This is a genomic window from Cyclobacterium lianum (assembly GCF_900143075.1).
Taxonomy (GTDB): Bacteria; Bacteroidota; Bacteroidia; order Cytophagales; family Cyclobacteriaceae; genus Cyclobacterium; species Cyclobacterium lianum.
Genome location: NZ_FRCY01000008.1, coordinates 204495 through 249865 on the forward strand (window position 1 = coordinate 204495; position 45371 = coordinate 249865).

At 47.3% G+C, this 45371-nt stretch carries 26 protein-coding genes (1 of these 26 only partly in view); 22 read left to right on the forward strand and 4 right to left on the reverse strand.

Going from position 1 to position 45371, the window contains the following annotated elements; translation table 11 throughout:
• Positions 1 to 1775, reverse strand: the 5' portion of a protein-coding gene (locus BUB19_RS14520; protein WP_073095282.1) for a response regulator. 2323 nt of this gene lie to the left of the window's left edge; only the first 1775 of its 4098 coding nucleotides appear in the window; the start codon lies at positions 1773 to 1775; its stop codon lies off the left edge, out of view.
• Positions 1776 to 1997: 222 nt separating this feature from the next.
• Here BUB19_RS14520 and BUB19_RS14525 point away from each other — a divergent pair, with 222 nt between their 5' ends.
• The 14 genes from BUB19_RS14525 (at position 1998) to BUB19_RS14595 (ending at position 24897) form a co-directional block, all read left to right on the forward strand.
• A complete protein-coding gene (locus BUB19_RS14525; protein WP_073095283.1) occupies positions 1998 to 3179 on the forward strand; it encodes a glycosyltransferase family 2 protein in 1182 nt (393 codons plus the stop codon).
• A gap of 433 nt (positions 3180 to 3612) precedes the next feature.
• Complete coding sequence (locus BUB19_RS23805) at positions 3613 to 4392, forward strand: cupin domain-containing protein (protein ID WP_143156048.1); 780 nt, start codon at positions 3613 to 3615, stop codon at positions 4390 to 4392.
• Between the two features lie 120 nt (positions 4393 to 4512).
• Positions 4513 to 5103, forward strand: a complete 591-nt coding sequence (locus BUB19_RS14540; RefSeq protein WP_073095285.1) for an RNA polymerase sigma-70 factor — start codon at positions 4513 to 4515, stop codon at positions 5101 to 5103.
• A gap of 141 nt (positions 5104 to 5244) precedes the next feature.
• A complete protein-coding gene (locus BUB19_RS14545; RefSeq protein WP_073095286.1) occupies positions 5245 to 6222 on the forward strand; it encodes a FecR family protein in 978 nt (325 codons plus the stop codon).
• Between the two features lie 91 nt (positions 6223 to 6313).
• On the forward strand, positions 6314 to 9637 hold the full coding sequence (locus BUB19_RS14550; RefSeq protein WP_084097337.1) for a SusC/RagA family TonB-linked outer membrane protein: 3324 nt from the start codon (positions 6314 to 6316) through the stop codon (positions 9635 to 9637).
• Between the two features lie 13 nt (positions 9638 to 9650).
• Positions 9651 to 11330, forward strand: a complete 1680-nt coding sequence (locus BUB19_RS14555) for a RagB/SusD family nutrient uptake outer membrane protein (RefSeq protein WP_073095287.1) — start codon at positions 9651 to 9653, stop codon at positions 11328 to 11330.
• Between the two features lie 11 nt (positions 11331 to 11341).
• Positions 11342 to 13147: an FAD-dependent oxidoreductase gene (locus tag BUB19_RS14560; RefSeq protein ID WP_317041592.1), complete on the forward strand. Its 1806-nt coding sequence runs from the start codon at positions 11342 to 11344 to the stop codon at positions 13145 to 13147.
• Positions 13148 to 13184: 37 nt separating this feature from the next.
• Complete coding sequence (locus BUB19_RS14565) at positions 13185 to 14855, forward strand: FAD-dependent oxidoreductase (RefSeq protein WP_073095327.1); 1671 nt, start codon at positions 13185 to 13187, stop codon at positions 14853 to 14855.
• A gap of 41 nt (positions 14856 to 14896) precedes the next feature.
• Entirely contained in the window at positions 14897 to 16606 is a 1710-nt protein-coding gene (locus BUB19_RS14570) for an FAD-dependent oxidoreductase (RefSeq protein WP_073095288.1), read from the forward strand.
• Between the two features lie 169 nt (positions 16607 to 16775).
• On the forward strand, positions 16776 to 18173 hold the full coding sequence (locus BUB19_RS14575; RefSeq protein WP_073095289.1) for a Gfo/Idh/MocA family protein: 1398 nt from the start codon (positions 16776 to 16778) through the stop codon (positions 18171 to 18173).
• A 59-nt stretch (positions 18174 to 18232) separates the two neighbouring features.
• The gene (locus tag BUB19_RS14580) at positions 18233 to 19921 is read left to right on the forward strand and encodes an FAD-dependent oxidoreductase (RefSeq protein WP_073095290.1); all 1689 of its coding nucleotides are present in this window, start codon (positions 18233 to 18235) and stop codon (positions 19919 to 19921) included.
• A gap of 38 nt (positions 19922 to 19959) precedes the next feature.
• Positions 19960 to 21705 carry an arylsulfatase gene (locus tag BUB19_RS14585; RefSeq protein WP_073095291.1) on the forward strand — a complete coding sequence of 582 codons (1746 nt, stop codon included), beginning with the start codon at positions 19960 to 19962 and terminating at the stop codon, positions 21703 to 21705.
• A gap of 14 nt (positions 21706 to 21719) precedes the next feature.
• The gene (locus BUB19_RS14590; protein WP_073095328.1) at positions 21720 to 23732 is read left to right on the forward strand and encodes an FAD-dependent oxidoreductase; all 2013 of its coding nucleotides are present in this window, start codon (positions 21720 to 21722) and stop codon (positions 23730 to 23732) included.
• Positions 23733 to 23754: 22 nt separating this feature from the next.
• Positions 23755 to 24897, forward strand: a complete 1143-nt coding sequence (locus BUB19_RS14595) for a DUF885 domain-containing protein (protein ID WP_084097342.1) — start codon at positions 23755 to 23757, stop codon at positions 24895 to 24897.
• On the opposite strand, the gene BUB19_RS14600 is transcribed toward BUB19_RS14595, so the two are convergent.
• Both BUB19_RS14600 and BUB19_RS14605 read right to left on the reverse strand, forming a co-directional pair.
• Entirely contained in the window at positions 24894 to 26252 is a 1359-nt protein-coding gene (locus BUB19_RS14600) for a serine hydrolase domain-containing protein (protein ID WP_073095292.1), read from the reverse strand. The genes BUB19_RS14595 and BUB19_RS14600 overlap by 4 nt on opposite strands.
• Before the next feature lie 265 nt (positions 26253 to 26517).
• A complete protein-coding gene (locus BUB19_RS14605; protein ID WP_084097344.1) occupies positions 26518 to 27927 on the reverse strand; it encodes a sulfatase-like hydrolase/transferase in 1410 nt (469 codons plus the stop codon).
• A gap of 534 nt (positions 27928 to 28461) precedes the next feature.
• Here BUB19_RS14605 and BUB19_RS14610 point away from each other — a divergent pair.
• The 8 genes from BUB19_RS14610 to BUB19_RS14645 all read left to right on the forward strand — a co-directional run bounded on the left by BUB19_RS14610 (position 28462) and on the right by BUB19_RS14645 (position 43447).
• Complete coding sequence (locus BUB19_RS14610) at positions 28462 to 31848, forward strand: SusC/RagA family TonB-linked outer membrane protein (protein ID WP_073095293.1); 3387 nt, start codon at positions 28462 to 28464, stop codon at positions 31846 to 31848.
• 30 nt (positions 31849 to 31878) lie between these two features.
• Positions 31879 to 33459: a SusD/RagB family nutrient-binding outer membrane lipoprotein gene (locus BUB19_RS14615; RefSeq protein ID WP_073095294.1), complete on the forward strand. Its 1581-nt coding sequence runs from the start codon at positions 31879 to 31881 to the stop codon at positions 33457 to 33459.
• Between the two features lie 178 nt (positions 33460 to 33637).
• Complete coding sequence (locus BUB19_RS14620) at positions 33638 to 35197, forward strand: sulfatase family protein (RefSeq protein WP_073095295.1); 1560 nt, start codon at positions 33638 to 33640, stop codon at positions 35195 to 35197.
• 70 nt (positions 35198 to 35267) lie between these two features.
• The gene (locus BUB19_RS14625) at positions 35268 to 36611 is read left to right on the forward strand and encodes a nucleoside hydrolase-like domain-containing protein (protein WP_073095296.1); all 1344 of its coding nucleotides are present in this window, start codon (positions 35268 to 35270) and stop codon (positions 36609 to 36611) included.
• Positions 36608 to 38014 carry a hypothetical protein gene (locus BUB19_RS14630; protein WP_143156050.1) on the forward strand — a complete coding sequence of 469 codons (1407 nt, stop codon included), beginning with the start codon at positions 36608 to 36610 and terminating at the stop codon, positions 38012 to 38014. The genes BUB19_RS14625 and BUB19_RS14630 overlap by 4 nt, the downstream gene beginning before the upstream one ends.
• Before the next feature lie 30 nt (positions 38015 to 38044).
• The gene (locus BUB19_RS14635; RefSeq protein ID WP_245802858.1) at positions 38045 to 39967 is read left to right on the forward strand and encodes a sulfatase-like hydrolase/transferase; all 1923 of its coding nucleotides are present in this window, start codon (positions 38045 to 38047) and stop codon (positions 39965 to 39967) included.
• Positions 39968 to 40279: 312 nt separating this feature from the next.
• A complete protein-coding gene (locus BUB19_RS14640) occupies positions 40280 to 41377 on the forward strand; it encodes a PAS domain-containing sensor histidine kinase (protein ID WP_073095299.1) in 1098 nt (365 codons plus the stop codon).
• 465 nt (positions 41378 to 41842) lie between these two features.
• On the forward strand, positions 41843 to 43447 hold the full coding sequence (locus tag BUB19_RS14645; protein ID WP_073095300.1) for a sulfatase family protein: 1605 nt from the start codon (positions 41843 to 41845) through the stop codon (positions 43445 to 43447).
• A 331-nt stretch (positions 43448 to 43778) separates the two neighbouring features.
• Here the strand turns inward: BUB19_RS14645 and BUB19_RS14655 are convergent, their stop codons facing one another.
• Positions 43779 to 44705: a DUF5996 family protein gene (locus BUB19_RS14655; protein WP_073095302.1), complete on the reverse strand. Its 927-nt coding sequence runs from the start codon at positions 44703 to 44705 to the stop codon at positions 43779 to 43781.
• Positions 44706 to 45371 lie beyond the last annotated feature (666 nt).

Below are 45371 nucleotides of genomic sequence, written 5' to 3' on the forward strand. Positions count from 1 at the left end.
CTCCACTCAAACCTTTGTGAGGTGAGCACGGACCCGTCCTCTGCAAAACTGTTTTCCCAATAATAGACCCTGTCAACATCAGCCGCTTTTCCGATCAGTTCCAGGCTTTTCGATATCGCTTCATATAGATTCCGGTTGGACAACAACTCATCCGTAGCCCGGGAGATTGCCAGGAGCATCTGTTCTTTCTGAATAAGTTGGTTTTCCCGGCTTACCGTTTCATGGATATCCTGTATTGTACCAAAAAGGTAGATACATTTGCCTTCTTCTATATGGGCCTCGCCAATGGTTCTAACCCAAATTTCCTTGCCTTTTCCGGTAATAATTTTTAACTTCTCATCCCAGGCCTTTCCATAATCACGTGCAAGTGCAAAGAGCTCCTGCATCCGCTCCCGGTAAAAGCCCTCTTTATAATACATGAAAGCGTCCTCTAAATCTGGATCAAAATCGGGACCTACTTCGAAAATGGCTTTTGTGATGTCGGTCCAGCTTAGCGAATTTTTTTCCGTATCGAATTTCCAGCCACCGATTTTCGCCATTTTATGGGTTTGGCTGAGCAATTCCTTCGTATTCTGAATACTTCTTTCCAACCTTAACCTTTCGGTGATGTCTATAGAATTTCCGATAACGTAACAATTGCCCTGGTAATCTTTTTCAAGTGTATTGCTGTACAGCCAAACCTTTAGGCTGCCATTTGTTTGCCTGGTCGTCATCAGCCCCTGGGCTTTTCCGTCCTGACGCAGCTCTTTAAAATAGGTGTCAATTTCCGGATGATACCTGGTAGGAATGATATCCCATAATTTTTTGGACAGCAACTCTTCTACGGTATAGCCCAGCAGACGCGCTCCATAATTATTGAAACTCAAAAAATTGCCTTCCATGTCATGGGTAAGCATCAGGCCCTGACCGTTTTCAAAGAAGGAACGAAATTTTTCCTCACTTGAACGCAGTCTTTCCTCTTTTTCCTTTTCTTCACTGATATCCCTGCCAATAGCAAAGATCCATTTGTTTTTTACGTCACCCGTAGCTGTCCAGGAGAAGGTTTTATAGCCGTGTTTCTGGGTTTTCAGGCGGTGTCTGAAACTGGTGGTAGCGTCCCCCCGGACCAGTTTATCGATTTCCGCCATGGTGCCTTTTACGTCGTCGGGATGGATGTAATCTGAAACAGGCTTGTCCGACAACTCCTCCTCACCATACCCCAGCAGGGTCTTGAATGCTTTGTTCACTTTGATAAACTTACCGTCGAATCTGATCACGGTAATCAGGTCCTGAGATATTCCCAAAGCTTTGCTCAAGAGCCGGTCCTCAAAATTTTCCATCCGGGCCCTGATGTAGTCCTGTACTTGAAGCCTCAGCAAGTCCAGATTTTCTGCAAGGAACTTTGTGGATTCTGGTCGGGAAGACCGCAAGGCTATCAAAAATCCCAATGCACGATCTTCTTCATCTTTGATTGGCATTGCAGCCAGATAGGATGCCGGCGCAGATTGTTTTAAAAAATCACTCGCTGCAAATTTCTTGTCATCTTGTAGCTGCAGGGCTTCTCCAAAACCGCTGAGCCCATTCAAAAAGGGATATACCCCATCTTCGCGGGAAATATGTCGGTCTGTTTTATCTCCCGACTGCGCTTTGAGCCAGATTCCTTCCTGATCAATGAAGCCAATAAAAACCTGTTCACATCCGGTCAGCCTTTCCGCGAAAAGCAACATCCTATCGAAAAATCCGTTTTGATTACTTCTAAACTGATAGAAATCAGCTGATTGATATGATTTTTTCATGCTTTATAAAGAGTTAGCGCTATATTATTCTCAATAATAGCCCTTTTGATCTTTCTCCCGAATGAACAAAATTATTTGTTGATGGCAATCATTGAAATAGGAATCTATTTTTAAAAAGCCAAAATTCGGATAGCTATAAAATTTCCTTCTAATGCTCTTGTCTTTTGTGTACAAATTCGAAAATTTAATTTTAAATTCAAATTAGTAAACCTATTTAATCAGATGCTTGATTTAATTTTCTGGATGGCAATCGCCATTGTGTGTTACACTTTTTTGGGATATGGTATGGTGCTTTATGCATTGGTAAAACTAAAAAAATGGCTTTCCCCTGATGAAGCTGGCCAAAATCAGGACTTTTTCCCTCCTGTAAGTCTGGTAATTCCCTGTTTTAACGAGGCGGACATCATACCTGCCAAAGCAGAAAATTCCCTCTCGCTCGATTACCCGGCGGATAAGCTGGAAATTATTTTCATCACAGATGGATCTACCGACAACTTCAGGGAAGTGTTGGACGAATTTCCGCAGGTCAAATGTATGCACGATAACCGGAGGGGGGGGAAGACAGCAGCGGAAAATCGTGCAATGGCAGCCATAAAAACGCCGTTCGTGATCTTCACCGATGCCAATACCTTGCTCAATCCGGAAGCCATCGGAAACATGGTCAGGCATTTTAAATCGGAGAAGGTAGGCTGTGTATCGGGAGAAAAACGGGTCTTGATGGAAGCGTCTGAAGAGGCCAGCGCCGCCGGTGAGGGCATGTATTGGAAGTATGAGTCTTTTTTAAAACGCTTGGATTCCGAATTGCATTCAGCAGTGGGTGCAGCAGGAGAGCTGGTGGCCTTCAGGTCTTCGCTCTACGAGACATTGCCGGAAGATACCATTCTGGATGATTTCATGCAGTCAATGTTGATCGCCGCTAAAGGTTATAAAATTGTATACGAACCTCAGGCCTATGCCCTCGAAAGTGCCTCTGCCTCGATTAAGGATGAATTGAAGAGAAAGATCAGGATTAGTGCAGGAGGCTGGCAGTCCATGAAAAGACTTCTTTCAAAGATCAGGCCCTTCAATCAGGGGATGTTATTTTTCCAATATTTTTCTCACCGGGTGTTGAGGTGGACGATTACCCCTTTTTTATTGATTCTGATTTTTTTTCTGAATATTTCGCTCTGGTCAGCAGGCTTGCTGTACCAGTTGCTGATGGTGGCTCAGCTTCTGTTTTATTTTGCCGCGGCCCTGGGCTACCTGCTGGAAAACAAAAAGATAAAGGTCAAAATCCTGTTTGTGCCTTTTTATTTCTGTTTGATGAACTATGCCGTCATTGCGGGTCTGTTCAGGTTTTTACAGGGAAGTCAGAAAAGTACCTGGGAGAAAGCCAGGCGCAGGACCAGCCAGAGCCGGTCTTAGTTGCCTGGATCTGCTCAAAACCTGGCACAGTACAATTTGGTGCGTATTGTTTACTGATTAAAAGCCTGCCCGAATAGGTTTCTATGGTAGCTGGAAAGTTCCGTTTTCAGCGTTTGATTGTTTTTCCCGATAAACGCAGTTAGTAGTAACCTCAGTGCGATTGTTGGTAAAATAAAAGTCCTGGCAGGACGAAATGCCTGTAAACCGGGTACTATCCCGTGGAAATTGGGTAGCAATTTATCACTTTGGCGATATTGCCGCCGTTTCCAGCAACAATGCTGACAAAATCCGACTACTGACTTTCTTCTCTAAAACCTCTTCGACAAACCGTACTCAGGTAAACAATCCCCGCGGAGGACCTGAAAATTTTTTTAACAGGCAAATAGTCATAAATTAACCAATCGATTCAGTAAACTCTAAACCCAACGCTACAGTGAAAAGTGTATTGACCTGTCTCCTGATTTTGATAATGAAGTCTGCATTTGCTCAAAAATTACCCCATCCTTCTGCCGTATTTGAATGGAACATGTTGCCTGCCGCTACGCAGGGGGCATTGGAAGAGAGAAAATTGCTGGACTGGCCCACAGAGACACTGGAAAATTTTGCCGTAGACCATTATGCCCTGGATACTTCTGCCGACACCACACTGGAACCTGGTGCCGAGCGACTGATTTTAGTAACAGATGGCCGCCTGGCTTTGGATATCAATGGTCGGGATGGTAGTCTGGGAGCGAGGAGCGTGGGCCTGATTCCTGCGGGCATGTATGCACGGTTAACCGCATTAAACGAAAGGAAGGCGTCTTTCTTTGTCATCTCCTGGGAAACAGACAGAAAAGGACCGGATACCTCCCCATCAGCGCCAGAGCCCCTTTTGTTTGATTATACCGAAATGGAATTCAAGGAAAACGCACGTGGAGGGAGAAGGAGCATCATGCAGGCTGGTACAAGCAAACTAAATGAGTTGGAAATGCACATCACCACGCTTCGGGAAGGAGAAAAAAGTCATGATCCCCATGTACACGCCGATGAAGAAATCATTGTGGTCCTTCAGGGTGAGGTGGAAGAGTTGATCAACGGTACCGCCTATCGGCTGGGTCCCGGTTCTGTAATATACCTGGCTGCGTTTGACCCGCATGGCATACGCAATGCGGGAAGCGGTACCTGCGAATATTATGCTATCCGCTGGATTACGGATAAAACAGCCCGCCCATAGTGCGTCCGTTCGTAAGCAGGGACTTTTTTTTTATTTATCCCGGAAAAAGGTATATTTAGCAGCAAATGCCAGTACCTTCAATTCATCCAGACAGCCAAAACCAACCCAAATAGCCAGATCATGGGATTATTGGATAAACATTCGGACGAATCATTGCTCATTTGTCTAAGACAAGGCGATGTCAGGGCGTTTGATGAGCTGTACCACAGGTATGCGAGAAAACTCATGGCTTTTTCGCTGACATTTTTTACCGACGAATATCTGGCGGAAGAAGCCGTTCAGGAAATTTTTGTAAGAATTTGGGAGCGGAGAAAGAAGCTCGATGAGTCCAAATCATTTAAGAGTTACCTCTTTCAGGCCGTGAAATTCTACATGTACAATCATATCCGTGACAGGAAGAAGGAATGCTGTCTGGATACGGCGACAAGCCATCATACCCTGGTCAGTCAGGACACCGAAGCCAGGTTGGACTATGAAGAGCTGGAACAGCTGGCAATGGACATGATCGGGAAGCTGCCAAAGGTGCAGCAGGAAGTTTTTAAACTGAATAAAATGAAGGGCTTGAGCAGTGAGCAGATCGCCTTACAGATGAACCTCTCCAAACGTACCATTGAACATCACTTGTACCTGGCCTCCAAATCCCTGAAAAAGGGATTGCTGCACCACGCTTCTTTTTCCTGGGTCATTTTTACGGGCATATATTTTTACTGAGACAATATCCCCATTTTCTACGGAATTAAATTTTGATATTCTGATTTATCCCTAATCTTATATTTAATTTGATTATTTCTCGCTTTCCGTTAAGTAAATGTCCGGACTTGTGTTTTATACTGCCAAATCACAATAAACCCGGTGGAAAAGAAAGTACTCATCAAATTTTTAAATGGCACGGCCGATGCTGCGGAGCGTAGCAAGGTGATGCAATGGCTGGAAAAGGACGGATCCAGGGAAAAATTTGATCGTTTGCTTCTGGATCGCTGGAAAAATGTCGGGGAAGGTGAAGATGATGAGAGGGATTACGAGGCACTTTTAAACAAGATACACGCGCGCATCCTCCGCCCATCCAGATCAATTCGCCCAAATCCATGGGTCAGGTATCTCAGGGTAGCCGCCTCTGCTTTGTTACTGATGGCCAGCGCCTATTTTTTAAAACAGTCAGCAGAATACACCGAACCTGTTCCGGTTATCAGCGAAAGGATCATCGAGCGATCTACCAGCGATGGTGAAAAACTTCAACTCACCCTTCCGGACGACAGCAAGGTCACCTTAAATGCCAATTCTACCCTTTCCTTTTCTTCTCACTACGGCCTCAAAGAACGGGTGGTGCGGCTGTCCGGAGAAGCCTTTTTTGAGGTGGCCAAAGATCCGGAAAAACCATTCCGCGTAGAGACCGACGGTCATATGACCCGGGCTCTGGGTACCAAATTCAATACCTATGCCAGGTCAGGAAATTTTGCCGTAGCCCTTACAGAAGGGAAAGTGGCAGTGCAAGGAGCCCAAACCGCGATTGAACTGCAGCCTGGGGAATTGGCCCGGAGTAGCGGCAGCACCACCATCAGCGTGGGGCCATTCGATATGGATCAGGTGATCGGCTGGAAAGAAAACACCCTTGTTTTTGACAGAAAACCCCTGACAACTATTCTGGAGGACCTGGAAAGATGGTATGGAGTGGAAATGGCCGTCGACCCCGGCCTCAATGTCAATCGCCGGGTAATCGGTACTTTTCGCAACAAAAACCTGAACGATGTACTTACCGGTCTGGGATTTTCACTGGGCTTTGCATTCGATATAGACAACAATACAGTAACCATCTCAAAAAATCGCCTATGAAACAAAAAAACGCAGGACAAAACCTCCATCGCCAAATGAATTGCTTTGCCCTGCTGATCTTAAAGTGTAAAACTCAAAATCCTTTAAAATTATGAAAAGAAAACTACTGTACCTAATCAAGATGGTATCGAAAAATCTATTGTATGGTTTGGTGCTTCAATGTTTGTTCATGACTACATTGATGGCACATGAGATCAGTGCCCAAATCAAACCCATTGATGAGTCTTTTGTTCGCCTGAAGCAGGTAGAATGGAGGCTTGCGGAAATCTTCCGGGAAGTGGAAGAAAATACAGATTATCACTTCGTATTGCCGGAGGATATTCTGGACAACAGTACTGTGCTGGAACTAAAAAGCAAAAGGCAGTCGGTCAATGAATTGTTGCTGGATGTTGCCCTGGGGGCGAATCTGAAGTTCAAGCAGGTAGACAATTCCATTTACGTGGCGCAGGGAAATCAGGCTCCGGAATCAACCATAGAAATTTTAATCGATGAACGCCCCATCACAGGAAGGGTACTGGACGTAAACGGAGAGGGAATTCCGGGTGCCACCGTATTGGTAGAGGGCACCACCATCGGTACAGCTACAGATATAGACGGCAACTTTACCCTGGAGGTACCTGACGATGCCATTCTCGTGATTTCCTATATCGGCTACGAGTCGCAGCGCATAGAGCTGGGCAATCAGGATGAAATCACCGTCACCATGGAGGAAGACCTTTCTTCTTTGGACGAAGTGGTAGTAGTAGGATACGGTACCCAGAAAAAGGTAAACCTCACCGGTGCGGTAAGTACGGTCAGCTCCGAGGATATCGTCAATCAACCAGTAGGGCAAACCTCTATGGCATTACAGGGAATTGCCCCGGGAGTGACGATCACGCAGAGAAGTGGGCAGCCAGGTGCAGATGGTGGCGCCATCCGTATACGTGGTGTGGGTACCCTGGGAAATCCGAACCCACTGATCATGGTGGATGGGGTAGAAACCAACCTGAACAATGTAGACCCCAACGAAATTGAAAGCATTTCCATATTGAAAGACGCCTCCTCAGCGGCCATTTATGGTGCACGTGCTGCCAATGGCGTGGTGCTGATCACCACCAAGAGAGGTGTGGAAGGTGTACGGGTGAATTACAATATGTATGCCGGTTTTCAGGTCCCTACGCGCATGCCGGAAATTGTAGGAGCCCTGGATCACATGGAACTGGCCAACGAGGCCTTTACCAATGTGGGCAATGACCCGCAATACTCGGAAGAATTCCTTGCCGATTACCGGGCAGGCATGCCTTCCGATCAGTACCCAGATACGGACTGGCAGGCCCTGACGCTAAAAAATACGGCCTTTATGCAAAATCACAATGTAAGCATCAATGCCGGAAGTGAAAAAGCAAGGGTTTTTGGCTCTATCAGTTACCTGGATCAGGATGGTATCATCCCCAACACCGATTTTAACCGGTTTAACATCAGACTCAATTCCGATGTAAATGTTTCTGAAAAGCTTACCTTATCTACAGATATATTTTTGCGCAGGGCCTATCAGCGGGAACCTTCATCAGGCACAGGATATGTTTTTCACTGGATGCGCCGTATTCCTGCCAATGAAGTAGGTGTACTGTCCAATGGCAGATATGGCGAAGGCTGGAATGGAGACCACCCTCTTGCACGCGCCAAAGACGGCGGCCTGCGGACTGAGGAAAGTTTGGATGCCATTCTCAACTTCCGGTTGAATTATAACATCACCGATTGGTTGTCAGCAGAACTAATGTATGCTCCCAAATTCTGGAACCCGCATACCAAGAGCTTTTCCAATATCACCCAGACCTATGCGAGGGATGGAGTGACTCCTACTCACTTCGTACCTCAGCGAAATTCGTTGACCGAAAGGTATGATCGCGAATGGTACAACAATATCAGGGCGATTGTCACCATGGACAGGACCTTCAATGAAGTCCATACGCTGGGTATCACCGCCGGATACCAGCAGGAGGACCAGACCAACAAGTGGATTTCAGCTTACCGGGAGGTGTTTCCACTTCCCCAGTACCAGCAGATCAATGCCGGGAACCGGGCCAATGAGCAAACCGGAGGTGCGGCTTCTCACTGGGCCCTGCAATCGGTTTTTGGCCGGGTCACATACAACTACGATGAAAGATACCTGCTTGAAGGAAACGTACGTCGTGATGCTTCTTCCCGTTTTGCAGAAGGAAATCGGGTAGGGGTTTTTCCTTCCTTTTCTGCCGGGTGGCGAATCTCTGAGGAGGCTTTTATGCAAGGCAATTCCGGAGTTATCGATCAGTTGAAGTTGAGAGCCAGCTGGGGTCAATTGGGTAACCAAAATATAGGTTTGTATCCCTTTGCGGCATTTATGTCCCTGGGAGGTGGTGCGCAGGACTATGTATTTAATGGAGCGAATGCACCCGGAGCCGCTTTGAACAGCATGGCCAACTCTTCCATCCAATGGGAGCTGACCGAAACCACCGACATCGGTTTGGATTTTAACCTTTGGGGCAAACTGGATGTAGCGGCGGACTATTACATGAGAAGAACAAAAGACATTCTCCTTCCCCTGAATATTCCTCAAACTATCGGTTTGACAGAACCATATCAAAATGCAGGGGAGGTAATTAATAACGGTTATGAGCTGATGCTCAATTACCGCAATAAAGTCGGAGACCTGAATTACAGCGTGATGGTCAACTATTCTGATGTAAGGAATGAAGTTATCGACATGCGGGGAATTGAACAGACCGGCCTGACCGTAAACCGGGAAGGATATCCGATCGGATCCTTTTTCGGATACATCTCTGAAGGCCTGTTTCAGACACAGGAAGAGGTTGACAACCATGCCGAACAGTTTGGCGATATTGCACCCGGAGATATCAAATATCGTGATGTGGACGGAGATGGTATGATCAATGACCGGGACCTGGCCGTGATCGGTAGCCCGATTCCGCGCCATACCTTTGGTCTGCGGCTCAATGCAGATTATAAGGGCTTCGACTTCTCTCTGTTTTTGCAGGGAGTAGGCAAAGCCGATGGCTACCTGTTTGGACAAGGTATCATGCCTTTTTACCTGGGAGGCACCGTCCAGGAGCAGCACAAGGATCGCTGGACTCCGGACAATACCGATGCATCCTTTCCCAGGCTGGCCTGGAACCGAACCAATAATGAGCAAAATTCAAGTTTTTGGATGCGCAATGCCGCTTATCTGAGGGGTCAGAATGTACAGGTGGGGTATTCTCTTCCACAGGATGTTCTTGACCGGCTAAACATTCAGCGGGCACGCATTTACCTGAGCGGTAGAAACCTCTTTACCATCACGGATTTCTACGAAGGATACGATCCCGAGGCACCCGTGAGCAATGGGGGATGGTATCCGCAAATGACGACTTATACCATGGGCTTGAATGTTAACTTCTAAACAGCAGGAACCAATGAAAAATTTAATCAAATATATTGTACTTATTCCGGTTTTATTCTTCTCCGCTGCCTGCGAGGATGAATTTCTGGAAAGGATGCCGCTGGACTCTCCTTCGAGTGAGACATTTTTTGAAAACGAAACGGAATTGGAAATGGCCGTGACGGGGGTGTATAACAGACTTTGGTACTGGCCCGCAGGGATCGCCTGGTTTCTATCCTTTGATTTCGCCTCTGATGATGGCTGGGATAGAAACGGCAGTGCACTTCAGGCACTCGGCAGAGGGGAGCAAAATGCCGACAATGGATTTACAAACGGATTCTGGTCTCATTTCTACCGGGCCATCAACCGGACCAACTTCATTACTTCCCGGGGCAGTCACCTGAGGGATGAAATGGATCCGGCCAAATATGACCGGCTCGTAGGAGAAGCCAGATTTATCCGGGCTTATTTCTACGCCTACCTGGCTGAGCTGTATGGTGATGTGCCATTGGTCACCTCTACGCTTACCCTGGAGGAATCTCAGACACCCAGGGCTCCAAAAGCGGAAGTGATAGATTTTGTCATGTCCGAACTCAACGAGATCAAAGCATATCTCCCTATGGATGCTGGTGAAAAGGGGAGAATTACTCAGGGCACAGTACTGGCTTTAATGTCTCGCGTGGCCCTTTGGAACGAAAGATGGGAAGCCGCGGCGGCCGCTGCAAAAGAGCTTATGGATTCGGGTACATATTCCGTTGATCCGGATTATGAAGGCATGTTTACTTTCGAAGGTGACAATTCACCCGAAGTTATTACCAGGATCCAATACCTTAGGGGTGTACAAACCCATAATATGCCCCGAAATTTCTGGTCCAGGATGGCCCTCGGCCACTCCAACAAAAAGCCGCCACAGGATTTTGTAGATACCTATGACTGCATAGATGGATTGCCGATTGATGAATCGCCACTTTATGACCCTCAAAGTCCCTTTGAAAACCGTGACCCCAGATTGGATTACACTTTGGTAGTACCGGGTTCCCGATTGGTAAACTGGATCTATGAAACGCATAGCGACAGCACCATGACCTGGGAATTTCAGGGAGAAGACAGCGTACGGGTACCCAATATCGAAGCACAACATGCCTATGCCTCCTTCACCGGCTACCTGTACCGCAAGCACGTGGACGTGGCTAACTATCCTACAGACGTGGGCTCAACAGACCAGAATCTGACTATTTTCCGGCTTGGAGAAGTATTGCTGAACTACGCGGAAGCCAAGGTGGAACTGAACCAAATTGACGAAAGCGTATATGAGGCCATCAATTCCCTAAGGCAACGGGAGTCTGTACAAATGCCGCCTATAGCCGCAGGTAAGTCACAAGAGGAGATGAGAAATCTGGTTCGTAAAGAAAGGCGGCATGAGTTGGGTATTGAGGGATTCAGGTATTTTGATATCCGCCGATGGGGCATAGCCGAAGACCTGATTCCCGGTCCCTACCGGGGTAGGGTAAACCGATATGGTGAAGGTGGCTGGCTCAACGAGCCACCCATGATTGACCCCATTGGTACGCCCAGCTATGATCATATCAGCAATGCGGATGAAATGGTAGTGGTGGAAACCCGGGATTTCAATCCCAACAGGGATTACCTGTGGCCCATACCCCGAATTGAATTGGAAACCAATACAGCATTGACCCAGAATCCGGGTTATTGATACCGGAGCTGATGCTGAAAATTGATAATTTCAGGGATTCCTGCCCCAAACGGTTGGGGCAGGAATCCCTTCCCATATCCATTAATGCTGCCCCGGCAAAAGGGGCAAAGAAATGTCTTGCCTTTTTCCTTCAGGTCATCCTTTGCGCGATTCTTTGCATGGGCCCGTCTCCCAAGGTTTTTTCTCAGGTTACCGGGTATGACCTGGTGGTTTATGGCGGGACTTCCGCTGGGATCACCGCCGCCATACAGGCAGCCCGAATGGGTAAGCAAGTCGTGTTGATCGAATCCGGAAACAGGCTGGGAGGGCTTACCACTGGTGGTCTGGGACAAACGGATATTGGAAACAAGCAAGCGATTGGGGGAATAGCCAGGGAGTTTTATCAAAATATAAAGCTGTACTACGATCAGCCTGAAAACTGGATATGGCAGGAAAAGAAAAACTACAAAGGAGTGGCCTATTCCCGTTCTGAGGAGGGAGAAGAGACCATGTGGACCTTTGAGCCTTCTGCAGCTTTGCATGTTTTTGGGGAAATGATAAGGAAGGAAAACGGAATTGATATCGTATATGGCGAACGATTGGATAGAAAAATGGGTGTAAAGATGGATAACCAAATCATTACTTCCCTGACGATGGAAAGCGGAAAGCACTATCATGGAAAAGTATATATTGATGCCACTTACGAAGGGGACCTGATGGCTGCTGCTGGTGTAAGCTATACTACAGGCAGAGAAGCGAATAGCCAATATGGTGAAAGCCTCAATGGTGTACAGGCAAACGCCTATGGAGTTACCTTACGCGGAAAGCCAGCACGGAATGGCAGGAACCACAATTTTGTGGACGGTGTGGACCCCTACATTGTTCCGGGTAATCCGGATTCAGGATTGCTTCCCTATATTTCTTCGTCTGTCCCGGGAATAGATGGAAGCGGGGATGAGAAAATCCAGGCATATTGTTTTCGGATGACGCTTACGGATCATCCTAAAAACAGGATTCCTTTTGAAAAACCGGCTACATACCATGAGTCCAATTACGAATTGCTATTCAGAAACTACGAAGCAGCACACGATCTGGAAAAAATGTATGATTATGGGGTTCCATACCTTCCATGGGCCAATTCGGCCATGCCAAACCGGAAGACAGATACCAATAACAAACATGGCTTTTCGACCGATTTTATCGGGCAAAATTATACTTATCCTGAGGCCAGCTACGAGGAAAGAGAAAAAATCACGCAAGCACACAGGGAATACCAAAAGGGTCTGATGTGGACGCTGGCTTATCATCCCAGAATCCCTAAGTTAGTGCGTGATGAGGTGTCAAGATGGGGTACTTGCAAGGATGAGTATGGACGGGAAGATGGCTGGCCGGAACAGCTTTACATTAGAGAGGCCCGTAGGATGGTGAGTGATTACGTTATGACCCAACACCATTGTGAAGGGCTGGAAGTAGCTGAGGACCCTATCGCTCTGGGCGCCTATGGCATGGATTCCCATCACGTACAGCGGTATGTGGATGCCAATGGCTTTGTAAAAAATGAGGGAAATGTTGAAGGCAGGGTGCCTGGACCCTACCCCATAAGTTACCGGTCCATTGTTCCCAAAAAGACCGAGGCCGGGAATCTTCTGGTCCCCGTTTGCCTTAGTGCTACGCACATCGGGTTCGGGTCTATTCGCATGGAGCCGGTTTTCATGGTTCTGGGCCAGTCGGCAGGGATAGCAGCTTCCCTGGCCATAGATGCCAAAAGCAGTGTACAGGCTGTTCCTTATCAGCTTTTAAGAAATGAATTAATTACCTACAGGCAGAGACTTGAATGACTACTGCCAGGTAGCAAATTATATAACCCAAAAGAACATGCATTATTTGATTTTGACCATTTGTTTGCTGCTGGCCACGGGACCTGTCCGGGTTGGCATCGCGCAGAGCGAACAACCATACGACCTTGTCATCTACGGAGGTACTTCCGCAGGCGTTGCAGCAGCGATTCAGGCTTCCCGTTTGGGCAAATCTGTCGTCCTCATTGAACCTTCCAGCAGGCTGGGAGGGCTGACAACAGGCGGCCTGGGCCAGACAGATATAGGCAACAAGCAAGCCATTGGAGGAATAGCCAGGGAATTTTACCAAAACATCAGGTCGCATTATGAAGATCCTGAAAACTGGAAATGGCAATCCCGGGAGGAGTATCAGGACGGTGGCCAGACCCGTACTGCAGCAGGAGAAGATGCCATGTGGACCTTCGAGCCCTCTGCCGCTTTGGAAGTGTACCAGCAGATGATTGATGCAGAAAACATTGACATCGTTTATAATGAAAGGTTGGACCGCTCAGAAAGAGGTGTGAGCAAATCCGGGGGCAAAATCCAATCGATTGTCATGGAAAGCGGAAAAACCTTTCAGGGAAAAATGTTTATGGATGCGACCTATGAAGGGGATCTGATGGCCACTGCCGGTGTCAGTTATACGGTTGGCAGGGAAAGCAATGAGGAATATGGGGAAACCGTCAATGGTGTTCAGGCCAATCATTGGAGCATTACCCTGAAGGGAAAGCTTTCCAAAAATGCTGCCAACCATAATTTTGTGCCAGGGGTAGATCCATATGTAGAAGAAGGAAACCCTGAAAGTGGTTTGTTGCCCTACATTGTCGAAGGGGGGCCTGGAATAGACGGCAGGGGGGACAAGAAAGTGCAGGCCTATGGTTTTCGCATGTGTCTGACAGACCACCCGGAAAACAGGATACCTTTTGAAAAGCCGGAAGGCTATGAAGAGCGCAATTACGAATTGCTCTTTCGCAATTATGAAGCAGGTGAAACCAGGCTGCCCTGGATCAATTCTGCCATGCCTAACCGGAAGACGGATACCAACAATAACCACGGTTTCTCTACAGACTTTACCGGTCAGAATCACGATTACCCCGAAGCTTCTTACGAAGAACGGGAAAAGATCATCGAAGCCCACCGAGAATACCAAAAGGGACTGATGTGGAGCCTGGCCTACCATCCACGAATTCCGGAAAAAATTCGGAATGTGATTTCGCAATGGGGCACCTGTAAGGATGAGTTTGAACGGGAAGATGGCTGGCAAAATCAACTTTATATACGGGAAGCAAGGAGGATGGTAAGTGATTATGTGATGACCCAACACCATTGTGAAGGCCTTGAAGTCGCTGAGGATGCTGTGGGGCTGGCCGCATACGGGATGGACTCCCACAATATCCAAAGGTATGTAGACCACAATGGCTATGTTCAGAATGAAGGCAACGTGCAGGCGTCCGTGCAGGGCCCTTATCCGATCAGCTACAAATCCATCGTACCAAAAAAAGAAGAAGCTGGTAATTTGTTTGTTCCGGTTTGTCTGAGTGCCACCCACATTGGCTTTGGATCCATACGGATGGAGCCTGTTTTTATGGTTTTGGGCCAATCTGCGGCGATCGCAGCAGCCCTTTCCATTGATCAGGGTATCGCCGTCCAGGATCTGTCCTACGAACCATTAAAAGCAGCCTTATTGGACCAAAATCAACGTTTGGAGTAATATTAAACAGATAGTCTTGATACATTAACTCAATATACATCATGAAAAATTTATTGCTTGCATTATTTCTCTTTTTTTCATTCCTGGCCATTCACCCGGTCCAGGCGCAAAACCAGTCCTTTGATATCGTTATCTACGGGGGCACCTCGGCAGGGGTAGCCGCCGCCATTCAAAGCTCACGAATGGGAAAATCTGTGGTACTGATAGAACCATCGAGCCATGTCGGTGGGCTTACCACAGGAGGACTCGGAGCCACCGATATTGGGAACAAGCAGGCCATCGGTGGAATCTCACGGGAGTTTTACCAGGGCATCAAAAACTATTATGACAATCCCGACAACTGGAACTGGCAGGACCGGTCAGATTATTTTACCCGTCCGGATCAGGGGAGGTCCAAAGAGGGAGAAGACGCCATGTGGACCTTTGAACCCTCTGCTGCCAAAGCAGTGTACAAACAAATGATGGCTGCAGAAGACATTACACTGGTAACCGGACAGCGCCTGGACAGGAGTAGTGGGGTAGATACCCAGGGTAACCGCATTCGTGCCATCACCATGGAAAGTGGAGAAACCTACACGGGAAAAATGTTTATGGATGCCACCTATGAGGGAGACCTGATGGCAGCAGCCGGCATTAGTTATATGGTAGGGCGAGAAGCCAATAGCGAATTTGGAGAAACCCTAAACGGAGTACAGGCCAATTATTACAACCGAACCTTGAAAAATAACGTGTCCCGAAATGCCATCCACCATAACTTTATTCCTGGGGTAGATCCTTACGTGGAAAAGGGAAACCCCTCCAGTGGGCTGCTTCCATTTATCATTGAGGGAGGTCCTGGCATAGACGGGACCGCCGATGATAAGCTTCAGGCCTATTGTTACCGGATGACGCTGACGGATCATCCCGATAACCGGATACCTTTCGAAAAGCCCGAAAATTACAAGGAGCTCGAATATGAATTGTTGTTCAGAAATTATGAGGCCGCTACCGGCCCCCTGGAGGAAATGTACCACTATGGAGACCCCCTGGTTCCCTGGATCAATACTCCCATGCCCAACAGAAAGACTGATACCAATAACCAAAAGGGTTTCTCGACAGACTTTGTGGGCCAAAACCACAATTTTCCAGAAGCCAGCTATGAAGAGCGTGAGGCCATTGCACAGCGGCACCTGGAGTATCAGCAGGGACTGATGTGGACCCTGGCCTACCATCCGCGGATCCCGAAAAAAGTACGTGATGTGGTTTCCAAATGGGGTATGGCAAAGGATGAATTTGAAGCGCGTGGAGGCTGGACGCCCCAGCTTTACATCCGTGAAGCGCGGCGGATGCGGAGCGATTACGTCGTCACCCAGAGAGATTGCGAAGGACTGGAGCCTCCGGTTTCAGATGTAGTAGGCCTAGCAGCTTATGGAATGGATTCCCACATGGTGCAGCGCTACGTGGACCACAATGGCTACGTGCAAAATGAAGGCAACTTTGAAGCACATGTACCGGAACCTTACCCCATTCCTTATCGGGCCATTGTACCTAAAAAGGGGGAAAAAGAAAATTTACTCGTTCCTGTTTGCGTAAGTTCTACCCATGTGGCTTTCGGGTCAATAAGGATGGAACCGGTATTTATGGTGCTGGGCCAGTCTGCTGCTACCGCTGCTAGTTTGGCCATAGATCAGAATTCGGCGGTGCAGGATGTGCCTTATGAGGACTTGAAAGCAATTCTGGTAAAAGACAAGCAGATTCTGGATCACAAATGATCCATTAATCGATACTGGAAATCCGCTTTCTGGTTGGTACCTCGTTGAAAGGCAACCAACAAAAAATCCGGAGTAAATGGGAGATGACAGGTGTCTCCTTTCTTACCCAACTGAATTAAATGGTTATTTTGCGAGTTACCGGTAGGAATTAACGGAATACTTTAAATACATGAAAGAAAACTCAGGGAATACCAGACGATCCTTTATCAGGAAAATCGGCACTTCTGCCGCAGTAGCCACCGGCCTGCCTCTGGTTTCAAACGCCCGGAAATCCGGGGTTTTGTTGCTGGAAAAAAGGGATAAGCAAAAAATAGCGGCCAATGACCGTATCCGTATTGCGGTGATAGGGACGGGTGGAATGGGCATTGGAGATGTCAACACGGCACTTATGGTGGATGGTATCGAAGTAGTAGCTGCCTGCGATTTGTATGACGGTAGGCTTGTTCGTGCCCGTGAACTTTGGGGGAAGGAATTATTCACTACCAAAGATTACCGGGAAATCCTGGAAAGATCCGATGTGGACGCCGTAATCAATGCCACCACAGACCACTGGCACCAGAAAATATGTCTGGATGCCATGGAGAAGGGCAAACATGTCTACTGTGAAAAGCCTATGGTACAAAAATCTGAAGACGGGCATGCCATTATTGGCATGCAGCAAAAGACCGGTAGCGTATTTCAGGTAGGTAGTCAATATGTGAGCTCCATCATACATGCCAAGGCAAAGGAACTGATCCATGCAGGAGAAATCGGAGAAATCAATTTTGCTGAGGCTCAGATAGACCGGCATAGCGCAAGGGGAGCCTGGCAGTACACCGTTCCCCTGGACGCCTCACCGGAAACAGTTGATTGGGATACCTATCTGGGGCAGGCTCCCAACCGTCCCTGGGATCCCCTGCGTTTTTTCCGTTGGAGAAATTACCGCGATTATGGCACCGGGGTAGCCGGGGACCTTTACGTACACATGCTTTCCATGCTGCACTTTGTTACCGGCTCAAAGGGTCCAAACCGGGTAATGGCCACCGGTGGTCTTCGCTATTGGAAAGATGGCAGGGATGTGCCTGATTTGCACCTGGGATTATTTGATTACCCGGAGACACCTGAGCACCCGGCATTTAACCTGGCACTCAGAACCAACCTGGTCAGCGGTGGAGGCGATAATTTTCTATTTCGGATCGTCGGTTCGGAAGGAGATATTTCCATCGGATTTACCGGGCTTACCTTGCGCAAAACCCCCTTTCCCAAAGATCCGGGAATGTCACTTAACAGCTTTCCGGAAGCTATGCAGGAGGCCATAAAGGCAGATCATTATAAAAAATACCCGCCCAAAGCTTCACTGGTAGGACCATCTGAGTTTGAGTACAAGGTGCCATCCGACTACAAAGGAGACCGGTACGAGCATTTTGTCAACTTCTTTGATTCCATTCGATCCGGAAAAACAGTAGTAGAAGACGCGGTATTTGGACTGAGGGCATCAGGCCCGACAGAAGCCGGAAATATCAGCTATTTTGAGAAAAAAACTGTGGGATGGGATCCGGAAAGGATGAAATTGACAGATCAGGTTTAGTAGATACATAAAATGATGTTATTTCAATAATATAATTGCCACCAAATCCAATACCAAAGATGAAAATGACAGACAGATTAAAGATTTACGTGCTGCCTCTATTGTTGATGCTATGTTTTATGACATGCAGCCCCGCTGAGGAGCAGGAAGAAATTACGGATGTGGTCGTATACGGAGGTACCTCCGGTGCCGTAACGGCAGCGATTCAGGCAAAAAAAATGGGCAAAACCGTGATCATGGTGTCTCCCGATAAACACCTCGGAGGTCTTACTTCCGGAGGATTGGGCTGGACCGACACTGGCAAGAAGGAAGTCATCGGTGGTTTGTCCAGAGAGTTTTACCAACGCGTCTACAACAAATACCAGGAAGAAGATGCCTGGAAATGGGAGGATCGTGCCGATTTTGGTAACCAGGGCCAGGGAACTCCCGCCATTGACGGGGAATTTCGTACCATGTGGATTTTTGAACCCCATGTGGCTGAAGAGGTGTACGATGAGTGGGTAGAAGAGATGGAGATAGAAGTTCTGCGTGATGAATGGCTGGACAGAGAGAATGGGGTGACTGTGGAGGACGGAAAAATCACAGCTATCCGCACACTAAGCGGAAAGGAATTTAAAGGTAAAATGTTTATCGATGCCACCTATGAGGGGGATTTGATGGCGGCTGCAGGGGTAAGTTACCACGTAGGCCGGGAAGCCAACAGTGTATATGGTGAGGAATGGAATGGCGTGCAGACCGGGGTATACCACCACAAGCACCATTTCAAGGTTTTGGATCAGCCTATCGACCCCTATTGGGTCAAGGGAGATCCTTCTTCGGGACTTTTGCCAAGGATCAGCGCAGAAGATCCGGGAGTAAAAGGTGAAGGGGATAACAAAGTGCAGGCCTATTGCTTCAGGACCTGCATGTCCAATCATCCCGATAATCAGGTGCCCTTCCCCAGACCAGAAAATTACGATTCCACGCAATATGAACTACTGGTCAGGATTTTTGATGCCGGCTGGAGGGAATGGTTCGGTAAATTTGACATGATCCCTAACCGGAAAACAGATACCAATAACCATGGACCATTTAGTTCGGACAATATCGGGATGAACTACGACTATCCTGAGGCCAGCTATGAGCGACGAAGAGAAATTATCAAGGAACATGAAGATTATCAGAAGGGGTTGTTGTATTTCGTAGCGAATGATCCCAGGGTACCTAAAGAAACGCAGGAAGAGTTTCAGAAATGGGGCCTGGCCAAAGATGAGTTTACCGATAATGGCAACTGGCCCCATCAGATCTATGTGCGGGAGGCCCGCCGGATGATCGGAAAGTATGTGATGACGGAAAATGAATTGTTGCAAAAAAAGCCCACTCCGGAATCGGTGGGAATGGGTTCCTATACCATAGATTCCCATAACATTCAGCGGTATGTAGACGAAAACGGTCATGTACACAATGAGGGGGATATCGGGGTTCCCTTGCCACAGCCCTATGAAATTGCTTTTGGATCGCTGGTTCCCAAAAAGGAGGAGATCCAAAATCTTGTTGTTCCGGTAGCTGTTTCGGCCAGCCACATTGCATTTGGGTCAATCCGTATGGAACCAGTATTCATGATATTAGGCCAGTCAGCCGCTACGGCTGCTGTGATGTCCATGGAGCAGGGTATTCCTGTACAGGATCTCTCCTATGACGACTTGAAAGTGAAATTGCGGGAGGACGGCCAGGTACTTACATTAGATGACAGAATAGCATCTAAGTAGTACATATGATCCTCCTCCAAAGTCCATTTTTCATTATTATGCTGAGTTTCCTGTGCTTCACGGGCTGCAGACAGCCTGAGCAGCACAGGACCTCAGATCCTCCCAACGTCGTGATCTTTCTTGCTGATGATCAGGGTTGGGGAGATGTAAGCTATCATGGCAACACCAATCTGAATACTCCGAATATTGATCAGCTGGCACACAATGGATTGAGTTTTGAGCACTTTTATGTCTCGCCGGTTTGTTCTCCTACACGTGCAGAGTTACTAACCGGGAGGTACCACCTGAGGGGAGGAGTTAGGGGTACCTCGGCCGGAGAGGAGAGACTGGATTTGGATGAAGCCACCTTTGCGGAGCGGTTTCAGGAAGCAGGCTATGCCACAGCAGCTTTCGGCAAATGGCACAATGGCATGCAGCATCCCTACCATCCCAATTCAAGAGGATTTGATTATTTTTATGGGTTTTGTTCAGGACACTGGGGAGATTATTTCAGCCCTCCCCTGGAGGAAAATGGAAGGTTGATACAGGGTGATGGTTATATGGTGGATGACTTTACCAATAAGGCCATCAAATTTATTGAAGACAATAGCAAATCCCCCTTTCTGGTTTACCTGCCCTACAATACGCCTCATTCTCCCATGCAGGTGCCGGACCAATGGTGGGAAAATTTTGAGTCCGGAGAATTAGAAATGGTTTTGCCTGCCAATCAAAATGAAGACCTGCAGTTTACAAAGGCGGCTCTGGCCATGTGCGAAAACATTGATTGGAATGTAGGGAGGGTCATGGGCAAGCTGAAAGAATTGGGATTGGAAGAAAATACCATTGTGATCTACCTCAGTGATAATGGTCCCAACAGCTTTCGCTGGAATGGTGGCCTGAAAGGCAGGAAAGGATCCACGGATGAAGGAGGAGTGCGCAGCCCCTTTTTTATCCAATGGCCAGGCAGGCTACCTCAGGGAAAATCCATTTCACAAATTGCAGGGGCCATTGATCTTTTTCCCACTTTGATGGAGTTGACCGGCATCAGTCCTTCAGTAAACAAGCCACTGGATGGCAAAAGCCTGGCTCCCCTTCTATTAAAGGACAATCCCCATTGGGAAGACAGAATGATCTTTAGCCATTGGAATGGAAGTACCAGCGTGCGGACGCAGCAGTATCGCATGGACCGGGAGGGCAAACTTTATGATATGGAGGCCGACCCTGGTCAAACCACTGATATCGCAGCAGCGTATCCGGAAATTGCCAGAGAACTTGGCCTGGCGAAAACCGACTGGAATGAGGAAATGGCTGCCGCATTTGACGGAAAAACGAGACCCTTTACCCTGGGCCACCCGGAAGCCGCCTTTACCCAAATGCCGGCAAGAGATGCTGAGCCTCATGGCGGGATTCAGCGCAGTAACCGATTTCCCAACGACTCCTTTTTCACCAATTGGCGCAGCAGGGAGGATAGCATCACCTGGGATGTAAAAGTCATGGATGCGGGTGAATTTGAAGTGGAATTGTACTACACCTGTAATGAAGAAAATCTGGGGTCCACAATCCAACTTTCTGTCGGAGGAGCTCAGGTGCAGGCACAGGTAAAAGAGGCACATGACCCTCCGCTAAGGGGCATGGAAAATGATCGGGTGGCACGAATGGAATCCTATGTGAAAGATTTTAAACCCATGTCACTGGGTAGGATCAATTTGATTAAGGGGAGATCAAAAATGGTATTGAAGGCGCTGGACATCCCTGGCAATGAAGTCATGGATGTACGGCTATTGCTGTTTCGCAGAATAAATTGAAAAAAATGAATAACATGAAAATCGCAATTGTAGTACTTTGTATTGTTATAGCCGGCTTTAATCTTTCCTGCTCTTCGGAAAAGGCCCAGGGCTTGGAAAGCTATGAGGTGGTGGTATATGGAGCCAATTCTGCTGGTATTATTGCTGCCTATACAGCAAAAACCATGGGAAAATCTGTCTTATTGATCGAGCCCAGCCAGCATCTGGGCGGATTGACCACAGGAGGTTTGGGCTACACCGATATTGGTAACAAATACGCCGTGACAGGTTTATCCAGAGACTTTTACCGCCGTCTGGGAGATCACTATGGCAAGTTTGAACAGTGGATTTTTGAACCCAGCGTGGCTAAGAGAACTTTTCAGGATTACCTGGACCGGGCAGGAATAGACGTCCAGTACGAATACCGGTTGACCGGTGTAGAAAAGGAGGATGGTTTTATCCGGGAAATTGAATTGGAAAAAGCGAACGATCCTGGTCGAGAACCCAGAAGAGTGGCGGGAAAAATGTTTATCGATGCCACCTATGAAGGGGACTTGATGGCCTTGTCAGGGGTAAGCTATGCCATCGGCAGAGAATCCAATGAGGTCTATGGCGAAACCTATAACGGCGTACAACTGATGACCGGCCACCAGTTTCCGGATGGGATAGACCCCTACAACACTCCCGGTGAGCCCTCCAGTGGATTATTGTGGGGGGTCAGTGAAGATGAGCTGGAACCGGATGGGACGGGAGACGATAAAATACAGGCTTACAATTACCGGATCTGCCTGACCAATGATCCGGCCAACAGGGTGGAGATCACCGAACCGGAGGGATACGACCCGGGCATGTTTGATTTGCTGGTTCGCCTCTTTGAGGCCCAACCGGACAAAAAAAGTCTAAACAACTATTTTATCTGGAGCCACATGCCCAATAACAAAACAGATATCAATAACCGGGGTGGTTTTTCAACCGATATGATCGGCATGAACCATGATTATCCGGAGGGTGATTATGAGCGCAGGCAGGAAATCATCGATGCACACACCCACTATACCAAATCCTTGCTTTATTTTTATAAAACAGACCCCAGGGTGCCGGAGGAAATCCAGGAGCAGATTCAGGAATGGGGATATCCCAAAGACGAATATATAGACAATGGGCACTGGACACCACAGCTATATGTGAGGGAAGTGAGAAGAATGATCGGGGAATATGTCATGACGCAGGCCAATTGTGTGGGAGATGAGGTGGTGGAGGATGGCATTGGCATGGCTGCCTATACCATGGACTCCCATAATATTCAGCGGATCGTGATCGAAAAGGAGGGTAAAAAGATGGTCAAAAATGAAGGAAATGTGGAGATAGGTGGCTTTGGACCTTACCCCATTGCCTACCGTTCTATCATACCCAAAAGTGAGGAGGCCAAAAACCTCCTGGTTCCGGCGGCCATGTCGGCCAGTCATATTGCCTTTGGGTCTATCCGTATGGAGCCGGTATTTATGGTGTTGGGACAATCTGCTGCCGTGGCGGCGAATATGGCCATTGACGAAGGGCTGCCTGTTCAGGAAGTAGATGTGCCAGCCCTTCAGGAGGAGCTGGAAACCAACCCCCTGGCGGATGGAAGCACTGCGGATATCCTGGTAGACAATGAGGATACAGCCCGGGTGACCTTTAACGGCAATTGGGAAATGAGAAGCAGAGGAGGATATGGCCCCAGTTTTCTGGTTGTTGGTACCTCTGGTGAAAGTTCTGCCCGATTCAGTCCCGTCATCAGGGAAGCTGGAAAATATGGGGTGTACGTTTATTTCTCGAGGGTTGCTGATGCAAGCACAAAGACAAATGTGTTATTGGGAGATGGGTATGAAGAACACGAAATGGTGATTGAAGAAGAAGACATCAGGGTGGAGGGCCAGACTTCCGGGGAATGGGTACATTTGGGAGACTTTGATTTAAAACCCGATACTTCTCCTTTTGTGGAAGTTTCCAATAAAGATGCAGATGGGGCAGTAGTAGCCGATGCTGTGCTATGGGTACCGGTGAGGTGATGGTCTCGAAGATGCAGGGAAGATTGATGAAAAGCAGGCAGCAGCGTTCCGGGATGCTGCCGCCGGAGTATTGAAAGATCAATTCAAACCGGCTTACGAAGAATTGATCTCCTGGTTGCAAGCCCAATTGCCTGAACTGGAAGAGCAACCGACAGGGGTCAGCCGGCATCCGGATGGAGATGCTTTCTACCAGCACCGGCTGAAAGCATCGACGACTACGGACCTGACTGCTGAAGAAATCCACCAGATCGGCCTTGCCGAAGTGGACCGCATCAAACAGGAAATGCTGGACATCAAAGAGAAAGTCGGTTTTGAGGGTAGTCTGGAAGCATTTTTTGAATTTATCAATACGGATGAGCAGTTTTTCTACCCCAATACGGATGAAGGCAGACAAGCTTATCTGGAAGATTCCAGGGCTTTTCTAGATGCGATCAATCAAAAACTTCCCGACTACTTTGGTTTGCTGCCCAAAGCAGAATTGCAGGTCAAAAGGGTAGAAGCTTTCCGGGAACAGGACGGTGCGCCCCAGCATTACTCAAAAGGTACGCCGGATGGATCGCGCAAGGGAACCTATTATGTTCACCTATCCGATATGAGTGCCATGCCAAAATCTACCATGGAAGGGGTAGCCTACCACGAAGGCAATCCCGGTCACCACATGCAGGTTTCCATTGCTCAGGAGCTGGAGGGTATTCCCAAATTTCGAACCCAATTGGGGTTCAATGCCTATGTAGAAGGCTGGGCGCTGTATTCCGAAATCCTGGCGAAGGAGATGGGTGGATACGAGAACCCGTATTATGACTTTGGCAGGCTGGTCAATGAAATCTGGAGGGCCATACGGCTGGTAGTAGATACCGGCCTGCATGCAAAGGGCTGGACGGAAGAGCAGGCGATCCAATACTTTTCAGACAATTCCTCTATTTCCCCCGGGGCCATCAAAGCCGAGGTTCGACGCTATATGGTCATCCCCGGACAAGCGACCGGGTATAAAATTGGCATGTTGAAAATTCAGGAGCTCCGGGCCGTGGCCGAAGAAGAGCTGGGCGATCAATTTGACCTGCGGCAATTTCACGACATCATACTGGGTGGTGGTGCATTGCCACTGGATATACTGGAAGAGGAAATCAGGCGCTGGATAGCCAAAGTAAAGAAAAAAGGTGCTTAGTCGACAGGAGCAACTTCTTTTTCCCTGCTAAGCTTAAATTTGCCTGCGCCTTGAATTAAAATCATGGTGTCACTATCCGGATCAAACTCCAGCGTCAGGCCGGCCTGAATGAATGTGAAGACGTGGGTGTCGTAGGCTTCCAGCGGAAAGGATGGCTGACCCGTTGCCTGTCCGATCAAAGTTTGCTCGTCTTTCGTAATGGTAAGCTTCAATGGGAAGTCCGGGCTGCTGTAGGTTCCCAGGTAGGCGTCCAGCTCCTCGCTGGAAAGCTTAAGGCCTTCTTTGAATTCGGGAAGAGCATAAGGTTTGTCAAAATAAATACTCAATGCGCCAATCAGAATATCGTTGATCGGCAGAATCACTCCATTCGAGGTGTATGCAATTGCAACCTTTTCTTCCGGAAAATAGGCCGCGTTGGACTGAAATCCATCTATGCCTCCATTATGGCCCAGAGCCGTTTTGTCGTAAAACGGAATTTGAAACAAACCCATGCCAAAATTGTCTACGATCCGGGTCATTTGCCGGAAGGAGTTTTCGGATAACAGTTCGTCAGAAAAAAGTGCGTGAAAAAATGTATTCAGGTCTGTAGGAGTCGAAACAATTGCCCCTGCACCTCCCGGAATACTCATATCGGTTTCAGTCGCTTTTTTCCAGGGCGCGCCTGGCTGGTAGGAATGCGCTTCCTTGTTTTCAGATTGGATTTTGCCGCCATAGTAGGTATTTTCTAATCCCAAAGGTTCGGTAATCCGATCTTTCAAAACCTCTGAGAAGGCAGTCTTTTCTATCTCTTCTACAATAAAGGCAAGTAAAATATAATTGGTATTGGAATAGGCAGCTTTTGTATCTGGTTCGAAAGTGGTGTCGTGTGACGCAATGATGTCGAGCATTTCTTTCCGGGACTTAGGTTCTTCCATCCAATCCTGATAGTCAGGTGCACTGGTGATGTTGAAGATACCGGATCTGTGGCGCAACAAATGCTCAACGGTAATCTTTTCGGCGTTCTTTAATGAAGGAAAAAATTCGGCAAGCGGAGTCTCCAGCCGTAATTTTCCTTCGTCTATCAATTTCAGGATGAGGGTAGCCGTAAAAAGCTTGGAAATGGACCCGATACGGTATTTGGTGTCCGGTGTTGCCTTTATATTGCCTTGAACATCCGCATATCCAAAAGCCCGTTGATACACTTCTTCCCCATCTCTGAATATGGAAAGGCTACCCATTCCTTTCTGATTTTCTTCGATAAGGGAAAACAAGCTGTCCATTTTGGCTTTGTCATAATCGGCCTCCTGACCCCATAGCTGAGTATAGGAATATACGCTCAAAGAAAAGGCGAAAATGACGGTGAGGAATTGTTTCATGGCAGGGCGGTGTTAAGTGGTAGCAATGTTTTATCTGGAATTAAATTATAAAGATTCAAAACCGACTATTGGTTCAAACGAATTCGTTAATGAAAGGGTTGGAGAAAAATTATCCGGTACGATTTTTTGGCTTTCTATGCTGCGTAGTGTTAAACCCGGATTATAACAAATCAAATCATTATAGATGACTTGGAAGATCCTGAACTCACAACCAATTACAAAACAGGATGTCAATGCTACTTTTTGTTTTTTTAGCCGGGAATGATCAATTGTCATCCATTTCCTTTTCCCATAGATTGATGAGACCCTTGAGCTCATCAACTTTTTCCGGAAAATATTCCTTACGGTCATGTATTTCGGGGAGGTCCTGCTCCAGGTGATACAGGGCCAAAGTGCCATTGACACGGTCTTCCAGTAATTTCCATGGACCATTCCGGACCGCAATGGCTTCCGGAGTCCTCCAGAAGAGGGTCCTGTCGGGCATTTTTCCTTTGCCGGTAAGTAGCGGCAGCATGCTTTGCCCATCCAGGCGATCCTTTCCCTTCCGATCAGGAAAATCCTGTCCGGTCAACTCCAGAAAGGTAGGCAAAAGATCAAAGGAGGCCAATGTTTCGGAAGACCTGCTTCCTGCTCCTATCTTCCCGGGCCACCAGGCAATGGCCGGTACCCGGTGTCCTCCCTCAAAAAGATCAGATTTTTCACCTCTTAGTTTGCCATTGGACCCGACCTCAGGCCAGGTGTCAGCCTGGTAATTCAGGTATTGCCCGTTATCTGAGGTAAAAAACAACAAGGTGTTTTTGTCCAGGCCTTCTGCTTTGAGATAAGCGATCAATTTTCCTACATTCCGGTCAAGGGATTCGATCATTTCTATAAGGGTGCCGGGTACCTCTTCCGGTGCATGGGGTCCAAGCTTGCTGGCAGGGCCGGGTAGGCTGGAGGTATAGTCGGTGCCCTCTTTCCGGATTTCCAGGTGTCCGTCCCCAGGGGATTGCCAGGGGAAATGGACGCCCAGGTGCGCCAGGTAAAGGAAGAAAGGTTTTTCATTGTTAGCTGCTATAAATTGAATGCCATTGTCGGTGATCACATCCGTGGTATAGCCTTCCTGATACGAAAGCCGTTCATTGTGCCACCAATCCGGAAAGCCATGTCGATCTATTTTGGAAAAATAATCTCCGTCACCTGAGGTCAGGCCCCGGAACACATCAAAACCAAAGTTCCGCGGATTGGCATCCGAATGATTGCCCAGGTGCCATTTGCCAAAAAAGGCTGTCGCATAGCCAGCCGCTTTCATGTATTCGGCCATAGTGGGGGGAGTATAAAACTCTTCACGGGCAATGCCTTTGATCGCTCCGATCCCCTGGTCCTGCCAATCCCCGGGAAGGGGATCCTCGATCCCCAATCGCTGCTGGTACCTGCCAGTCAGCAATGCGGCCCGGGTAGGGGAGCACATGGCTCCGTTGCTGTGAAAGTCAGTAAAGAGCATGCCCGCGGCAGCGAGGCGATTCAGGTGAGGGGTATGGGCTTTGCCCCCATAAAATCCTCCCAGGTCCCCGTAGCCCAGGTCGTCTGCCAGGATGATAATGATATTCGGTGTTTCAGCTACTTCATGCAACACCTGTTGCGGCGCAGAGAGTATAGTCCAAATAATAAATAGCAGGTGGAGTAAATGGTTCATTGTCCTGTTTGTTAAGCCAATATTACTACTTCTACCGCTTTCAATCGGGCTATGTTAACAGCGGCTCGTTTTATTCTAATGCTGGTTTGCCTGTTTTTCAAGGTTTCCGAACGGGTAAATGCCTGCAATCAGACCCACTACAGATTCCCATTTCAAAAAATGCGGAATTGCTGGCATTCGCATGCAGATTTAATTCCATATTAAGGCAATCCAACCCGGAATGGTGTCAATAATCCATAAATTAATCAAAACTTCCGATTGTTTGCCATTTACCATTTTTCATTTTGAAATTTAAAAAATAACCTTATTAAAATAAATTTTTTTGTTAACTTCTGGTTTTTAATAAAAAATATTATAAAATTAGCGAATCTTTAATCTTTAGATAATTTATATTATTATAAACAAATCTCCTGCCTATGTGAAAATTTCAAAGACAAACAGCAATAAATGCTGGGTTTATCAATGTATTATTCATGTTTTAATCAAAATGTTTACGGAGGATAATTCCATCCTAAACCTGACTCAATCAACAAAATGAAAAATGAAGAAAATCTACTTGTAAAAATCCCTGGAATAAGAGGCCTACTGTGCTTTTTATTTTGCGGTATTGTGCTGACAGGTATGTTGGCAAGCCATGCCCGTGCCGAAAACCGGCCGGGCGCTGAAACTGCGTCAGCTACCATTGCAGAGGAGGCCCCGGTGTCTGGAACGGTAACAGATGAAAATGGAGAGCCTATTCCGGGAGTGACCATCACCGTACAAGGTGAATCAATGGGAACGGTTACAGATGCCAACGGAGAGTTTAGGCTTGATGTTCCCGAAGATGCCACCCTGGTTTTTTCCTTTATAGGTTTTGAAACCCAAACCATACCTGTAGGAACCCGAAGTACTATCAACGTAACCATGAAGGAGGACGTCGGTAGTCTGGAGGAAGTCGTAGTAACTGCCTTTGGCCAGGAAAGGGACAAGAGGGCATTGGGATACGCAACCACAAACATCAAATCCGATGAATTGGTCAAAGTGGGTACACCAAACCTTGCCACTGCATTGTATGGCAAAGCACCCGGCGTGCGGATTCAGGCAGGAGCAGGAGGAGCCACCTCGCCAGTAAACATCACTATACGGGGGATCAACTCCATCACCGGAAGAAACCAGCCTCTGATCGTATTGGATGGTATTCCTATCCGAAACGAGGAAGTAAACAACAATAATTTCTGGGGAGACCAGCGCCTGAGAGGCAATGGTCTGCTGGATATTAACCCGGAAGACATCGCTGATATTTCCATACTCAAAGGCGCTTCGGCTGCGGCTTTGTACGGTTCTGAGGCGGTAAACGGCGTCGTATTGATCACCACCAAGAAGGGATCTACCAAGGGATTCAAAGTCGATTTCAATGCCAACTATGCCATGGATAGAATCGCTTATCTTCCCCGTTACCAAAATGTAAGAGGTCCCGGAGCACCTTCTCACGTTTTTGATTTTGGGCAGAATGATGAAGGGTTCATTACCTATCCTGACGGATCTACAGGTTTACCGGCTACCAACCTGAATTTTGGAGCCCCCTTTGATGGCCGGCAGGTAATGGCCTGGGACGATCAGATAAGACCTTATGTGGCTCAGGAAGATGCATATGCAGCGTTATTTAATGATCCCATCAGTTCGCAGGTAAACGTTGCGATCTCAAATTCTACGGATGTAGCCGATTTCCGGGTTTCCCTTACCCGTCAGGACAATGAGGCCTTGAGTTTGAACTCCAAAAACAGCAAAAACATCGCCAACCTTAATGCTACTTTCAGGATTTCAGATAAAGTGAAAACAGACGTTTTCATCAACTACATCAACCAATATACGGCTAACCGTCCTTACTCAGTAGATCGTATGATCAACAACTTCGGAGGGATGATGACCCGTTTTGACAATGGCGCCTGGTACCTGGACAGATACAAGACCAGCAGGGGATACCGCTATGTCACCGGAAACGGTCAGAGCCTGACTCCGGAGGAGAACATTACAAGAAACGGCTTTCAGGACGCCATTGGTGATTATGTATGGAACGTAAATGAGCAAAGGGCATCGGAATTAAGTAACCGGGTAATTGGCAGTATTACCAATACCTTTAGTTTCACAGATGAACTGAGCTTGCGTACCAGAATTTCTACGGATTTTACCTACAGGGAAAACGAAACCGCGAGTTCTACTACCCGGCCTTTGGCTTTCGGTCCTTCCGGCGGCTTTAGCATGTCCAATGAGATTTTCAGTATTTTGTACGGGGATGTTTTCCTGTACTATGACAAGCAAATCAATGAAGATCTGACCTTAAGTGCAACAGCAGGCTATACGGCTGACAAGGAAAGCAATTCCTCCATATCCAGAGGTACCAATGGTGGACTCAGTACAGAAAATCTGTTTGACGTGGTAGCATCGGTCAATCTGCCGAATAACGGGTCCTACAGGAGCTCAAGGATTATCGATGCGGCAATGGGAACCCTTAACCTGAATTACAAGGGATTTTTCTATGTAGAAGGAACTGTCAGGAGGGACCGCACTTCTACGATGAATCCGGACAACAATACTTTTATTTATCCCTCGGCCAATTCCAGTTTTATACTATCAGATGCGGTCAATTTGCCTTCCTGGATCAGTTCGTCCAAGATCAGGGGATCCTGGGGTATAGTGGGTAATTATCCCGATGTGTACCGGGCCAATATTGCCTATAACCAGAATACCCTCGGCGTACAGCAGCCTGGAGGTGCACCCGTATTGTTTACGAATATTTCCAGCAGCTTTGGAAACGACGGTATTCGTCCTGAGCAGAAGCATGAATTCGAATTTGGAACGGACAGCCAGTTCTTCAACGGCAGGTTATCGTTTGAATTCTCCTATTACAATGCACAGATCAGGGATCAGATTTTGCCGCTTACCTTGCCGGCCACTTCCGGTGCCACTTCCGTATTGGCCAACATCGGAACACTGCGTAACAAAGGGATTGAAATCGCCTTGAGTGGGACTTTGTACCGCAACAATGACTTCGACTGGCTGGCAGGAATCAACTTTGCCCGTAACATGAACGTGGTAGAAAAGCTGGCTAACAATGCAACTGAATTGCTACATGCCGATTACGATGGCAACGCTGCTCAGCTTCGGTCAGTGGTTGGTCGTCCTATGGGAGATTTCTTTGCCAGACCGGTCGAAACCAATGCCAACGGCGAAAAAATCGTCCAGCCCAACGGATTGTACAAAATCAACCCCAATGAGTGGATCCGGGCTGGTAATGCCATGCCAAAAGCTGTAGGAGGTATTTTTAATAACCTGGCTTACAAAAACTTTACCTTACAGGTAATGGCAGATTTTCAGCTCGGAGGTCATGTGATGCCTACCGGTGTCAACTGGATGATCAGCAGGGGCCTGACTGAGGAAAGTTTGAACTACATGGACACGGAGAGCGGCGGATTGTCTTATTACGTAAATGCCGACGGACAAGGTGTGCAAACTTCCAGCGCTGAAGGCCCTAACGGCGAAACTGTATACCACGACGGCATGCTCATGGATGGTGTGACTGCCGATGGAAATCCTAATACCAATGTGATTTCTCAAGCCTTGTATTACCAGCGAACTTACAACTGGGGAGGGCCGCAATATAGCCAGGCAAGGTACGAGTTGTACATCAAGGAGAATACCTACCTGAAGTTACGTGAATTGTCTCTGGGTTATCAGGTGCCGCCTTCCTTTGCAAAAAAACTTGGAGCAAATAGCATCAATGTTTCTGCTTTCGGAAGGAACCTGTTTTTCTTCTACCGAAATATCAAGGACCTGGATCCTGAAGTATTGACCGGCGGCTCCCGATGGTCACAGACCCTGACCAATGCAGGTACCAATCCTGCCACCCGAACCGTAGGATTAATGCTTAGGGCAAGTTTCTAAGCGGTGTTTCAACATATTAAATTAAACATCATGAAAAATAGATTAGTATTACTGACTCTGGCAATCCTTACCAGCCTTGCAGGCTGTCAGTATTCCGAATTTGAGGAAAATTATACCGATCCTTCCAAGGTATCGGAAACCTCCGTAGAAAAGCAATTTACCGGATTTATGATCGCTAACCGGGAATATGTGCTTCCCAGTTACTGGAATTATTTCGTGGTATTGAGAATTACCCTAAACCGCTATACACAAGCTATCGGATGGGTCAATGAGGAGAACCAGTACGTGCCCGGATCCGCAGCCATCAACGACCGCTGGAACAATTATTATCAATTTCTCGCCCAATATCGGGAATTGGAAAAAGTATATGCGGATCTGAGTCCACAGAACAAGCAGGATTACCGCGTATTCATGATCACCGCAGCTACCTATTTGTATGACCATACCCAGAAGGTAATCGACCTTCATGGCGCCATACCCTTTTCGGAGGCAGGTATGCTCAGCACCAATGGTGGAGATTATACGGAATCTTATCCGTCCTATGACGAACCGGAAGCCATATACACCAAAATGCTGGACGATCTGGCTGGCTTTGCGGATGAGTTGAGAACCATGGAGATCAATCCTGGTGTGCTGACCGGGTTTGAATCTCAGGATCTGGTCAACCGAGGTGATATTGACATGTGGTTGAAATATATCAACTCTCTCAGGATGAGAATGCTTACCCGCGTGAGTGAAACCCCTGCCTTTGCTGATCGCGCTGCTTCTGAAATCAATACGATTCTTTCCAATCCGGCAAATTATCCTATCGTAACGACGAATGATGAAAACATCACCTTTCGCATACACGAACTGGGTACACTGATTGCAGCAAATAGCTTTCAATCTGGTTTGGAAGACTGGGACGGAAATGTGGCTGGTAAAGCTTTGCTGGAACACATGATGAATAACGAAGACCCCAGACTTACCTATGTATTCGAGCCAGGAGAAGAGGCTGGTGGTGAATTTATCCCCTTAGATCCGCTACTTAGCGCTACAGAGCAGACCGAATTGATCGGATCCAATACCATGGCCATTTACAACAGAACCACCCTGAGCAGGAACCAGTATTTCCCGGGAATGCTGATCAATGCCAGTCAGGTTCATTTTATGGCTGCCGAACACTACCTGAAAGCAGGCCAGGATGCGCAGGCCAGGGAACACTATGAAACAGGTATCAGAGAGTCCATTCACTATTACGAAATGTTGCGCAATATGAGCAATAACCTGATTTCGCCCGAACCAATACCTGTAACCGAATCTGCGATCGACACTTATCTGGCCGATGCCGATATCAGTTGGGCAGCGGCTACCGGTGAAATGGATAAAATGCGACTGATCGCCGAACAGAAATGGCTGCATTTCAATGTAGTGCAACCCAACGAAAACTGGGCTGAGTTGAGAAGGGTAGAGATGCCAGATCTGGTGTTCTGGGAAGACCAGTCTAACCAGCAAAGTCTTCCTCCCAACAGGTGGATCTACCCCGGATCTGAGCAAACTTACAACACGGAGAATTACCAACAGGTACAGCCTAATGACAATCTGAACAGAACATTGTTCTGGGATAATTAGGAAAAGATTTAGGCTATAACATAGAGGGGTGCCCAATGGGTACCCCTTTTTTTATGACCTTTATGCTGGAAGCGATAAATTCAGCTCAAGGGAAAAGACAAATTTGTTCGCAACGGAATTCGCGAAAATTTTATATCTTGTTTTTTTAATTCTTAACTAGTTTACTAAAAACCCATCTATGATCCGTTTTCGTTCCGAATTCGTCCTGCTTGTAGCCTGCGTTTTGCTGACCACTTACAGTTGCCAGCAATCAGCGAAAGAAGATGAAGCTTCTTCCACTCAAAAACCAAATATCGTTATCATTTATATGGATGATCTGGGCTACGGTGACATGAGTGCTTATGGTGCTGGCACCCTTGAGACGCCCAATATGGATTTTCTGGCCAATGGAGGAATGAAATTCACCAAAGGATATGCGTCTTCGGCGACCTGCTCTCCAAGCCGGTATGCACTTATGACCGGTACTTACCCCTGGCGAAACAAAGATGCCAAAATTCTGCCCGGAACCGCGCCCTTGCTCATCGGTCTAAATGAGCTGACCATTCCGAAAATGCTGAAAAAACAGGGTTATGCTACCGCAGTGGTAGGTAAATGGCACATGGGACTGGGAGAGGGACAAGTCGACTGGAATGAGCGGGTAAGTCCCGGCCCAAATGAAGTTGGTTTTGATTATTCCTACATCATGGCTGCCACCCAGGACAGAGTCCCAACCGTTTATCTGGAAAATGGCCTGGTACAAGGCTTGGAACCAGATGATCCCATATCCATTAGCTACCAGGAAAATTTTGAAGGAGAGCCTACCGGAAAGGACAATCCCGAAATGCTGACCATGAAATGGCATCATGGGCACAACAATAGCATTGTCAATGGGATACCACGCATAGGGTTTATGAAAGGCGGTGAGAAGGCCAAATGGGTAGACGAAGAAATGGCCGATCATTTTCTGGAAAAGGCAAAAGCATTCGTCCAGGAGGAAAGGGATGAACCGTTTTTTCTATTTTATGCCATGCAACAACCCCACGTTCCCCGCACCCCTCATCCCCGTTTTGCAGGTAAGTCCGGTATGGGGCCCAGAGGCGATGTGATACTTGAGGCAGATTGGTGCATCGGGCAGTTTATGCAAACGCTCGAGGATGCAGGCCTCCTGGAAAATACCCTGGTCATTTTCAGCAGTGACAACGGCCCGGTTCTCAATGACGGTTATTATGATGATGCCGTAGAAAAACTGGGGGATCATACCCCGTCCGGCCCCCTTCGCGGAGGGAAATACAGCCTTTTCGAAGCCGGTACCAGAGTGCCCTTTGTCACTTACTGGAAAGGTACCATTCAGCCGGGGCAATCTGATGCCATGCTCAGCCAGATAGATATCCTCAATTCCCTGGCCTCATTGACAGGAAGTGACGAGAGAAGTGCAGACGGTCAGGACTTTTCGAAAACCTTTCTGGGGAAATCTGATGAAGGCAGGGAATCATTGGTATTGGAAGCCACTACCCGTACTGCTTTCCGAAAGGGAGATTGGGTATTGATACCGCCTTATAAAGGTCCGGCGGTAAATGCAAATGTTGATATAGAATTGGGTAATGATCCGGATTTTCAATTGTACGATTTGAGTAAGGATTTGGCTCAGCAGCAAAATCTGGCTGAGGAAAATCCGGATAAGCTTAAATCCATGTTGGCAGATTTCGTGGCTATCCGGGGAGAGGAATTCGTCGATACCGAGGCGCTGGAGTTGAAATAAATCCTCTTAAACAAAGCCGATTCTCTTTTTGAGTTTATGAAATTCGATACGGCGCGTAAATAGCAGGTAGATGAAAACTTTTGTATTTCTCTTTTGTAGCCTGGTGTTCAGTTGGAAGCTTTTCGGTTTTACCACCGAAAAGCCACAGGTGATTTTACTGACCGATATCGGAGGCGACACGGACGACGAACAGAGCCTGGTGCGTTTCCTTTACTATGCCGATCACTTTGACATCCGGGCATTGTGTGCCACCAGCCGGCTGGGTCATGGGCAGGATATCATGCCGGATCTTATCGCCGGGCATTTGGAGGCATATCGCGCAATATATCCGAACTTGCTCATTCATTCACAGGGATTTCCCCATCCGGATACCCTTTTTTCGCTGATCAGAAAGGGACAGGGCAACTCGAAGGATATCGGTGAGGGGTATGATACCGAGGCATCGGACGCGATAATTCAGATAGTAGATGCGGCAGAATCACTGGTACACATCCCGGTATGGGGTGGTTTGCGAGAGTTGGCTCAGGCCCTGTGGAGGATCAGCGAAAGCCGGTCCGGGGAGGAAGTGGGCGCATTTTGCCGGAAGATACAGGTTCATGCCATCGGAGACCAGGACGGGCATAGGGAATACCTGCTCAGGGAATTCCCGGAATTGAATTTTATCGCCAATGGTTTCGCCTGGCAGGGGTTTACCGGGGTAAGGGAATTGTCTTCCTTCAGGGGTATGTACATGACCGGTCAGCAGCACATGCAAAATGGAGACTGGATCAGAACCAATATACACGGCAACGGGCCTTTGAGTGATCGATATCAACTTCATGGGCACGGTACCAATGGCATGAAGGAAGGAGATTCTCCTTCATTCCTGGGTTTGATCCGGAATGGATTAAATGTTCCCGAGCGACCCGACTGGGGGGGCTGGGGCGGCCGGTACCGTTTGCTGAAGGGCAGCCTCTGGATAGACGCTCCTGATTATCTCGACGGCACACTCAATGAGCGGCATTCGGTAGCCCGCTGGAGGATCGCCTTCCAGTCGGACTTTATGGCACGGGTAAAGTGGGCTCACCTTCCCTACGGAGAGGCAAACCACAATCCCATTCCGGTCGTAAACGGTCACCAGGGCCCGGATCCCTTGTACATTTCGGCTAAACCGGGAGACCTCATACGTTTAGATGCGGGCGGGAGCACCGATCCTGATGGACAACAGCTCGATTTTAAATGGTGGATATATGAGGAAATCTTCCGGCCGGACAAATCCTTATCGTTAAATCCGGAATTGCATGGTGCAGTAGTGTCGTTTGAAATGCCGGTAGTGACAGCGGGGCATTCCATACACCTGATCCTGGAACTGAGAGACCGGGGCTTACCGGCCCTGACCAGTTATAAACGCATCATATTAAACCCAAATCCATGAAACCATCTCTTTATTGCGGATGCCTTTTATTGCTTCTATGGACTGCGGCCTGCCGGCAGGAGGGCAGTGAAGTGCATGACCCAAAATCAGATGGCAGCATCCGGCCCTGGTCAGAGAATCCTGCATATTGGGAGTACAAGGGAAAGCCCGTACTGCTTTTGGGAGCCACCGACAACGACAACCTGTTTCAGCAGCATAACCTGAAATCGCATCTGGACAGCCTTCAGGCAATAGGTGGGAACTATATCCGGAACACCATGAGTGACCGGGATCCGGGAAACCTGCGGGCATTCGCTGCAGATGCCAATGGAAAATATGACCTGAACAGTTGGAATGAGGCCTATTGGAGCCAGTTTGATAGCCTGCTGCGCTGGACTGCCCAAAGGGACATCATCGTACAAATTGAGATATGGGACCGGTTTGATCATTCCAGGCAGGAGTGGTTGTCAGATCCCTATCATCCTGCCAATAACATCAATTATGGCTATGAGGAATCCCGGCTGGACAGCCTGTTCCCCAAGCATCCGGGAGCGAATGAACAACCTTTTTTTTATACCGTACCAGCATTGGATGATAATCCGGTAATGTTGAAATATCAGCAATCCTTTGTCCGCAAAGTATTGCAACATAGCCTTCCCTACGGCCATGTATTGTATTGCATCGACAATGAAACCAAGGGTGAAGATGAATGGGCCATTTACTGGGCCGAATTTATCAAAGAGGAGGCAGGGGATAAAGCTACTATGCTTACCCAGATGTGGGATGACTGGGACATCAAATCAGACATGCACAAGCGGACACTGGATCATCCCGAACGCTATGAATATATAGACATGTCACAAAACAGCCACAATACCGGACAGCTCAACTGGGACAATGCCCGCTACATTTTTAATTATATTCAACCCAATCCCCGACCAGTAAATAGCACCAAAATATATGGAAATACCACCAGCTCCTGGACCGGCAGGGGTATCGATGATAAACATGCAGTGGAAACTTTTTTCCGAAATATAACAGGTGGTTTTGCCGCCAGCAGGTTTCACAGGCCACCCTCCGGTTTGGGGCTGAGCACTCCTGCTATCAATGCCATTAAAACCCTTAGGAAAGTAGAGGAAAAGATGAAGTTATGGGAATTGGTTCCTCGTATGGATTTACTTTTGGAGCGAGATGAAAATGAAGGCTACTGTGCAGCCAAAACCGGTGAAAAATATCTGGTATATTTTCCCAAATCGGGAGATTTGCTGCTGGATCTGGGAGCAATGAATTCCGGGGCTACCCTTCATTGGCTTTCCGTCAGTGATGGGGATTGGCTGTCTTCGACAGAAATCTCAGGAGGCGATAAGTTCAGATTGGTAAGTCCGGTAAGCACAGGCAGCATAGCGTTGCTGCTAAAAAAGTAGATCGTTATTCCATCAAATCATACCTCTAAAGTGAAAAATCGGAACCGCACAAAGCATTATCAGAACCCCCGACGCAGCTTACATGCTGCATGGGTCTTTTTTCTATGCTGTATGGCCATCGGTCAGGCTTCTGCGACTCAGGACCGTCCCAATATTTTGTGGATCTCCCATGAGGACCTGAGCCCCATATACGGTTGCTATGGAGACAGCCTGGCCAGAACACCTGCCATAGATGAATTGGCAAAACGGAGTATCCGGTTTGACCAGGCCTTTTCCAATGCTCCCATTTGTGCACCTGCCCGGTCTACACTGATTACCGGGATGTATGCGACATCCCTGGGCTCTCAGCACCTCAGGTCAGAAACTCCCGTTCCTGAATCCTTGAAAATTTTACCAGAGGTCCTTCGCGAGGCAGGGTATTATACCAGTAATAACGTAAAGACGGATTATAATTTTAGCCATGAGGGGAGGTGGGATGAAAGTAGCAATACAGCTCACTGGCGCAATCGTCCGGACGATAAGCCTTTTTTCAGTGTTTTCAATATCATGATTACCCACGAAGGTCCTACGAATGCCTTAAGGAAAACGGATACCGAATCGCTTAAAGAGTTTACGGATCCCGATCAGGTAATGCTACCGCCCTATTTGCCAGACAGTCCAAAAATGAGACAGATCTGGGCCCATATGTATGACCTGCTGGCGGTTTTTGACCAGCGTGTGGCATCCCTGCTGGGGGATTTGGAGGAGGACGGCCTGCTGGAAGAAACCATCGTTTTTGTGTTTTCGGATCATGGCCACGGCCTTCCGGGACACAAACGCTGGCTGAATAATGCAGGATTACAAATTCCCTTTATTCTGCATGTTCCTGAGAAATACAAGCATTTCGTCGATCACATCCCCGGTACTACCACGGACCTCAAAGTGGGTTTTGTAGACTTTGCTCCCACAGTGTTGAATTTGGCGGGGGCTACGGTTCCTGAAATGATGGAAGGGAAGAGTTTCCTGGGTGAAGGTGCAACAGAAAAGGAATATGTGTTCGGCTACCGGGACAGGGCTGATGATTGCTACGAGGTTTCCCGTTCGGTATATGATGGCCGGTACTTGTATGTCAGACATTTCATGCCTCAATTGCCCTATTATCAGAACGCATTGATTTTTAATAAGGGAGGAAGCTACGAAGAAATTAACCGCTTGAGAGCGCTCGGACAGTTGCCCGATGCAACGCAACGGATGTTTTTACCCAAGGAGACCGAGCTGCTCTTCGATCTGGAAAATGATCCCTTGGAGCAAAAAAACCTGGCCACCAGGGAAGAGCATGCCAGCCGGGTCCGAAAATTGGCAGATGAACTCGACGAATGGATGATTCGGCATAGAGATACGGGGCTGCTTTCCGAGGGTATCATGATGGGGCAGGCGAAGGGGAGGAGCGTGTATGAAGTAGCGCGTGCCTACAGCCGTGAAAGCTATCAGCAGCTTCTTGAGGCAGCCAGATGGGTCGGAAAAGTTTCAGATCCGAATCATTTGATTCCTTATTTTGAATCTGGTGAACCCGCTCAAAGGTACTGGGCATTGATTGCTCTGGATGCCTACGTGGGCAACATAGAATCAACAATGCCTCATCTAAAGAAATTGATGAAGGATGCAGTACCTGCGGTAGCCACCAAAGCGGCTGAGATCATGGTTAAACGAGGCACAGACCCGGAGGCTTATGAGATATTGGAAAAAATGCTCAGGTTACCGGATGAGGTTCAGGTGCTACAGGCTGCGATAAGTGTACGCCAACTTGGGAAAAAGGCGGCACCTTTACTGCCAGTTATCCAGGATGAAATTTTCCCCCAATATGCAGGAACGATTTGGGGTAGATACAAGAGTTGGAGCTATCCCATGTTTATCGGAATGGCACTGGACCAGGCCCAGATCAATTGTAATGTCGCTATTGATACCCACAGGTAGTTTCCCGCTGGCTTTTCGAACCACAGGTATCGAACCCAATACAAGATCTTAAATCTTTTTAAAAAGTCTGTACAAAAAGGCATTTTGATGCTGGTATTTTGAATTACACCACGAAATGGCACAGGGGCTTTGTTTTTATTTTAATTAAGTCGGTTTTTTGCCACTGGTCTTTTATTAAATTTATAGCAAAATGTGTCGAAATGGTGAAAATATTTGATATTTTTATCTTCGTTTACAGCAGCTAATAAGAACAAAATGGTTCTCGATAACTACTTCGAACGAGATTTTTATCAGTATAATTTTTAATCAGCTATGGATTTACAGTCAAATAGGGAGCATACCTACGAAAAGACTCCTTTAAAAATGGATTTGTTTTTTGATCTCTCGCTGGATCTGCTTTGTATTGCAGGCTTCGACGGATATTTTAAGCGGATAAACCCTTCACTGAAAAAAGTCCTGGGCTTTCCGGACGAAATGCTATACGGTAACCCCATCAACTCCTTCGTTCATCCCGATGACCTGCAGGTCACGATAGAAACGCGCAATTATATTGTTTCGGATGGCACCCCGCTGCTCAATTTCGAAAACAGGTACGTCACACATTCAGGAGACACCATTTGGCTATCCTGGACCTCTGTACCGGCAAAGGAAGAAGGCTTGATCTACGCTGTGGCAAAAAATATCACCCACAAGAAGAAACAGGAGGCAGACAGAAATGCCCTTATAACCCGGCTCACGCAATCTAATGAGCAGTTGAAGAAGCTTACATTTACTACTTCCCATGATTTACGTTCCCCGGTCAATAATTTGCTTTCTATATTCTCCATTCTGGAGGAATCACACCTCGATCCTGACGAAATGGGGGAATTTATCCGGTTGATGAAAAATTCTACCGAAGGTTTAAAACATACCCTGGACACTTATATTGACAATTTGAGTCAGAAAGATGTATTGACGGTACTGGTAGAGCAGCTCGAGCTGCACGAAGTGATGAAGAAGGTGGTCACTTCTATCAAATCGCTGATAGAGATTTCGGATACGCAGATCCACGCAGATTTTACTGCCTTTGATCAGGTGAAATTCAATCGGTCCTATCTGGAAAGTATTTTTCTGAATATGTTTACCAATTCGATCAAGTATGCCAGGCCCGGGTGTCAAGCAGTCATTAGCGTTTCTACGCGCATCCATGAGGGAGCCAGGCAACTCATTTTTGAGGACAATGGTCTGGGCTTCGACATGGAACGCATTGGCGACAAGATTTTCGGGTTTAAAGAGACCTTTCATCAAAGCGCGGATAGTAAGGGTATAGGCCTTTATCTGGTACATAATCATGTGACATCCCTCGGCGGGAGGATTGACATTGATAGTGAACCAGAAAAGGGAGCAAGGTTTACCATTACCTTTAAATAAGTTTTATCCGTCCTTTTACTTCGTAAAGTCTTGCCTCTACCAGGAGTTTTTAAGCAAAAGTTTGGTAATATACCCTGCTTTTTTGCCAAGATGGTGAAAGAAATATCCGTTGGATTGCTCTGAATTTAATATTTGTAGCGAGAAACCTTTAACACCTGACGCCAGCCAGAGGGTTCAACCTCAATGCTACACCCGCTATGCCTGATTTGGTTCCGGATTATTTTTACGGTGACAGTAAGTGTCACCTTTGTGGCAGGCCGGCACCTGTCAATCCAGGGAATAAATATGACCGTATGAATAAAGAACAGACTATCAGCAGTATGTAAATCATCAACGGAAAATGAGTATTGCCGGAAGGACAAAACTATCATTTGGCGGGGCTTTCTGGTGTACTTTTTATATCAAAAAATAGGCGGGGGAAAAATCCTTTGCTAAATTGATAAAAAAGATAAAATAAATTAATCGATGAAAAAAATTCTCCTTTTTGTTTTTGTTGTAAGCTGGCTGTTCGCTTCCTGCCAGGAAAAAGAAGCTGAACAGCGTCCAAACATCCTTTTTATCATGACTGATGACCATACCCAACAGGCCATCTATGCCTATGAAAAAGGTTTGCTCGACAGTGTTTATTTTCCCAATATGGACCGCCTGGCGAAAGAGGGTGCCTTGTTCAGGAATAGTTTTGTTACCAATTCGATCTGTGCACCTAGCCGCGCGGTATTGCTTACAGGTAAATACAGCCACCTGAATGGGAAGGTAGACAATGTAGGTCCCTTTAACTGGGATCAAATGATATATCCGAAGCTGTTGCAGGAGGCTGGTTACGCTACAGCATTGATCGGAAAGATTCACCTGGGGGGCAAGCCACAGGGATACGATTTTTCGCTAACGTTGCCAGGTCAGGGAAATTACTATAATCCTGAATTTATCCGAAATGGGGAGGAGGAAGTGAAATTTGAAGGACATTGCGAAGCGCTCATTCCACAATTTGTAGTGGACTGGTTGGAAAACGATTGGGACAAAAGCAAGCCTTTTGCCATCAACTACCACCCCAAAGCGCCACATCGAAACTGGATGCCTGAAGAAAAGTACCTTTCTTATCTGGAAGACAAGGAATTTGAGTTTCCTGACAATTTCTTTGACGATTACGAGGGAAGAGGTACTGCCGCCAGGGAGCAGGAAATGGAAATCGTGGACAACATGTATTGGGGTTGGGATATGAAATTTGAGGAAAACCCATTCACTGGGGAACCCAGTCGGCTGGCCGCACCCTTTGGAAGAATGACAGAAGAGCAGATGGCTGCGTGGAATGAAGTGTATGGGCCGGCAAATGAAAAGTTCATCAGGGAATTTGTTCCTGGGGATCAGCGAATTGCGGACACTCCCGATAGAAAGGCACTCGCCAAATTCAAGTTTCACAGGTATCTCAGGGATTACCTCAAGGTTGTAAAATCTGTTGACGACGGTATAGGAAAGGTGCTCGGATACCTGGAAGAAAAAGGAATTCTGGACAATACCATAGTCATTTATACCTCAGATCAGGGTTTTTACCTGGGGGAGCACGGTTGGTATGACAAGCGCTTCATGTACGAAACATCACTGAGTACTCCCCTGCTGGTGAGATACCCAAAGGAGATTAAAGCCGGATCAGTGGTTGAAGAAATGGTGATGAACCTGGATCATGCTCCTACGATACTGGACTATGCCGGCCTTGAAAAGCCCCATGACATGCAGGGCGAATCCTGGCGTGCCATTGCAGCAGGAGAGGATGTATCCTGGAGGGATGCGATCTATTACCATTATTACGAATATCCCGGAGCACACAGCGTGAAGCGGCACTATGGCGCCAGGACCGAAAGGTACAAGTTGATCCATTTTTATTACGACATTGACGAATGGGAGCTTTATGACCTGAAAACAGACCCCAAGGAGATGAACAACGTTTATAATGATCCCGCCTATGCCGAGGTTCAGCAAGCGCTGCATACCCGGCTGGAAGAACTTCGTGAGCAGTATGGTGATTCAGATGAATTAAATCAGCAGTACATCGATAGAAGCCTATCCAAAAACTAAAGGCTACCTTGATGCACATCCTGAAGGAAAACAGTGTCTTTTCTGAGGGTACCGGATTAATCAATATGCATCAGGCCCTGAAAATGTAGAGGTGGCAGGCCCCACCCGATCTGCCATGTTTGAAGATGAGCAGCCTGGAGGTCCCATTATGATCCAGGGTGACCATGGTCCCGTGGCGTTCAGAAACATTGCCTACAAGCTGTTTGACATCCCGGTGCCCTCAATTAGCGATCTTGAATTTGCCTGTTTTAAGGGGAAGTTCCAGTCTCCTGGTGAGTTCCGGGACATGCCTATGCCATGCAGGGTATCATGAGGGTTGAAAATAAGAGCATCAGCCTGGATTCCTTTCCAACTCGCTGCGGTTCCACCCGGAAGTTTTTGCTGCCGCCTGGTAGGTGCTTTGCAGAAAGTCCATAAGCATGGCTTCAGGGTTATTCGATTTTTGAACGTCCTCGTATTTTAAAATGAACTCACCCATTTCTGCACTGTAAAATGCTTCTTTCGGCAGAACTGGCTGCCCGGCAAATTGTGGGTCTGCAGGATATACATAGGAATAAAAGATCGCACTGGGAAAATCTTTTGATCCCGGCCAGAAGCCAGCGCTGCTCACCTCTTTGGAATAGGCCTCCTGCATTACCTCTAGTGGCATGTTAGGTGCTCCTCCGGGATGCAGCGGGGCAGGTCGGCCCGAAAATCGGGTAACAGCCAGGTCAAAGGCACCCCAAAACAAATGAACAGGACTGCACTTACCGGTAAAATCACTTCTGAAATGGCTAAAAACGGCCTGAGTCTTAGCCATAGCTTTCCAGAGGTCAAATGCAGCATTGCGGTCATAGGATTTTTGAATCGTATTTTCCTTAAAGGGAATGGCATGTTCTAACTCATTGGGACGGCCATGAATGGTGACCACAATTCCCAGTTCCGAAAGCTTTTCAAACAGTTCATGGTAAAAATCTGCCACGGACATGGACCTCAGCCTAAATTTTTTGTTTTGCCCATGTGCGCAGGAAATTACCAACTCGTGTTGCCTCAAATCAAAATCTATTTGAAAAAAACCGCCCTGATAGGGGATGCTTTGTGTACTAAATCCGTGCGGACTCAGATACAACGTGCAGTGCCAGGAGTGATTCTGCCAGGGCATGGTTCGCAGTCGGATTTTACCTACTATCTGTGTCCATTGGTGCAATGATTCTATGGTGTCTTCCATTTTATGGAAGTTCAGTATGGGCCAGGATAAAGAAGTGTCTTTTGGTTCCATTGGAGGTATACTTAGGTTAATGAGGTGACATCGTGTTGGCTTGTGCTCTTATTATTCCCCGGGTTTGAAAAACCGGAGATACGAATCCAGGGGACGGTGATTCATGCAAATTGTCCCAAATACACATTTTTTTTGCATACTGTTCTTTCTGGAGGGCCTGCTGGCAGTACCTGGGAACAGAAAGTTCAGGTATTTTTGCAATCTCCGGATCCTGACGGGCAAACAAATTCCTGATAGTACAATCAATTTAAAATAAAATCAAGAAGGATCAAAGCTAAACGAAGGCTTTCATGAAACCTTGTTGCTGATGCAATGCTATTAAGTTAAGCTTTTTGGTTTGTTATTTTGGTTTCAAAATGGAATAATTTTGATTTTTCCCTGCCGGTTTCGGTATCTTGGCGAGCTTTTTATCAGGTTTCGGGCATAGGCTTCCTTACTCCTGAAGCAGGTGTCAATTTTTGGTGCGATATGTTGTATTTTCTTCTCTTTCCTTCCCTTTTTTGCTATTTATAGTATTGGTTGGTCCTTGCCGATTTTCCCAGACCCTTTCTAGAAAATTTCCTTCCCTTCTTTACCGCTACCTGCTTTCGGGCTATCTTGTTGACCAGGATTTCCAGTATTTTTTCCACACTTTCCCGGCTGAACAACTCCACAATCCTTTTTCTG

Coding starts and splice junctions, on each gene's coding strand:
- BUB19_RS14585 (WP_073095291.1), top strand. CDS start 19,960: ATGCTGAGTTTCCTGTGCTTCACGGGCTGCAGACAGCCTGAGCAGCAC.
- BUB19_RS14525 (WP_073095283.1), top strand. CDS start 1,998: ATGCTTGATTTAATTTTCTGGATGGCAATCGCCATTGTGTGTTACACT.
- BUB19_RS14615 (WP_073095294.1), top strand. CDS start 31,879: ATGAAAAATAGATTAGTATTACTGACTCTGGCAATCCTTACCAGCCTT.
- BUB19_RS14565 (WP_073095327.1), top strand. CDS start 13,185: ATGCATTATTTGATTTTGACCATTTGTTTGCTGCTGGCCACGGGACCT.
- BUB19_RS14610 (WP_073095293.1), top strand. CDS start 28,462: ATGAAAAATGAAGAAAATCTACTTGTAAAAATCCCTGGAATAAGAGGC.
- BUB19_RS14555 (WP_073095287.1), top strand. CDS start 9,651: ATGAAAAATTTAATCAAATATATTGTACTTATTCCGGTTTTATTCTTC.
- BUB19_RS14655 (WP_073095302.1), bottom strand. CDS start 44,705: ATGGAACCAAAAGACACTTCTTTATCCTGGCCCATACTGAACTTCCAT.
- BUB19_RS14590 (WP_073095328.1), top strand. CDS start 21,720: ATGAAAATCGCAATTGTAGTACTTTGTATTGTTATAGCCGGCTTTAAT.
- BUB19_RS14540 (WP_073095285.1), top strand. CDS start 4,513: ATGGGATTATTGGATAAACATTCGGACGAATCATTGCTCATTTGTCTA.
- BUB19_RS14605 (WP_084097344.1), bottom strand. CDS start 27,927: ATGAACCATTTACTCCACCTGCTATTTATTATTTGGACTATACTCTCT.
- BUB19_RS14600 (WP_073095292.1), bottom strand. CDS start 26,252: ATGAAACAATTCCTCACCGTCATTTTCGCCTTTTCTTTGAGCGTATAT.
- BUB19_RS14570 (WP_073095288.1), top strand. CDS start 14,897: ATGAAAAATTTATTGCTTGCATTATTTCTCTTTTTTTCATTCCTGGCC.
- BUB19_RS14580 (WP_073095290.1), top strand. CDS start 18,233: ATGAAAATGACAGACAGATTAAAGATTTACGTGCTGCCTCTATTGTTG.
- BUB19_RS14630 (WP_143156050.1), top strand. CDS start 36,608: ATGAAACCATCTCTTTATTGCGGATGCCTTTTATTGCTTCTATGGACT.
- BUB19_RS14575 (WP_073095289.1), top strand. CDS start 16,776: ATGAAAGAAAACTCAGGGAATACCAGACGATCCTTTATCAGGAAAATC.
- BUB19_RS14620 (WP_073095295.1), top strand. CDS start 33,638: ATGATCCGTTTTCGTTCCGAATTCGTCCTGCTTGTAGCCTGCGTTTTG.
- BUB19_RS14640 (WP_073095299.1), top strand. CDS start 40,280: ATGGATTTACAGTCAAATAGGGAGCATACCTACGAAAAGACTCCTTTA.
- BUB19_RS14625 (WP_073095296.1), top strand. CDS start 35,268: ATGAAAACTTTTGTATTTCTCTTTTGTAGCCTGGTGTTCAGTTGGAAG.
- BUB19_RS14550 (WP_084097337.1), top strand. CDS start 6,314: ATGAAAAGAAAACTACTGTACCTAATCAAGATGGTATCGAAAAATCTA.
- BUB19_RS14560 (WP_317041592.1), top strand. CDS start 11,342: ATGCTGAAAATTGATAATTTCAGGGATTCCTGCCCCAAACGGTTGGGG.
- BUB19_RS14645 (WP_073095300.1), top strand. CDS start 41,843: ATGAAAAAAATTCTCCTTTTTGTTTTTGTTGTAAGCTGGCTGTTCGCT.